We start from the raw sequence: 56,839 nt of genomic DNA on the forward strand, positions 1-56,839 counted from the left end.
ACCGACGACCTTCGGGTTATGAGCCCGACGAGCTACCAGGCTGCTCCACCCCGCGCCTGAAACGTGGCATATTTTACTCTTATTGAGCAAAAGACGCAAATACTGCTGGGATTTGGTACCGAGGACGGGACATAAAATCGTGGTAAAGTTTATTGATAAACTCTATATTTTGTCAACATGTATTTTATCTTCTCCTGTTCTCGTTTGTGCTGCCATCTCGCTCTTTTTTAGCAAAAAAGCAATGAAGCACTTCCTGTCATCCGCAAAAGATGATTAAATGAAAACTCACAATTAATGCATAAACATGCAATAAAAACCTATTCCATTTGACGCCATTGTTACCGCCTCTTTGGCTACGGAAAGCGCGCAGTCACCAGCGCAGCGTCAAAGCTCGTGAAGATTATGCTCTTTGTCCGGAGAAAAACCGGCAGGCAGAATAGTCAAATGGGACAGGTTCTACGACTTGATAAACCGAACTCACAACAGTCTATCTAGCAGGGTTTTATTTTATGACGACGATTCTTAAGCACCTCCCGGTTGGTCAACGTATTGGTATCGCTTTCTCCGGTGGTCTGGATACCAGCGCCGCACTGCTGTGGATGCGCAAAAAAGGCGCAGTTCCTTATGCCTATACCGCAAACCTGGGCCAGCCTGACGAAGACGATTACGATGCCATCCCTCGTCGCGCCAAAGAGTATGGTGCAGAAGGCGCTCGTCTGATCGACTGCCGTAAGCAGCTGGTCGCAGAAGGCATCGCCGCGATTCAGTGCGGTGCTTTCCACAATACCACCGGCGGTTTAACCTACTTTAACACCACCCCGCTGGGCCGCGCGGTAACCGGCACCATGCTGGTTGCCGCGATGAAAGAAGATGGCGTCAACATCTGGGGTGACGGCAGCACTTACAAAGGCAACGATATCGAACGTTTCTATCGCTATGGCCTGCTGACCAATGCCGAGCTGAAAATTTACAAACCGTGGCTGGATAGCAACTTTATCGATGAGCTGGGCGGTCGTCAGGAAATGTCCGAGTTCATGATTGCCTGCGGCTTTGACTATAAAATGTCCGTTGAAAAAGCCTACTCCACCGACTCCAATATGCTGGGCGCAACGCACGAAGCGAAAGATCTGGAGTTCCTCAACTCCAGCATGAAAATCGTTAACCCGATCATGGGCGTCAAGTTCTGGGACGAAAGCGTTAAAATCCCGGCCGAGGAAGTGACTATCCGTTTCGAGCAGGGTCACCCGGTGGCATTGAACGGTAAAACCTTCAGCGATGACGTCGAGCTGATGCTGGAAGCAAACCGCATCGGCGGCCGTCATGGTCTGGGCATGAGCGACCAGATTGAAAACCGTATTATCGAAGCGAAAAGCCGTGGGATCTATGAAGCCCCGGGGATGGCGCTGCTGCATATCGCTTACGAGCGTCTGCTGACCGGCATTCACAACGAAGATACTATCGAGCAGTACCATGCCCATGGTCGTCAGCTGGGCCGTCTGCTGTATCAGGGCCGTTGGTTTGATTCCCAGGCGCTGATGCTGCGTGATAGCCTGCAACGTTGGGTGGCCAGCCAGATTACCGGCGAAGTGACGCTGGAGCTGCGTCGCGGCAATGATTACTCGATCCTGAACACCGTCTCCGATAATCTGACCTACAAGGCAGAGCGTTTGACGATGGAAAAAGGCGACTCCATGTTCTCCGCAGAAGATCGTATCGGCCAGTTGACAATGCGTAACCTGGATATCACCGATACCCGTGACAAGCTGTTTGGTTACGCGCAATCTGGCCTGCTGAGCGCCTCTACGGCCACCGGCCTGCCGCAGGTTGAAAACCTGGAAAACAGAGACAAATAATCTCCGTTCATCGACACTCTCAGCCGACGCTAACCCGTCGGCTTTTTTTTAAGCCTGAAATCTGACGATAAAAATCAGGCCCTGCGGTTATTCACAAAACGAACGCTCCGCCACAGAAACGTGGATCACGCTGCCTCATCATCTATTTCTTACGTATTAATGCTCGCCGGACGGCAACTGATAAAGCATTCACACAGCAAATGATAACCAGCGATACCTTATCGCATCATTTTATCTCTGCGGAATAAATACGATTTTCATCACGACGAAGGGAGGGTATGGCGGAACTCATGGCAAAATGATGAGCTTAATCGAAATACAAAAAAAGACGCTTTTCAGCGTCTTTCTTGCGGAATATTGGTACCGAGGATGGGACTCGAACCCACAAGCCCGTTAGGGCACTACCACCTCAAGGTAGCGTGTCTACCAATTCCACCACCTCGGTACGGATACTGCTTATCAGTGTGGGATATCGCTGCTCGGCTGTGCCGGAGCTGCTGGCTGAGTCTGCTCGGTTTTCGGCGCGCTCAGATTGTCCCACTCACTTCCTTTATTGGTCTTGTTGCTGTTGATATTGCCCAGCACCAGACTGATGATGAAGAACAACGCAGCCAGGATACCGGTCATGCGGGTCATGAAGTTACCAGAACCGCTGGATCCAAACAACGTGCCGGAAGCGCCTGCTCCGAAGGAGGCTCCCATATCAGCGCCTTTACCTTGCTGCAGCATGATCAGACCCACGAGGCCAATCGCTACAATAAGGAAAACAACTAAAAGAGCTTCTTGCATAATCAACCTGTTCCTTGCGGATTCGCCGCATACCAATTGCTTCAACCAATAAAGCGGGAGGTTTTAATGTTTCCCACTGAAGCGGGTGTGAATACTAACCAAAGCGAATGACCTTCGCAAGGGCAATTTCAGCGCATTGTATCAACTGCGGAAAAAAACAGCAAAAAACGATTTTTGGGCGAAGAAAAGGCGGCAAGCGCCGCCTTTTTAAACACTTAGCGCCCTGTCAGTCCGCATGATTATTTCACGCTGCCCGGCGCTGACGGCACCACTGCGCAGACGAGAAAATCAATCACCGGTTTAATCAGGCGTTTTTCACCGCATCGGCGATACGATGCGCGAACTCATGTACCTGCTCTTCGTGCTCGCCTTCGACCATGACGCGAATGAGTGGCTCGGTACCTGATTTGCGTAGCAGCACACGGCCACGGTTGCCCAATGCCGCTTCCACTTCAGCCATGACCGCTTTCACATTTTCATGTTCCAGCGGGTTACCGCTACCTTCAGTGAAACGAACGTTGACCAGGATTTGCGGGAACATTTTCATGCCGCTACACAGGTCATGCAGACTCATATGGTTACGCACCATCGCCGCCACAACCTGCAGACTCGCGACGATACCGTCACCGGTGGTGGTTTTATCCAGCAGGATAACGTGACCGGAGTTTTCCGCCCCGATACGCCAGCCTTTCTCCTGCAGTTTCTCAAGGACATAGCGGTCACCCACTTTAGCCCGGACAAACGGAATGCCCAGCTGTTTTAGCGCCAGCTCCAGCCCCATATTACTCATTAACGTTCCCACCGCGCCGCCGCGCAGTTGGCCCTGCCGCAGACCTTCGCGGGCGATGATATACAGAATCTGGTCGCCATCGACCTTGTTACCTTCATGGTCGACCATAATGACCCGGTCGCCATCGCCATCATAGGCGATACCCAGATCGGCTTTTTCGGCCAGTACGCGCGCCTGCAGGGCGCGAACGTCGGTCGCGCCCACTTCTTCGTTGATATTGAGCCCGTTCGGCTCACAACCCATCGCAATCACCTTTGCACCCAACTCGCGGAACACATTCGGCGCAATGTGATAGGTCGCGCCATGCGCGCAGTCGACCACCACTTTTAGCGCATTCAGGCTCAGTTCGTTCGGGAAAGTACCTTTGCAGAATTCAATATAACGACCGGCGGCATCGACAATCCGGCTGGCTTTGCCCAGTTCGGCCGAATCGACGCAGGTCAGCTCTTTTTCCATTTCCGCTTCAATCGCCTCTTCTACGTTATCCGGCAGCTTTGTGCCTTCAATAGAAAAGAACTTGATCCCGTTGTCATAGAACGGGTTATGCGAAGCTGAAATGACAATCCCTGCTTCAGCACGGAAGGCTCGCGTCAGGTAAGCCACCGCCGGAGTCGGCATCGGGCCGGTGAAAGAAGCGGAAAGCCCCGCCGCTGCCAGTCCTGCCTCCAGCGCCGATTCCAGCATATAGCCGGAGATACGGGTATCTTTACCAATAATGATTTTGCGTGAACCGTGGCGCGCCAGCACCTTGCCCGCAGCCCAGCCCAGTTTGAGCACGAATTCCGGGGTAATTGGCGCATCACCCACGCGGCCACGGATACCATCGGTGCCAAAATATTTGCGGTTACTCATAACGTTTATTTTCCTTTTTGCTCAGAGTGGCTTCCACCACGCGTAGCGCTTCTACCGTTTCTTTGACGTCATGGACGCGAATAATCTGCGCGCCCTGCATCGCTGCAATCACTGCACACGCCAGGCTGCCGTTGAGGCGTTCCGTCGGCCCGACGTTAAGCAGTTGGCCAATCATCGATTTACGCGACATACCGACCAGCAACGGGAGACCGAACCGGTGGAACTCGCCGAGTCGAGCAAGTAGCTCATAATTATGGGCAAGATTTTTACCGAAACCGAATCCTGGGTCGAGCAACAATTTCTCTTTTGCGATACCCGCCTGCTCACAGCGCACGATATGCTCGGTGAAAAAGCGGGCGACATCGGCAAAGACATCATCGTATTTCGGCGCTTCCTGCATCGTTTTTGGCTGTCCCTGCATATGCATCAGACACACCGGCAGGCCGGTTTGCGCAGCGGCTTCCAGCGCCCCAGGCTCGGTCAGCGAACGGATATCGTTAATAATATGCGCGCCTGCCCGTGCGGACTCACGGATCACTTCTGGCTTCGAGGTGTCTACCGAGATCCAGACTTCAAAACGTTGGGCAACGGCTTCCACGACCGGGATCACACGCGCCAGCTCTTCTTCGACGCTCACATCCAACGCTCCCGGGCGGGTCGATTCGCCGCCGATGTCAATGATAGTCGCTCCCGCGTTTATCATCAGATTGGCATGCTTAACCGCCTCCACGAGCGAGTTATGTGTGCCGCCATCGGAGAATGAATCTGGCGTGACGTTAAGGATCCCCATCACATGCGGATGGGAGAGGTCGAGGGTTGAGCCCTGGGCTACGAGTTTCATCGCGAAATCCATAAATCCGGAAGGTTAATAAAAAGAAAAACCCCGGAGCGGCAAGCGCCCCGGGGTTTCGATATACACAACAACATCAACAGTAGCTAACTTATTTGTCGCCCAGTTGCTCTGACATGGTATTACCCGGGTTCGGCGTACGCGGTTCATCGACCGGACGCGGCGCACTCGGGGTGCCATTATTGCCAGAGTTATTGGTGCCGTTCGGATCTTCCCATCCCGCAGGTGGGCGAACTTCACGACGGGCCATCAGGTCATCAATCTGCGGTGCGTCGATGGTCTCATATTTCATGAGCGCATCTTTCATCGAATGCAGGATGTCCATGTTGTCATTCAGAATCTGACGCGCACGACCGTAGTTACGTTCAATCAGCGCTTTCACTTCCTGATCGATGATCCGTGCCGTTTCATCGGACATATGTTTCGCTTTCGCGACGGAACGGCCGAGGAACACTTCCCCCTCTTCTTCTGCGTACAGCAGCGGACCGAGTTTGTCGGAGAAGCCCCATTGCGTCACCATGTTACGCGCCAGGTTGGTCGCGACTTTAATGTCGTTAGACGCACCGGTAGAAACATGTTCCACACCGTAGATAATCTCTTCCGCCAGACGACCGCCGTAGAGGGTCGAAATCTGGCTTTCCAGCTTCTGACGGCTGGCGCTGATAGCATCGCCTTCCGGCAGGAAGAACGTCACACCCAGCGCACGGCCGCGTGGGATAATCGTCACCTTGTGCACCGGATCGTGTTCCGGCACCAGGCGACCGATAATCGCATGGCCCGCTTCGTGGTAAGCAGTAGATTCTTTCTGCGCTTCCGTCATCACCATGGAGCGACGTTCCGCGCCCATCATGATTTTGTCTTTCGCTTTTTCGAACTCGACCATCGATACCACGCGCTTGTTGCCACGGGCAGCAAACAGAGCGGCTTCGTTGACCAGGTTCGCCAGGTCAGCGCCCGAGAAGCCCGGGGTACCGCGCGCGATGATTGCCGCGTCGATATCCGGCGACAGCGGGACGCGACGCATGTGAACTTTCAGAATCTGTTCACGACCGCGCACATCCGGCAGCCCCACGACAACCTGACGGTCAAAACGGCCTGGACGCAGCAGCGCCGGGTCAAGCACGTCCGGACGGTTGGTCGCCGCGATAACGATAATGCCTTCGTTACCTTCGAAGCCATCCATCTCAACCAGCATCTGGTTCAGCGTCTGTTCGCGTTCATCGTGACCGCCACCCAGACCAGCGCCACGCTGGCGACCGACGGCGTCGATTTCATCGATGAAGATAATGCACGGTGCCGCTTTCTTGGCCTGTTCGAACATGTCACGCACACGAGATGCGCCCACGCCGACGAACATTTCAACGAAGTCAGAACCAGAAATGGTGAAGAACGGCACTTTCGCTTCACCGGCGATAGCTTTCGCCAGCAGCGTTTTACCGGTACCCGGAGGGCCGACCATCAGGACGCCTTTCGGGATTTTACCGCCCAGCTTCTGGAAGCGGCTCGGTTCACGCAGGTATTCAACCAGCTCACCGACTTCCTCTTTCGCTTCATCGCAACCGGCGACATCGGCAAAAGTGGTTTTGATCTGGTCTTCCGTCAGCATACGGGCTTTGCTTTTACCAAAGGACATCGCGCCCTTTCCGCCGCCGCCCTGCATTTGCCGCATGAAGAAGATCCAGACGCCGATCAGCAACAGCATCGGGAACCAGGAAATAAAGATGGAAGCCAGCAGGCTCGGTTCTTCCGGCGGTTCGCCAACCACTTTGACGTTTTTCGTCAACAGGTTATCGAGCAGCTTCGGATCGTTGACCGGAATGTAAGTCGTGTAACGGTTACTATCTTTCTTGGTAACGTTGATCTCACGTCCGTTGATACGCGCTTCGCGAACCTGGTCCTGATTGACCTCTTGCAGGAAGGTTGAATAATCCACCTTACGGCCATTAGACTCGCTGGGCCCAAAGCTCTGGAATACTGACATCAGCACAACGGCAATGACCAGCCAGAGTATTAGGTTTTTCGCCATGTCACTCAAGGGATTAACCTCTTATTACAACTGTGTTAAAAACAGCGTCAGGATACTCTATATCCAGCGTCTTTCAAACTTTCGTTTGAAATCTACCGGTTATGGTTTACGCCCGGTCGCTACAATGTACACTTCACGCGAACGTGCGCGAGAAGAGTCCGGCTTACGAACTTTGACCTTCGTAAACAGGGAGCGAATTTCTCTTAGATACTCATCGAAGCCTTCGCCCTGGAACACCTTCACTACAAAACTACCACCCGGCGCTAATACATCACGAGCCATTCCAAGCGCCAGCTCCACCAAATACATGGCCCGGGGAATATCCACCGCCGGTGTTCCACACATGTTTGGTGCCATATCGGACATGACAACCTGCACTTTACTGTCACCTACGCGCTCAAGTAACGCTTTCAGAACTAATTCATCACGAAAGTCGCCCTGAAGGAAGTCCACACCAACAATTGGATCCATCGGTAAAAGATCGCAAGCGATGATGCGGCCGCTGTTTCCGATCTGCGTAACCGCATATTGCGACCAGCCACCGGGTGCAGCGCCGAGGTCAACAATGGTCATCCCCGGTTTAAAAATCTTGTCACTTTGCTGTATTTCATCAAGTTTAAACCAGGCACGGGAACGTAACCCCTTTTTCTGCGCCTGTTGAACATATTTATCGCTAAAGTGTTCCTGAAGCCAGCGGCTTGAGCTGGCAGAACGCTTTTTACCTGTCATTTAACATTCCCGTTTCGGGTTCATCATACTTTGCGACGTAAAAATCGACACGGTAGTTTGGCGATATATGGGAGATGGCGGTAGAATGAACCGTTTTCAATCCCAACGTAAGCAAAAAAATACGATGAATCTGAGTACTAAACAAAAACAGCACCTGAAAGGTCTGGCACATCCGCTCAAGCCGGTAGTTATGCTTGGCAACAATGGTTTGACCGAAGGGGTACTGGCCGAGATCGAACAAGCGTTAGAGCACCATGAACTCATCAAGGTGAAAATCGCATCGGAAGACCGCGAAACTAAAACCTTGATCGTGGAAGCTATCGTGCGCGAAACCGGCGCCTGTAACGTACAGGTCATCGGTAAAACGCTGGTCCTGTATCGCCCAACTGAAGAGCGTAAAATCTCGCTGCCACGCTAAGAATATCCTGAATCTCGACACAACTTTGTGTAAAACGAGGGATTTCTACGGGTAGACGAGCAAAATGCCATGCTCCGGACGTTGATAAAAGGCCGCTATGCGGCCTTTTTCCTTTCTTTACAATCCATCAACATGGTAGCGGGAAATACGAACTAAAGGTACTCGACCTTGATAATTTCGTATTCTACTTCGCCGCCTGGTGTACGGATTGTCACTACATCATCCTGTTCTTTACCGATCAAACCACGGGCAATCGGTGAATTCACCGAGATCAGATTTTGCTTAAAATCAGCCTCATCATCACCCACGATGCGGTAAGTCTGTTCTTCATCGGTATCGAGGTTCAGGACCTTGACCGTCGCACCAAAAATCACCCGCCCGTTGTTCGGCATTTTGGTGATATCGATAACCTGCGCATTGGACAGTTTAGCTTCAATATCCTTAATACGGCCTTCGCAGAAACCTTGCTGTTCGCGGGCTGCGTGGTACTCAGCGTTCTCTTTCAGATCGCCATGTTCGCGCGCATCGGCAATAGCAGCGATGATTTCAGGACGACGAACGGACTTCAGAAAATCCAGTTCTTCGCGAAGTTTTTCAGCACCACGTAAGGTCATCGGAATAGCTTGCATTTGTTATACCTCTTTATCATTCCTTCATGGAACGGACGCCGCCGTTCCGCCACCAGTCAGGCCTTGGGCAGGACAGGAGCAAAAAGAAAACCGACCCGGAAAACATTCCCCAGGTCAGCAGCAATTTTCAATTTGATACGTATTTTACCCTGAAGTTCACTATGGGTCATCGTTTACTTTACAGGGTATTGCACCGTAGTATGACGGCTCGGTTTCAGGTTGTTAGCGCGAGATTATGCGATTTCCCAGATTTATCATCGGATTGACTGCCGGTATAGCGCTCAGCGCTCAGGCGGCGAACATTGACGAATATATCACCCAGCTTCCTGCAGGTGCTAACCTCGCCTTCATGGCGCAGAAGGTTGGCTCCCCGACGCCGGAGATAGACTTCCACAGTCAGCAAATGGCGCTCCCCGCCAGTACCCAGAAGGTGATCACCGCGCTGGCCGCTCTGCTGCAGCTCGGGCCGAACTTTCGTTTTACCACCACGCTGGAAACCAAAGGCAGCCTTGAAGGCGGCGTGCTAAAAGGCGACCTGATAGCCCGTTTTGGCGGCGATCCGACGCTGAAACGTCAGGATATTCGCAATATGGTGGCAACGCTAAAAAAAGCGGGCGTCCAGCGGATCGAGGGAAACGTGTTGATTGATACCTCGGTCTTCGCCAGCCATGATATGGCCCCAGGCTGGCCGTGGAACGACATGACCCAATGCTTTAGCGCCCCACCGGCGGCCGCTATCGTCGATCGTAACTGTTTTTCTATCTCACTTTATAGCGCGCAGAAACCTGGCGATCTGGCCTTTATTCGCGTCGCGTCGTACTACCCGGTGACGATGTTTAGCCAGGTGAGAACGCTGGCCCGCGGCTCCGCCGAGGCTCAGTACTGCGAACTCGACGTGGTGACGGGCGACCTGAACCGTTACACCCTGACGGGTTGTCTGCCACAGCGTAGTGAGCCTTTACCGCTGGCTTTCGCCATTCAGGACGGCGCGAGCTATGCTGGCGCGATCCTGAAATCCGAACTGACCCAGGCGGGGATTACCTATAGCGGGACGCTGCTGCGCCAGACTCTGGCGAACGATCCGGGAACCGTGCTGGCTACCACACAATCAGCTCCGCTGCACGATCTCCTGCGGATCATGTTAAAAAAATCAGACAACATGATTGCGGACACCGTCTTTCGCACCATCGGTCACGCTCGTCTCGGCGTACCGGGAACCTGGCGCGCCGGTTCGGATGCGGTACGCCAGATCCTGCGCCAACAGGCCGGCATCGATCTGGGTAATACGATTATCGCCGACGGTTCCGGTCTGTCGCGGCATAACCTGATTGCGCCGGCGACCATGATGCAGGTGCTGCAATATATCGCCCAGCACGATAATGAACTCAACTTCATCTCGATGCTGCCGCTGGCTGGCCACGATGGCTCGCTACAGTATCGCGCAGGCCTGAATCAGGCAGGCGTTGATGGTAAAGTGTCGGCCAAAACCGGTTCTCTGCAGGGCGTTTACAACCTCGCAGGCTTCATCACCGCCGCCAGCGGGCAAAAAATCGCCTTCGTACAATATCTGTCAGGATATGCGGTACCGCCTGCGGATCAGCGCAACCGCCGGATCCCGCTGGTACGCTTCGAGAGTCGGTTATATAAGGATTTGTACCAGAACAACTAAGACAAAAGGGCCGCATCAGATGCGGCCCTTTTTCGTGCGTTCTGAAGCGCTTTCCGGCATATCCGGGCAGCGTCGCCCCGATCGGCAATATACCGGGGCGCTCCAGCAACTTAACGCTTATAGATGAACTCGACGCCTTCTTCGTCGTCTTCGTCCCAGTCGTCATCCCAGTCTTCGTCGTCTTCGACTGCAACTTCGGCTTCTTCAAGCTGCTGACGGTGGTAGTCATCCCACATAAACTCGACTTTTTCAGGCGCTTTCTCTTCCGCTGCATGCACGATTGGGTTTTCGATGATAAAGGTCATCACGTCCCAGCACAGATCTTTAACGCCCTGCTGGCTTGCCGCAGAGATCAGGTAGAACTTCTCTTCCCAGCCCAGCGCATCGGCAATGGCTTTCGCCTTCGCTTCAGCTTCCGCTTTATCCATCAGGTCAATCTTGTTGAAGACTAACCAGCGTGGCTTCTCAGCCAGCTTCTCGCTGTATTTCTCCAGCTCACCGATGATAATGCGTGCGTTCTCAACCGGATCGGAACCATCAATCGGCTCGATATCGATGAGGTGCAGCAGCACGCGGCAGCGTTCAAGGTGCTTCAGGAAGCGAATACCGAGGCCTGCGCCTTCTGCTGCGCCTTCGATAAGCCCAGGAATATCGGCGACAACGAAGCTCTTCTCGTTATCCATACGCACAACGCCAAGGCTCGGCACCAGCGTGGTAAACGGATAATCGGCCACTTTCGGCTTCGCCGCAGAAACGGCGCGGATGAAGGTGGATTTACCGGCATTCGGCATACCCAGCATCCCGACGTCTGCCAGCAGCATCAGCTCCAGCTGCAGATCGCGCTTGTCGCCCGGTGTCCCCATCGTTTTCTGACGCGGAGTACGGTTGACGGACGATTTGAAACGGGTGTTGCCCAGACCGTGCCAGCCGCCTTTAGCGACCATCAGACGCTGACCATGCTGAGTCATATCGCCCATGACTTCGCCGGTCCCTTGATCGATAACACGGGTCCCTACAGGTACTTTTATCGACACGTCTTTACCACGTTTGCCGGTACAGTCGCGGCTCTGACCATTCTGTCCACGCTCGGCGCGGAAAGATTTTTCAAAACGGTAGTCGATCAGGGTGTTCAGGTTTTCGTCCGCTTCCAGCCAGACATCACCGCCATCACCACCGTCGCCGCCGTCCGGGCCGCCTCTCGGGATATATTTTTCACGGCGGAAGCTAACGCAACCATTGCCGCCATCACCTGCTACGACCAGGATTGTTGCTTCATCAACAAACTTCATTTTACTCTCCGAAAATCATTCGCCTGAGCGGGGCAGCGGTACAACCGCTTCACGCTTACGTAAGCCACCCCAAAGACGGTGGCCTATGGCGGAATACATCGCGCCCGCAACCACGACAAACGCACCGAGATAACCTAACAGGTTTAACATCGGTCTGGCGAAAACATCGGGCCAGGCCAGTGATAATAAATCTGAAAAAAGCAGCGTAAACAAAGGCGTTAAGGTAATCAACGCGCTCACCTGAGCTGCCTGCCAGCGCGCCATGGCTTCCGCCAGCGCACCGTAGCCTACCAGGGTATTTAACCCACAGAAAATCAGGCACGCCAGCTGCCAGTGGCTTAACGCCAGAACCTGCGAGAGCGTCGCCAGCGGCAGCAACGCTATCGTACATAAAGTGTACAGCAAAAAGAGGATCTGCTGTGACGCCAGGCGGCGTAATAACACCTTTTGCGCAACGCCGTAGCTGACCCAGACCGCAGCCGCTGCAACGCCAAAAATTACCCCCCACGTGTAATCCGTCAGGCGGGTAAAAATCTCAATCAGGCTGGTGTTAAAGAACATCACCAGCCCGCAAATCAACATCAAGGCTCCCACAACCTGGGTACCGCGCATTTTCTCCTTAAGGATGAATACGCTGGCCACCATCATGCCGACCGGAGATAGCTGGCCGATCACCTGAGACGCCGTGGGGCTAAGATATTGCAGGGAAGAACTGAACAGAATGAAGTTACCAAACAGGCCGCCCGTCGCAATGGCCAGCAGCACCAGCCAGCGCGGTTTGCGAAACAGGCGCAGCGGCGGCAGTCTACCTCTGATAGCGAGGATTATGCCAAGGCCGATGCTTGCCATCAGAAAGCGATAAAACACCACCGTCGGCGGTTCCATCACTTCAAGGACCTGCTTCATGGCAATGGGCAGTGCCCCCCAGCACATCGCGGTGGTGAGCGCCAAAACAATGCCAATGCCGGCCTGCTGCTTCATACCCGTTTTCCCTGCAGAAAAATATCCGGGATTCTAATGTAAAAAGCCCCGCAACACGTTGCGGGGCTTTAATCCGTTACCGGACCACGAAAAACTTACTCAGCAACGATGCTGATGTATTTACGGTTGTTCGGGCCTTTAACTTCAAATTTCACTTTACCGTCTGCTTTAGCAAACAGAGTGTGGTCACGACCGCAACCTACGTTGGTGCCTGCGTGGAATTTGGTGCCACGCTGACGAACGATGATGCTACCCGCCAGAACGGATTCGCCACCGAAACGCTTAACGCCCAGGCGTTTAGCTTCTGAGTCGCGACCGTTACGAGTTGAGCCGCCAGCCTTTTTATGTGCCATTTAAATCTCTCCTCAGGTCTTAGGCGCTGATGCCAGTAATTTTCACATCAGTGAACCACTGACGATGGCCCTGCTGCTTACGGTAGTGTTTACGACGACGAAACTTAACGATTTTAACTTTCTCGCCACGACCGTGAGCAACAACTTCAGCTTTGATTACGCCGCCCTCAACGAAAGGAACGCCGATCTTGATTTCTTCACCGTTTGCGATCATCAGCACTTCAGCGAACTCAACAGCTTCGCCAGTTGCGATGTCCAGCTTTTCCAGGCGAATGGTCTGACCTTCGCTTACTCGGTGTTGTTTACCACCACTTTGGAAAACCGCGTACATATAAAACTCCGCTTCCGCGCACCTCTTCGTGTGATTCAGAGTGCGCTATAAATATTCACAATAGGGCGCGAATATTACGCAAAACGCGAGCCTTTGACAAGAGCGATTAGCGATCAACGCAGAAAAAAAACACAACTTTCACGCTAACGTTTATCTATGGCAATTTTTCAGTACAATCATAGCTTCGTTTAATTCTATCTTAATCCTTCTGTGAACCCACCTGGATTCGCGGTAACAGGACATGTGGCCCGGCTTTTGCGATGAATTTAGAAAAAATCAATGAGTTAACCGCGCAGGATATGGCGGGTGTCAATGCGACAATCCTTGAGCAACTTGACTCAGATGTTCAGCTTATCAATCAATTAGGCTATTACATCGTTAGCGGAGGCGGTAAACGTATTCGTCCGATGATTGCGGTTCTTGCCGCCCGGGCAGTGGGTTACCAGGGCGAGGCGCATGTCACTATTGCCGCACTGATCGAATTTATTCATACCGCTACCTTGCTGCATGATGATGTCGTTGATGAATCCGATATGCGCCGCGGCAAGGCGACGGCAAACGCCGCTTTTGGCAACGCGGCCAGCGTGCTGGTTGGTGATTTTATCTATACCCGCTCTTTCCAGATGATGACCAGCCTCGGCTCGCTAAAAGTGCTGGAAGTGATGTCTAAAGCCGTTAACGTCATTGCCGAGGGCGAAGTGCTGCAGTTGATGAACGTCAACGACCCGGACATCACTGAAGAAAACTATATGCGGGTCATTTACAGCAAAACTGCCCGCCTGTTTGAAGCCGCCGCGCAGTGTTCCGGCATCCTGGCGGGCTGTACCGCCGAACAGGAGCAAGCGCTGCAGGATTATGGTCGTTATCTCGGCACGGCATTCCAGCTGATCGACGATTTACTGGACTACAGTTCTGACGGCGAGCGCCTCGGCAAAAACGTGGGTGATGACCTGAACGAAGGCAAACCGACCTTACCGTTATTGCATGCCATGCGTCACGGTACTCCGGAGCAGTCAGCGATGATTCGCGGCGCGATTGAGCAAGGCAACGGGCGTCACCTTCTTGAGGCGGTTCTCGAGACGATGGCGACCTGCGGTTCCCTGGAGTGGACCCGTAAACGCGCGGAAGAGGAAGCGGACAAAGCCATTGCTGTACTTCAGGTGTTACCGGATTCCCCGTGGCGTGAAGCGCTTATCGGTCTTGCCCATATCGCGGTTCAGCGCGACCACTGATCCCCCCTGCCCCGTTCCCGTGCCCGGCGCGGGAACGTCCCAGAAGTTCCAGTAAAATTCACGAAATGTCTTTTATCCTGGTATATTCCGAATATTGAGACACCTTACAAGAACTTGTTAGAACTTAATTAAACCTGGGAGTATAGTCATTCCGTTGCTCACATATCAGGCAAACGGGATTATCACCACCAGGAGAATTTATGGAAAAGTTCATCGACTGGCATCCGGCAGACATCATTGCCGGACTGCGCAAAAAAGGGACGTCGCTGGCAGCGGAGTCGCGGCGTAACGGTTTGAGTTCTTCAACGCTGGCGAATGCATTGACCCGGCCATGGCCAAAAGGCGAGCTGATTATTGCTCATGCGCTGGATACCAAGCCGTGGGTTATCTGGCCCTCACGCTATCATGACCCGGAGACACATCAGTTTATCGACAGAACGCAGATGATACGCCAGAAGAAAGAGAGTGTATGAAGACGGTTCGCTGAGTGAAACAGAACGGAATAAAAAACAGCCCCAGGACACACGTCAAGGGGCTGTTATCACTACAGATTTACTCGCCTTTTACGCGTTCAATATTCGCGCCCAGCGCCTGCAGTTTATCTTCAATGCGCTCGTATCCACGATCGATGTGGTAGATACGATCGACAATCGTAGTCCCTTCCGCGATGCAGCCAGCGAGGACCAGACTTGCTGACGCTCGCAGGTCGGTCGCCATCACCTGAGCACCGGAGAGTTGCGCCACGCCGTGGCATATCGCCGTATTGCTTTCGATCTCCGCGCGCGCGCCCATACGGATCAGTTCCGGAATGTGCATGAAACGGTTTTCAAAGATCGTTTCGGTAATCACGCCGGTCCCTTCCGCCACCAGGTTCAGCAGCGTGAACTGCGCCTGCATGTCGGTCGGGAATCCCGGGTGTGGCGCGGTGCGCACATTAACAGCTTTCGGACGGTTGCCGTGCATATCCAGGCTAATCCAGTCTTCGCCGGTTTCAACATCAGCGCCCGCATCGCGCAGCTTGGCCAGTACGGCATCCAGGGTATCAGGCTGTGCGTTGCGGCACACAATTTTACCGCCGGATATTGCCGCAGCGACCAGGAAGGTACCGGTTTCGATACGGTCAGGCAGAACGCGGTATACGCCGCCACCCAGACGCTCTACGCCTTCGATGGTGATACGGTCAGTTCCCTGACCTTTAATTTTCGCGCCCAGCGTGTTGAGGAAGTTCGCCGTATCGACGATCTCCGGCTCGCGTGCGGCGTTTTCAATAACGGTGGTGCCTTCCGCCAGCGTCGCCGCGCTCATAATGGTCACGGTCGCGCCAACGCTGACCTTATCCATCACAATATGCGCGCCTTTAAGACGTCCATTAACCGACGCCTTCACATAACCTTCTTCCAGTTTGATCTCTGCGCCCAGTTGCTCAAGGCCAATAATATGCAAATCGACCGGACGCGCGCCGATAGCGCAACCGCCCGGCAGAGAAACCTGACCCTGACCAAAGCGTGCCACCAGCGGGCCCAGCGCCCAGATAGAAGCACGCATCGTTTTGACCAGATCGTACGGCGCGCAGAAGACGTCGACCGGGCCCGCATCGATCCAGACTGAGCCATTGCGCTTCACTTTGGCGCCGAGCTGGCTCAGCAGTTTCATCGTGGTATCGATGTCTTTCAGTTTAGGTACGTTCTGGATCTCAATCGGCTCATCTGCCAGCAGTGCAGCAAAGAGGATCGGCAGGGCGGCATTTTTCGCACCGGAGATGGTGACTTCCCCCTGGAGGCGTGTCGGCCCCTGAACACGGAATTTATCCATTGATTCTGTTCTCTGTTAAGAATTCACATACGCTGCCGGGAACATCCCTGCAGCTTAAAAGCCGTTGAGTTTGCGGTCCCGGGCCCATTCTTGCGGGGTAAACGCTTTGATCGACAGAGCATGAATGCGGTTGTCGGCAATGTATTCCATCAGCGGAGCGTAGACAGCCTGCTGTTTCTTTACCCGGCTCATGCCGTCAAACATCTCACCCACAGCAATAACCTGAAAGTGACTGCCATCGCCAGAGACGTGGACTTCCTGAAGGGAGAGTGCGTTCATCAGCACGGTCTGAATTTCATGATTTTCCATGGGTTCAAATTTTATCTGGTAGTGAAAATAGCCCAACATCTTAGAGGAAAGTGACGCGGTCTTAAATAAGCAAAAAGCCCCATCGAAGATATTGATGGGGCTTTCAGGACAACCTCAGCAGTAACACACTGAAAAATTATGGGATCATATCGGCGGGAAGGTTGTAAAGACTGACTAAAGTTTGCAGGTTGTCGCTCTTGCCAGTCAGTGTCGCTTCCAGACCCTGGTGGCGAATTAACGCCACAAAATGCACCAGCAGCGCCAGGCCGGCGGTATCCACCCGGGTCAGCGCGCTCAGGTCGATAGTCGACACGCCCTCGGTCGCCTGCGCACGGGCTTCCCACAGCGGGACCAGCAGATCCTGGTCCAGCTCCCCGTGCAGCGCCAGTCGCTCGCCGTCGCGAGTCCAGCTCAGCTGCCCGGTCATTATTTTTTCTGTTCCAGCGTGATCGGCTGCGCGGAGATCGCTTTCAGTTGCGCGGTCAGGCCATCAACGCCTTTGGTGCGCAGCAGATCGCTCCACTCATTTTGTTTGGTGGTGATCATGCTGACCCCTTCGGCAATCATATCGTAAGCCTGCCAGTTACCGGTCTGGGTGTTTTTACGCCACTGGAAATCCAGCCGTACCGGAGGGCGGCCATTCGGATCGACGATCGTCACGCGGATAGGGATGATCGTCGCATCGCCCAGCGGTTGTTCCGGAGCAATCTGATAGGTCTGGCCATGATACATCGCCAGCGCCTGGCCATAGGCCTGCTTCAGGTATTCGCGAAAGGCGACAAAGTAGGCTTCGCGCTGCGCCGGCGTCGCATCTTTATAATAGCGGCCCAGAACCAGCGCGCCAGCATACTTCACCTGAACATACGGCATCAGCTCCTGGTCAACGATATCACGCAGATAGTTCGGGTTAGCCTGAATCTTCGACTGTTCATTTTTCAGACGATCGAAGGTTTTCTGCGCCGCTTCGTTCATCAGTTTATAGGGGTTGGACTGATCCGCCGCCGTAGCAGCCGTCAAGGGAGCAATCACCAGCATGGCGATCATCAGTAAGCGTTTAAACATAAGGTGTCTCTCCTGAAATTAATGCGTCGTGGCGGCCGGTGGCGTCGCGCTAGTATGACTCTCTGCCGCTGCCGGATCATCGCCAGAATTCTTATTGTCACCGCCCTTACTGCTATAAAGGAACTGACCAATCAGGTCTTCCAGAACCATGGCGGACTTGGTGTCCTGAATCGTGCTGCCGTCTTTAAGGATAGACGTCCCCAGTTCCGGATCGTCGAAACCGATATTCAGCGCCAGATACTGCTCTCCCAGCAGACCTGAGGTACGAATAGCCAGCGAGCTGGAATCAGGAATATGGTTGTAGCTCTCATCAATATCGAGCGCCACGCGCGGCAGGTAGGTTTTCGGGTCAAGCGTGATATCCGCCACCCGGCCCACGACCACACCGCCAATACGGACCGGAGAACGCGCCTTCAGCCCGCCAATATTGTCAAAGGTGGCATAGATCCGATACGTCGGCTCGGTACGTAAAGAGGTCACGTTGGCGGCTTTGAGACAGACAAACAACGCCGCCAGCAACGCAACCAGTAAGAACACACCTACCCAGATTTCACTTTTTTTCGTTTGCATGAACTCAATTCCCAAACATCAGCGCAGTCAGCACAAAATCCAGCCCCAGAACCGCCAGCGACGAATGCACCACGGTACGCGTCGTTGCCCGGCTAATCCCGGCGGAAGTGGGGATAGCGTCATAACCATTAAATAACGCAACCCATGTCACCGTAATGGCGAACACCAGACTCTTAATCAGGCAGTTAACCAGATCCATTCGCCAGTCAACGGCATTTTGCATCGCGGTCCAGAAGAAGCCGCTGTCGATGCCCTTCCAGCTTACGCCCACCAGCGAACCGCCCCAGATACCCACGGCGACAAAAATAATGGTCAACAGCGGCAGCGAGATAACCCCGGCCCAGAAGCGAGGCGAAATCACGCGACGCAGCGGATCGACCGCCATCATTTCCATGCTGGAGAGCTGCTCGGTCGCGCGCATCAGGCCAATTTCCGCGGTCAGCGCGGAACCGGCACGGCCGGCAAACAGCAGCGCAGCGACCACTGGCCCCAGTTCGCGTAGCAGGGATAGCGCCACCAGCATGCCTAAACTGGTTTCCGCACTATAAGTGGTGAGCACCAGATAGCCCTGCAGCCCCAGCACCATGCCGATAAACAGCCCCGACACGATGATAATCAGCATCGATAGCACGCCGACGTTGTAGAGCTGGCGAACCAGCAGCGGCGCATGCTTACGAAATTCCGGCTTGCCCACCACCGCATTGAAAAGCATTAATCCGGCACGCCCGAAAGCCGCGGTCGTTTTAATTCCCCGGTGTCCGAGTGATGCCAGCACATTTAGCAGCATCAGTTGCTCGCTCCCTTGCCTAATAAATCATGCTGATAGTCACCGGCCGGATAGCGGAACGGTACCGGACCATCGGCAATGCCATCAATGAACTGGCGAACCCGAGGATCGCCGTTTTCACGCAGCGACTGCGCGCTGCCGTGAGCCACGATTTTTTTGTCCGCCACGATATACGCGTAATCAGCAATGCTCAGCACTTCCGGCACGTCATGTGACACCACGATACAGGTCACGCCCAGCGTGCTGTTGAGCTCTGAAATCAGCTTAACCAGCACCCCCATGGTGATGGGATCCTGCCCGACAAACGGTTCGTCGAACATAATCAGGTCCGGCTCCAGCGCGATGGCCCTGGCCAGGGCGGCACGGCGCGCCATCCCGCCTGAGAGTTCAGAAGGCATTAATTTCGCCGCCCCGCGCAGGCCGACCGCTTCCAGCTTCATCATCACCGTCGTATGCAGTAGTGCCTCCGGCAAACGCGTATGTTCGCGTAGCGGGTAGGCTACGTTATTGAACACGTCCATATCAGTGAACAGCGCTCCGGACTGAAACAGCATGCTCATACGCTTACGCACGGTATACAGGCGCGAGCGTGACATCTGCGGCACGTTTTCACCATCGAACAGGATCTCACCTTTATCCGGCGGGATCTGCCCACCGATCAGGCGCAGCAGCGTCGTTTTACCGATCCCCGATGGTCCCATAATCGCCGTGATCTTACCGCGCGGCACTGACAGCGAGATATCGTCGAAGATGACACGATCGCCGCGAGAGAAGCGGATACCGCGTACTTCGACCAAATTCGCCAGAGTTTGGCTCATAAAATCATCCTTACTAAACATCCCCTGGGCTAAGCATGGCGCGTACCTTCGCCACAAACCCAACATTTTTACAGAATCTTACCTGCACGGGTTAACGAAAGCTGGCATTTGTTTTACTTTTGACAAACATAAAGTCAAAATTAAGAATTCGTTACGCTGCAGATGGATCGGTACAGCGAATCGACGATTATACCTGAAGAAAGGACTTTAGATGCTTTTAGCGACGGCTCTGTTAATAATTGGTTTACTGCTGGTAGTCTACAGCGCCGATCGTCTGGTTTACGCCGCTTCAATACTTTGCCGCATGATAGGGATCCCGCCGCTTATCATCGGCATGACGGTGGTCAGTATCGGTACCAGCCTGCCGGAGATCATCGTTTCCGCCGCCGCATCTCTGCACGGACAGACCGATCTGGCGATCGGCACGGCGCTCGGATCCAATATTACCAATATATTATTAATACTCGGCCTCGCTGCCTTGTTGCGTCCATTTACCGTGCATTCTGATATCCTGCGCCGCGAGTTACCGTTAATGTTGCTGGTCAGTTTGCTGGCAAGCTTTGTGCTGTACGATGGGCAATTGTCGCGTATGGACGGCCTTTTCTTACTGGCGCTCGCCCTGCTGTGGCTGCTGTTTACGATTAAAATCGCCCGGCTGTCGGAGCGTCAGGGCAGCGATAGCCTGACCCGGGAACAGATGGCGGAGCTTCCGCGGGAAGGCTCGCTTCCCGTGGCCCTGCTCTGGCTGGGCGTAGCCATGATTGTGATGCCCATGGCAACCCGCATGGTCGTGGATAATGCTACCGTGCTGGCAAACTACTTCGCTATCAGCGAACTCACCGTCGGCTTAACGGTGGTGGCGATCGGCACCAGCCTGCCGGAACTGGCGACGACGATAGCCGGGGCCCGAAAAGGGGAAGACGATATCGCTATCGGGAATATTATTGGCGCGAATATCCTGAATATCGCCCTCGTTCTCGGATTACCGGCACTGATCGCCCCGGGAGCGTTCGCGCCGGAGGCCTTTACGCGCGACTACGCCGTGATGCTGTTCGTCAGCGTGATATTCGCCCTGCTATGCTGGCGTCGCAAATGGCAACCCGGCCGCCTGGTCGGCGCGCTGCTGGTCGGCGGTTTTGTGGTTTGGTTGGCGATGCTGTACTGGGCAGCACCGCTCTTCGTTGAATGAATCGGGATAAGATTATGTCGCAGATAGATTTGCCAACGGATTTTGACTTTCAACGGGTAGGACGTGAAGTTCTGGAAATTGAACGTGAAGGTCTGGCTCAGCTCGATCGATACATTAATGAAGATTTCACCCATGCCTGCGAGAAGATCTTCCGCTGCGCGGGGAAAGTCGTGGTGATGGGGATGGGCAAATCCGGCCATATCGGGCGTAAAATGGCGGCCACCTTTGCCAGCACCGGTACGCCGTCGTTTTTCGTTCACCCCGGCGAAGCGGCCCACGGCGATTTAGGCATGGTGACGCCGAAGGATGTGGTTATCGCGCTCTCGAACTCCGGCGAGTCGAACGAGATCCTGGCGCTGATTCCGGTACTTAAACGCCAGCAGGTGTCGCTTATCTGCATGACCAGCCGCCCGGAAAGCAGCATGGGGCGCGCGGCGGACATCCACCTTTGCGTGAAGGTAGAGAAAGAAGCCTGTCCGTTAGGGCTGGCGCCGACCTCCAGCACGACTGCCGCACTGGTTATGGGCGATGCGCTGGCGGTTGCCCTGCTGGAGGCGCGCGGCTTTACCGCCGAAGATTTTGCGCTGTCCCACCCCGGCGGCGCACTGGGTCGTAAGCTGCTGTTGCGGGTCAATGATATTATGCATACGGGTGATGAAATCCCGCACGTCAATGTGCAGGCCACCCTGCGTGATGCGCTGCTGGAAATCACACGTAAAAATTTAGGCATGACGGCTATCTGCGATGATGACATGAACATCATCGGTATTTTCACCGATGGCGACCTGCGCCGGGTGTTTGATACCGGCGTCGATATGCGTAATGCCCGTATCGCCGACGTCATGACGCCGGGCGGTATTCGCATTCGTCCCGGTATCCTTGCCGTCGATGCGCTGAACCTGATGCAATCTCGCCATATCACCTGCGTGTTAGTTGCCGATGGCGACCGTCTGTTGGGTGTGGTACATATGCACGATCTCCTGCGCGCAGGCGTAGTGTAAGTAAGGATAAAATAATGAAGAATGCTGATGCTCTGCAGGAAACCTGCTATGGGCCAGTAAGCCCTGAATTTATCGATCGGGCGGCGAAGATCCGTTTATTGATCCTCGACGTAGACGGCGTGCTGTCCGATGGCCTGATCTACATGGGCAACAACGGTGAAGAGCTGAAGGCGTTTAACGTTCGCGACGGCTACGGGATTCGCTGCGCGCTGACATCAGGTATTGAAGTGGCGATTATTACCGGACGAAAAGCTAAACTGGTAGAAGATCGTTGTCAGACGCTGGGCATCACGCACCTGTATCAGGGTCAGTCCGATAAACTGCTGGCATTTCGCGAATTATTGAACAAGCTGGCCGTTCGCCCGGACGAAGTGGCCTACATCGGCGATGACCTGATCGACTGGCCGGTGATGGCCGAGGTCGGCTTAAGCGTGGCGGTGGCGGATGCGCACCCGTTGCTGCTGCCGCGAGCGAATTATGTTACACGAATCGACGGTGGACGCGGGGCGGTACGCGAAGTCTGCGATTTGTTACTATTGGCACAGGGCAAGCTGGATGAGGCCAAAGGGCAATCAATATGAGTAAAACCAGACGTTGGGTTATCATTTTACTATCGCTGGTCGCGCTTATTCTGATCGGCCTGAATCTGGCGGGTACGGACGATACCACCGTGCAGGAGATCAATCCTGATGACCCGACCTATACCAGTGAACATACCGACACCGTTGTTTACAGCCCGGAAGGAGCGCTTAATTACCGCTTAATCGCTGAGCATGTGGCCTATTTTTCCGCCCAGGAGGTATCGTGGTTCACCCGACCGGTGATGACCACGTTTGATACCAACAAGGTACCCACCTGGTCTATCAAAGCGGATAAAGCCAAACTGACCAACGATCGCATGCTGTATCTTTACGGACACGTCGAAGTCAATGCGTTGACCGCTGACTCTCAACTGCAAAAAATTACGACGGATAACGCCCAGATAAACCTGGTGACGCAAGATGTTACCTCTGATGACCTGGTGACGTTGTATGGGACGACATTTAATTCCAGCGGCCTGAAAATGCGCGGAAATTTACGCAGCAAAAATGCCGAGCTGATTGAAAAGGTTAGAACCTCTTATGAAATTCAGAACAAACAAACTCAGCCTTAAAATTGCGCTCGCCAGCGCATTACTGGCCGCCAGCCTGCCGGCACTGGCAAAAACCGGTGACACCGATCAGCCGATTCACATTGAATCCGATCAGCAGTCGCTGGATATGCAGGGCAATGTTGTCACGTTTACCGGCAATGTGGTCGTCACCCAGGGCACCATCAAAATTAACGCCGATAAGGTGGTGGTAACCCGTCCAGGCGGAGAAAAAGGCAAAGAGGTTATCGACGGTTATGGCAATCCGGCGACCTTCTACCAGATGCAGGATAACGGTAAGCCGGTCAAAGGCCACGCGTCAAAAATGCGTTATGAATTACAGAACGATTTTGTGGTTCTGACCGGTAACGCGTACCTTGAGCAGCTCGACAGCAACATCCAGGGCGACAAAATCACCTACCTGGTCAAAGAGCAGAAAATGCAGGCGTTCAGCAATAAGGGCGGACGCGTGACGACGATTCTGGTCCCTTCGCAGCTGCAAGACAAAAGCACCAACCAGCAAAAGAAGGGTAACTAATTCGTTATGGCAACATTAACCGCAAAGAATCTCGCCAAGGCGTATAAAGGCCGCCGCGTGGTGGAAGATGTCAGTCTGACCGTGAACTCTGGCGAGATCGTTGGCCTCCTTGGGCCAAACGGCGCCGGTAAAACCACGACCTTCTACATGGTGGTCGGCATTGTGCCGCGCGACGCTGGCAACATTATCATCGACGATGAAGATATCAGCCTGCTGCCGCTGCATGCCCGCGCGCGTCGGGGTATCGGCTATCTGCCGCAGGAAGCCTCTATTTTCCGCCGCCTGAGCGTGTACGATAATTTAATGGCGGTTTTGCAGATCCGTGACGATCTCAGCAGCGAGCAGCGTGAAGACCGCGCGAAAGAGCTGATGGAAGAATTTCATATTGAGCATCTGCGCGACAGCCTGGGGCAGGCGCTTTCCGGCGGTGAACGCCGCCGCGTTGAGATAGCCCGCGCGCTGGCCGCTAATCCAAAATTCATTCTGCTGGATGAGCCCTTCGCTGGCGTTGACCCCATTTCCGTTATCGATATCAAACGGATAATCGAGCATCTGCGTGACAGCGGTCTTGGCGTGCTGATCACCGACCATAACGTCAGGGAGACGCTGGCCGTCTGCGAACGCGCCTATATCGTCAGCCAGGGTCACCTGATAGCCCACGGCACACCGCAACAAATCCTTGAAGACGAGCAGGTTAAGCGCGTGTATCTTGGGGAAGACTTCAGACTCTGATAGGGTAGAGGTTACAGACGTTTTAGCCGGAGATATTAGCCCTGAATATGAAGCAAGGTTTGCAATTAAGGCTAAGCCAACAGCTTGCCATGACGCCACAACTGCAACAGGCTATTCGCTTGCTGCAGCTGTCCACGTTAGAACTCCAGCAAGAACTCCAGCAGGCGCTGGAGAGTAATCCGCTGCTTGAGCAAACCGATCTTCACGATGAGGTAGAAACCAAAGAGGTTGAGGACCGCGAATCGCTGGACACCGTCGACGCTCTTGAACAAAAAGATATGCCGGAAGAGCTGCCGCTCGACGCCAGCTGGGATGAAATCTACACCGCCGGCACGCCGTCCGGAAACGGCGTTGATTACCAGGAGGACGAGCTGCCTGTTTATCAAGGCGAAACGACCCAAAGCCTGCAGGATTACCTGATGTGGCAGGTTGAACTGACGCCGTTTACCGACACCGATCGCGCGATTGCCACATCGATTGTCGATGCCGTCGATGACACCGGCTACCTCACCATTCGGCTGGAAGATATTGTCGAGAGTATCGACGATGACGAAATTGGTCTCGAAGAAGTTGAAGCGGTACTTAAGCGCATTCAGCGCTTTGACCCGGTCGGCGTCGCGGCAAAAGATCTGCGCGACTGTCTGCTGGTTCAGCTTTCACAATATGCCAAAGAGACGCCGTGGCTGGAAGAAGCCCGACTTATCATCAGCGATCATCTCGATCTGCTCGCCAACCACGATTTCCGCTCCCTGATGCGCGTCACCCGACTGAAAGAAGAGGTGCTGAAAGAGGCGGTTAATCTGATCCAGTCGCTCGATCCGCGCCCCGGTCAGTCGATCCAGACCGGCGAGCCGGAATACGTCATTCCCGACGTACTGGTACGTAAGGTCGGCGGCCGCTGGGTTGTGGAGCTTAACTCCGACAGCATCCCACGCCTGAAGATCAACCAGCATTATGCGGCCATGGGCAACAGCGCGCGCAATGATGCAGACAGCCAGTTTATCCGCAGCAACCTGCAGGAAGCTCGCTGGCTAATCAAGAGTCTGGAAAGCCGCAATGATACGCTGCTGCGCGTTAGCCGCTGCATCGTTGAACAGCAGCAGTCCTTCTTCGAACAAGGAGAGGAGTTCATGAAACCGATGGTGCTGGCCGATATCGCCCAGGCCGTCGAAATGCATGAATCCACCATTTCACGCGTGACCACCCAAAAATATCTGCACAGTCCGCGCGGTATTTTTGAGCTGAAATATTTCTTTTCCAGCCACGTCAATACGGAGGGCGGCGGCGAGGCATCGTCGACGGCCATTCGGGCGCTGGTGAAGAAGTTAATCGCCGCGGAGAATCCCGCGAAGCCGTTGAGTGACAGTAAGCTGACCACCCTCCTGTCTGAACAGGGTATTATGGTGGCACGTCGTACCGTCGCTAAGTACCGAGAGTCTTTATCCATTCCGCCATCTAACCAGCGTAAACAACTGGTTTGATACAACCGATAAGGAAGACACTATGCAGCTCAACATTACAGGACACAACGTCGAAATAACCCCTGCACTGCGTGAATTCGTTAATGCGAAGTTCAGCAAACTGGAGCAGTTTTTCGACAGGATCAATCAGGTCTATATTGTGTTAAAAGTAGAGAAGGTGACGCAAATTGCGGACGCCAATCTGCATGTCAACGGTGGCGAAATCCATGCCAGTGCGGAAGGGCAGGATATGTATGCCGCTATCGATGGACTCATCGATAAGCTGGCAAGACAGTTAACAAAACATAAAGATAAACTAAAACAACACTAATTGTCCGGGCGTCGCCCTTGTCTGCTGCCGGCTTTTATCGGTAGCCGGCAAGGGACGCGCTCAGGTGAAATTATGATGAACAACGATTCGGCTCTACAACTGAGCAATGTCCTTAATCAGGAATGTACCCGTAGCCAGGTTCACTGCCAGAGCAAAAAGCGCGCGCTGGAAATCATCAGTGAGCTGGCTGCGAAACAGTTAGGTTTGCCGCCGCAGGTGGTGTTTGAGGCGATCCTCACCCGCGAGAAAATGGGCAGTACCGGGATTGGCAACGGGATTGCTATTCCGCACGGTAAACTCGAAGAAGATACGCTGCGCGCCGTCGGCGTGTTTGTCCAGTTGGAGACACCGATCGCATTTGATGCCATCGACAACCAGCCGGTCGATCTGCTGTTTGCGCTTCTGGTTCCGGCCGATCAGACCAAAACCCATCTGCATACGCTCTCGCTGGTTGCCAAACGGCTGGCGGATAAAACCATTTGCCGGCGCCTGCGCGCGGCGCAAAGCGATGAAGAGCTGTATGAGATCATCACCGAAGCAGGAAGCAACGATGACGTATAACCGCCGTCGCCCCCTACCCTTTATCGTACTGAGGAGAAACGGTACATGGTACTGATGATCGTCAGCGGCCGCTCAGGCTCGGGGAAATCCGTCGCTCTGCGGGCGCTGGAAGATATGGGCTTCTACTGCGTGGATAACCTGCCGGTAGTGCTGTTGCCTGAACTGGCGAGATCGCTGGCCGACAGAAACATCTCTGCCGCCGTCAGCATTGATGTGCGTAACATGCCGGAATCGCCAGAGATCTTTGAACAGGCGATGAAAAACCTGCCTGAGGCATTTTCCCCTCAGCTACTGTTCCTTGATGCAGACCGCAATACGCTGATCCGCCGCTACAGCGACACCCGTCGTCTGCATCCGCTCTCAAGTAAAAACCTGTCGCTGGAAAGCGCCATTGACGAAGAGAGCGCGCTGCTGGAACCGCTGCGTTCCCGCGCCGACCTGATCGTCGACACTTCAGAGATGTCGGTACATGAGCTGGCAGAAATGCTACGTACCCGCCTGCTCGGCAAGCGCGAACGTGAGCTGACTATGGTCTTTGAATCCTTTGGCTTTAAGCACGGTATCCCGATTGATGCCGATTATGTCTTTGACGTCCGCTTCCTGCCAAATCCACACTGGGATCCGAAACTGCGTCCGATGACCGGTCTGGATAAGCCGGTGGCCGCCTTCCTCGACCGACACACGGAAGTTCACAATTTTATTTACCAGACCCGCAGCTATCTTGAGCTATGGTTACCGATGCTGGAGACCAATAATCGCAGCTATCTGACGGTGGCGATTGGTTGTACCGGCGGTAAACACCGTTCGGTCTACATTGCCGAACAGCTGGCTGATTACTTCCGCTCGCGCGGTAAGAACGTGCAGTCTCGCCATCGGACGCTGGAAAAACGCAAATCATGACCGTAAAGCAGATCGTTGAAATCACCAATAAGCTGGGGATGCATGCCCGCCCGGCGATGAAGCTGTTTGAACTGATGCAAAATTATGATGCGGAAGTCCTGCTGCGCAACGACGAGGGGACGGAAGCGGAAGCCAATAGCGTGATTGCCCTACTCATGCTCGACTCAGCCAAAGGTCGGCAAATCGAGATTGAAGCCAACGGCCCGCAGGAAGTCGAGGCGCTGGCGGCGGTTATTGCGCTGTTCAACGCCGGTTTTGACGAAGACTAAGCATTCCTGCCTCGTCCCCGGCGGCGCGACGCTGACCGGGGCTATTGTTTCCGCTGCCGCCTCACTTCAGCCTGTTCACCTGCATAAATTCCTCTCCGCCTAGCTGACGCATCTGACGCAGGATCCACGCCTGCCGACTGCGAACATAGCCGGACGGCGCATCGGCGCGAAAGCGGATCGGATTGGGTAATACCGCCGCCAGAAGCGCCGCTTCAGAAGCGGTTAACTGACTCGCTGGCTTATGAAAGTAGCGCTGTGATGCCGCTTCGACGCCGAACGTCCCTTCACCAAACTCAGCGATATTCAGGTAGACGGTCAGAATCCGTTTTTTACTCCACACCGTCTCGATGCCTACCGTTAACCCGGCCTCCAGCCCTTTGCGCAACCAGCTGCGGCCATCCCACAAGAACAGGTTTTTCGCCGTTTGCTGCGAGAGCGTGGAGGCGCCGCGCACGCGGTTTTCCTGACGTTCATTGTGCGCCAGCGCTTTTTCTATCGCTGAGACATCAAAACCCCAGTGCTCGGGGAATTTTTGATCCTCCGAGGCGATGGCCGCCAGCCCCATCCACGGCGAGATCTCGTCCATCCCGACCCAGTCGGAATGGGCAACATACTGAAAATTACCGCTCAGCCATGCGCCAAGTTGCCGCTCGAGCATCACGGCTGAAAACGGCACCGGCAGAATGCTAAAGAGCGCGATGCCGCCGCCCCAAAAAGCCGCCGCAATCAGCAGAATGCGCAATAAAAGACGTTTAATCATTCGCAACGGGGCCGAACGCACGCTCATGCAGTCAGAACCAGTACACGGGCCACCAGCTTCTCAATCCCGCTTGCCGCTTCCGCAATGTTCTGCGCCAGCATCCAGGCCGGGGTCGTCACCACCTTATGCTCTTCATCGACGACGATATCATCGACCGGACAAGGAACGTGTTCTGCGCCCATCTCCTCCACCACCTCAGCGGTATCAAGATCGGTGCCGATGGTTATCCGCAGCGGGATCGGGAAAATTTTTGGCAACAGCGCCGGGGCGATACACATAAAGCCCAGGGGTTTACCCGCCTCGTGCATCGCCAGCGTCAACGCTTTCAGGTCGCTATCGACCATGCATTCAGCCCCTTGCGAAGCGAAATTGCTGAGGTTCTTCGCCGCGCCAAATCCACCGGGGACAATCAACGCATCCAGGTCTTCAGCCCGGGCCGCGGCCAGAGGCTGGATATCGCCACGGGCAATACGCGCGGCCTCAACCAGAACGTTGCGGCTTTCGGCCATCGGCTCACCGGTCAGGTGATTGATCACGTCCGTTTGCGCTTTATCCGGCGCGAAACAGACGGCCTGTGCGCCGCTACGGGCAATCGCTAACAGGGTGATAACCGCTTCATGGATCTCCGTTCCGTCATAGACGCCACAGCCGCTCAATACCACGCCAATCTTTTTCATACCGCCAGCTCCTTAGTGCAACTTGCTGAAACCAGTCAAAAATTTCGATTTACACGCATTGCTTCACATATTTTACTGATTCACGTAACAAATAATTTAAGGTTTGCTATCTTAATGAGCGAGCAAACTAAATCCTCAGGTTGCGCTACGTAAAAATATCTCTAAAAATTCTGGCGCAACAAGCAGTTCCCTGGTGTTGGCGCAGTATTCGCGCACCCCGGTTTATCCGGGGTCATTTTTTATGTGCCGCCGCAACCCATGCTTTCAGCACCGCCACATCGTTCTGCCACTCGGATTTCATCTCTTCAACCCATTCACCAACGTTATCTGACCATGCCGGCAGGTCCGGAGTCTGAATCTGCTGTCCCAGCTGTTGAATATGCCGCAGGCCAATCGACCCCGCCGCGCCTTTAATTTTATGCCCTTCATCGACGATCCCTTTCTGGTCGCGGGCGGTCAGGTTGGACTCCAGCACCGCCATATAGCCCGGCATCATCCTCTCGAAAACCGCAAGGCCATCGTTGATAAGCTTTGGCCCCACCAGCTCGATATACTGCTCAAGCATCGGAATATCCAGCACGGACGCCGATTTACTCACATCCACGGTCGGCATTTCACACTCATCCTCTTCCGGCGAATCCCAGAATTTTTTAATCATGGCCGTCAGCGCCGGCACCGATAGCGGTTTGCTCAGGACGTCGTCCATTCCGGCATCGAGATACTCTTTTTTATTCTTCAGCACGTTGGCGGTGAGGGCCACCAGCGGCGGTAGGTCATCGGCGGCAAAGTGCTGCTTAAGATGGCGCGAAATATCCAGGCCCGTCATGTCCGGCAGCTGGATATCCAGCAGCACCAGGTCGTACTCGCCCGGTTTAAACATCTCCAGCGCGGCCTTACCGGTCATCGCCACATCGACGCTGTTACCCAACTTCTCCAGCACCGAGCGCGCCACAATCACGTTGAGTTCGATATCCTCGACCAGCAGCACGTTCAGCGCCGGCAGGGGCATCTCATCTTCAGTCAGCATATCTTCCACTTCTTCCGCCACCGCCGGCGCATGCACGGTCAGCGTAAATGTGGCTCCCAGACCCGGTTGGCTGGAGACATTAATATCGCCGCCCATATTGCGCGCCAGACGACGCGATACGGCAAGACCGATCCCGGTGCCCGTCGCAGGCTTGCCGCCGTGGCTGTCTTTCACCTGATAATACATGGCGAAGATCTTATCCTGCTCGGCTTCGGGAATGCCGATACCGGAGTCTTCCACTTCAAAATGCAGGATATCGCCTTCATCGTAGCGAACGCGGACGGTGACATTTCCCCCCTGCGGCGTGAATTTCACCGCATTACTGATGAGGTTCCACAAAATCTGCCGCAGACGCGTCCCGTCGGTCACCACTTTATGTGGCAGCGGCAGCGTCGGTTCCAGGAGGAAGCGCAGACCTTTCTGCTGCGCCTGCAGGCCGGAGAGGTTTTCTAGATCGGCAAGGAAACCGGTGAAATCGACCTGCTGGTTATCCAGCTGGACTTTACGGCGCTCCATTTTATCCATGTCGATAATATCGTTGAAGATATTCCCCAGCGTCACCGCGGAGACATGGATGGTTTTGAGGTATTTTTCCTGCTCGCCGCTCAGCTCGGTATCCAGCAAGATACGGCTCAGTCCCACGATGCCGTTAAGCGGCGTGCGCAGTTCGTGGCTGATCGTTGAGATGAAAGTGGTCTTATCACGGCTGGCGCGCTCCAGCGCATCCTGGTAGCGCTTACGTTCGGTAATATCGCGGCCAAAGCCCATCAGTCCACGGCGCTTGCCGACGCGGTCATAGTAAGGAACCTTGCGGATTTCAAAACAGGCTTTACGCCCGTCCGGATAATCCAGCCACTGCTCGTAGGTCAGCGATACATTATGGCGGAAGACTTTTTCGTCAGTCTCCAGCACTTTAACCGCCGCTTCTTCGTTATAGACATCCTGAGGTTTCAGGTGGATAAGCTGCTTTTCGCTTTTCCCGGTCAGCAGTTCCATTGCCCGGTTGCAGCCAGAAAACTCTTTGTCTTCATTGCGATAGAATACCAGATCCGGCGAGGCATCAAGGAAAGAACGGAGGAAGGAGGATTGCTGCTCCAGCTGAATTTGTGTCTCTTCGCGCTCTTTCATCTCAATTTTCAGCTGTTCCAGCGTCGTCTCGCGCTCAGCTTCCGCTTTCTCACGTTCGCCAATCTCCTGATTGAGCTGCGCGATATTATCTTTGAGCTGCACGTTAAGCTGCAGGTCGCGCTCACGCATCTCCTCGAGTTTTTCCACCAGCCGGGTAAGACGCTGCCGCGACTCTTCCAGTTGCTCCACCACCACCGACAAAAAGTAGACCGCCCAGGGAGTTATCAGCAGACCAAAGAAGATAGAGCGGATAACGTCGATGCTCTCAACCTGGCCATGCAGAACCATCGTGACGGCCATCTGTACCACAATCGCCAGCACCACCAGGGCGAGGGCGAGCAGCATGGAAAAACGCACCAGACCCAGCTTCATCATCAGGTCGACATAGTACTGCGCCAGCATACGAATTTGCTTCATAAGGGATTCCTTCGCGACAACTCCGCACAATAATACTCAATTCTGAGCAATACGCTGTAAGTTGTGCGAAAAATGCGGGCGCCACTACTCTAAAACCGCGCGCGGTACCCAGGCTCGTCCCAGCGCCGAGCCCTGCACGCCGTGTTGATTGAGATAGCGGTCGAGTTCAACCATCCCGGTCCAGCGGTTCTCGCACCACAGGGGGGCCAGTAGCGTCGGACGCCGGGCGCTGGCGGAAATGCGGTGATAGATAACCTCAGGCGGGGTGTGGCGAATCATCTCCCCGGCCGTGACCGTATACTCATCCAGCGCAATCGCCGTCAACCGCCCCGCCTGCCAGGCTTTGGCCATCGTACTGCCGGTGACAATATGCAGCGGATGCAGTTTGATGCCATCCACGCCGGTATCCACAACCTGTTCCAGCGTTTGCAGGCAATGGCTCTGCGCCTCGCCCGGTAACCCGACAATCAAATGTGTGCAGACCTTCAGCCCGCGTTCTCGCGCCAGACGGGTCGTGCGCTGATAACAGGCAAAATCATGACCGCGATTAATCCGCCGCAGCGTTTTGTCATGCGCGGTCTGTAAGCCAAGCTCCAGCCACACTTCGTAGCCCTGTTCCCGATAGCCGCTGAGCAGATCTAATACCGCCTCCGGAACGCAGTCAGGACGAGTCCCCACGCACAGCCCAACGATACTGGCCTGACTGACCGCCTGCTGATACATCGCGCGCAGCACCTGAACTTCGGCAAAGGTACTGGTGTAAGCCTGAAAATAAGCCAGATAGCGCTTTGCGCGATTAACCCGCTGCGCCTGGTGCGCCAGCTGTTCAGCAATGGAGTGGTGCTGCTGCTCTTCGTCAGCAAAAGAGGCGACGTTGCAAAACGTGCAGCCTCCGCGGCCGAGGGTGCCATCGCGATTCGGGCAGCTAAACCCACCATGCAGCGTCAGTTTATGGACCTTTTCGCCATAGCGCCGCGAAAGATCCCCACCAAACATATTGACTAATTTTTGTAACTGCATAATCTGATAGACCGGCCTGAAGAAAGGGGCCAAGCCTGCCATTTTTAGCCACCGACGGCGATGACCTGGATCAATCGTCAGCGCGGCCGTTCAGCCCATTGCATAAACACTCAAGATAACTGCAATTTCATTCACTCACTCTGTGATGAGTTTTCCTTATACTTAACCTCAGGTTTGCCATTATCTTCATCAGGGCAAAAACAGTGTTATTTACCACCTCAAAGGAAACAAGCAGATAAATACTCTGCGATAAACGGGCAGTTCAGCACAGAACGATAATGTTACGCTATCGATATAGTGAGACAGATCACACTAGATTATGCTTTCCGCTACGTTTCAGCACCGCTTAAAAAGCAACTATTATTTTAATAATCATGATGTTAAATGCTGTATAGCACATTTTTGCATAAATAAGATTGCCATTTGACGTAAGTGCGGATTCCCGATAAGTTGGGAATCCGCTGGAAGCTTTCTGGATGAGCACTCTGCTCATCATATTTATGCAGTAATTGAGATTCCCTCTTACAGCAAGTCCTCAAACTTGCGTACCGATGCGAAAAGGATTTAAAGAGGGCGAATGCGAGGTGCAAACCCCGTCGCCATGCTCTTTCTGTGCCCGTGCGCAATCGGTATCGGAGGGTGTCCCGTAGAGCCTGGGGAGGTTCACTGATATGTTGTACGATAAATCCCTTGAGAGGGATAACTGTGGTTTCGGCCTGATCGCCCACATAGAAGGCGAACCTAGCCACAAGGTAGTGCGAACCGCTATACACGCACTGGCCCGAATGCAGCACCGCGGCGCGATCCTTGCCGATGGTAAAACCGGCGACGGTTGTGGCTTGCTGCTGCAAAAACCTGACCGTTTCTTCCGTATCGTTGCGGAAGAGCGCGGCTGGCGTTTAGCCAAAAATTACGCCGTTGGGATGTTATTCCTTAATAAAGATCCTGAACTGGCAGAGACGGCACGCCGCATCGTTGAAGAAGAACTACAACGTGAAACCCTGTCTATCGTCGGCTGGCGCGAAGTGCCGACCAACGAAGGGGTTCTCGGTGAAATCGCCCTCTCCTCGCTGCCCCGTATTGAACAAATTTTTGTTAACGCCCCGGCAGGCTGGCGCCCGCGCGATATGGAACGTCGTTTGTTCATCGCCCGTCGCCGCATTGAAAAGCGTTTGCAGGAAGATAAAGATTTCTACGTTTGCAGCCTGTCGAATCTGGTGAATATTTACAAAGGTCTGTGTATGCCGGCTGACCTGCCGCGCTTCTACCTGGACCTCGCGGACCTGCGTCTGGAGTCGGCAATCTGCCTGTTCCACCAGCGCTTCTCCACCAACACCGTGCCGCGCTGGCCGCTGGCGCAGCCGTTCCGCTACCTGGCGCACAACGGCGAAATCAACACCATCACCGGCAACCGCCAGTGGGCGCGCGCGCGTACCTACAAGTTCCAGACGCCATTAATTCCGGACCTGCACGATGCGGCACCGTTCGTCAACGAAACGGGCTCCGACTCCAGCTCCATGGATAACATGCTTGAGCTGCTGCTGGCCGGCGGTATGGATATCGTGCGCGCCATGCGTCTGCTCGTCCCGCCAGCCTGGCAGAACAACCCGGATATGGATCCGGAGCTGCGCGCCTTCTTCGATTTTAACTCCATGCATATGGAGCCGTGGGACGGCCCGGCGGGCATCGTGATGTCCGACGGTCGCTACGCCGCTTGTAACCTCGATCGTAACGGTCTGCGCCCGGCGCGCTACGTCATCACTAAAGACAAGCTGATCACCTGCGCTTCAGAAGTGGGGATTTGGGATTACCAGCCTGACGAAGTGGTCGAAAAAGGCCGCGTTGGTCCGGGTGAACTGATGGTTATCGATACCCGCGGCGGACGCATTCTGCACTCCGCGGAAACCGATGACGACCTGAAAAGCCGCCACCCTTACAAAGAGTGGATGGAGAAGAACGTCCGTCGCCTGGTGCCGTTTGAAGACCTGCCGGACGAAGACGTCGGCAGCCGTCAGCTGGATGACGATACCCTCGCCAGCTTCCAGAAACAGTTCAACTACAGCGCAGAAGAGCTGGACTCCGTCCTGCGCGTACTGGGCGAAAACGGCCAGGAAGCCGTCGGTTCAATGGGCGACGATACCCCGTTTGCCGTGCTCTCCAGCCAGCCGCGTATCATTTACGACTACTTCCGTCAGCAGTTCGCGCAGGTCACCAACCCGCCGATCGACCCGCTGCGTGAAGCCCACGTAATGTCGCTGGCTACCAGCATCGGTCGTGAAATGAACGTCTTCTGCGAAGCGGAAGGCCAGGCCCACCGCCTGAGCTTCAAATCACCGATCCTGCTGTACTCCGATTTCAAACAGCTCACCACCATGAAAGAGGAGCACTATCGCGCCGATACGCTGGATATCACCTTTAACGCCGCGGAAACCTCGCTGGCCGACACGGTGAAAGCGCTGTGTGATAAAGCCGAACAGATGGTCCGTAACGGTACCGTGCTGCTGGTGCTCTCCGATCGTAATATCGCGAAAGATCGTCTGCCGGTTCCGGCACCGATGGCGGTAGGCGCGATTCAAACCCGCCTGGTGGATAAGAGCCTGCGCTGCGATGCCAACATTATCGTTGAAACCGCCAGTGCCCGTGACCCGCACCACTTCGCGGTGCTGCTGGGCTTCGGCGCCACGGCTATCTATCCGTACCTGGCCTATGAAACGCTGGCGAGACTGGTCGATAACAAGGCCATTGAGAAAGACTACCGTACAGTGATGCTGAACTACCGTAACGGCATCAACAAAGGCCTGTACAAGATCATGTCCAAGATGGGGATCTCGACCATCGCCTCCTACCGCTGCTCGAAGCTGTTCGAAGCGGTTGGCCTGCATCGTGAAGTTTCCGACCTGTGCTTCCTCGGCGTTGTCAGCCGCATCGGCGGCGCGGGCTTTGATGACTTCCAGCAGGATCTGCTGAATCTGTCCAAACGCGCCTGGCTGGTCCGTAAACCGCTGGATCAGGGCGGCCTGCTGAAATACGTTCACGGCGGCGAATATCACGCCTATAACCCGGATGTCGTTCGCACGTTGCAGCAAGCGGTGCAGAGCGGCGAATACCAGGACTATCAGCAATATGCGAATCTGGTGAATGAACGCCCGGCCGCAACGCTGCGCGATCTGCTGGCGCTGAATCCTGGCGATGACGCCATCAGCATCGACCACGTTGAATCGGCCAAAGAGCTGTTCAAACGCTTCGATACCGCCGCCATGTCTATCGGTGCGTTAAGCCCGGAAGCCCATGAGTCGCTGGCGGAAGCGATGAACAGCATCGGCGGCTTCTCTAACTCCGGCGAAGGCGGCGAAGACCCGGCGCGCTATGGCACCAATAAAGTGTCGCGTATTAAACAGGTCGCTTCTGGCCGCTTCGGCGTGACTCCGGCTTACCTGGTCAACGCCGACGTTATCCAGATTAAAGTCGCTCAGGGCGCGAAGCCGGGCGAAGGCGGGCAGCTACCGGGTGACAAAGTCACGCCGTATATCGCCAGACTGCGCTATTCGGTTCCGGGCGTGACCCTGATTTCGCCGCCGCCGCACCACGATATTTACTCTATCGAGGATCTGGCGCAGCTGATTTTTGACCTTAAACAGGTCAACCCGAAAGCGATGATTTCCGTGAAGCTGGTTTCCGAACCGGGCGTCGGCACCATCGCCACCGGCGTGGCCAAAGCCTATGCCGACCTTATCACCATCGCCGGCTACGACGGCGGTACCGGCGCCAGCCCGCTCTCTTCAGTGAAATATGCGGGCTGCCCGTGGGAACTGGGCCTCGTTGAAACCCAGCAGGCGCTGGTGGCTAACGGCCTGCGTCATAAGATTCGCCTGCAGGTGGACGGCGGCCTGAAAACCGGCCTTGATATCATCAAAGCGGCGATTCTCGGCGCAGAAAGCTTCGGCTTCGGCACCGGTCCGATGGTTGCGCTCGGCTGTAAATATCTGCGTATCTGCCACCTGAACAACTGCGCAACCGGCGTAGCAACTCAGGATGAAAAACTGCGTAAGAATCACTATCACGGCCTGCCGTTCAAAGTGACCAACTACTTTGAATTTATCGCCCGCGAAACCCGCGAGCTGATGGCTGAGCTTGGCGTGAAGCGTCTGGTGGACCTGATTGGCCGCACCGACCTGCTGAAAGTGCTGGATGGCTTTACCGCGAAGCAGCAGAAGCTGGATCTGAGCAAACTGCTGGAAACCGCCGAGCCGCATCCAGGTAAAGCGCTGTACTGCACCGAAAGCAACCCGCCGTTTGATAACGGGGTGCTGAACGCGCAGCTGCTGCAGCAGGCAAAACCGTTCGTGGACAGCAAGCAGAGCAAAACCTTCTGGTTCGATATCCGTAACACCGATCGCTCCGTTGGCGCTTCGTTGTCTGGCTATATCGCCCAGACCCATGGCGATCAGGGGTTGGCAGCAGACCCGATTATCGCGCACTTCAGCGGTACCGCAGGCCAGAGCTTCGGCGTGTGGAATGCCGGCGGCGTGGAGCTGCACCTGACCGGCGACGCGAACGACTATGTGGGTAAAGGGATGGCTGGCGGCCTGCTCGCCATTCGTCCGCCGGTAGGTTCTTCCTTCCGTAGCCACGAAGCGAGCATCATCGGTAACACCTGCCTGTACGGCGCGACCGGCGGTCGTCTGTACGCAGCGGGCCGCGCAGGCGAGCGTTTTGCGGTGCGTAACTCCGGTGCCATCACCGTGGTAGAAGGCATCGGCGATAACGGCTGCGAATACATGACCGGCGGCATCGTCTGCGTACTGGGTAAAACCGGCGTCAACTTTGGCGCAGGGATGACCGGCGGCTTTGCTTACGTCCTGGATGAAGACGGCGATTTCCGTAAACGTGTGAACCCGGAACTGGTGGAAGTGTTGGACGTTGACTCTCTCGCTATCCATGAAGAGCACCTGCGCGGTCTGATTACCGAACACGTGCAGCTTACCGGTTCGTCTCGTGGCGAAGAGATCCTGGCCAACTGGCCGGCTTTTGCCGCGAAATTCGCGCTGGTTAAACCAAAGTCCAGCGATGTTAAAGCACTGTTGGGTCACCGTAGTCGTAGCGCAGCAGAGCTGCGTGTGCAGGCGCAGTAAGGAATTCAGATGAGCCAGAACGTATACCAGTTTATCGACTTACAGCGCGTTGATCCGCCAAAGAAACCGCTGAAGATCCGTAAAATTGAATTTGTCGAAATTTATGAGCCGTTTTCAGAAGGCCAGGCCAAAGCTCAGGCAGATCGCTGCCTGTCCTGCGGCAACCCGTACTGTGAATGGAAATGTCCGGTCCACAACTACATCCCTAACTGGCTGAAGCTCGCCAATGAAGGACGTATTTTTGAAGCGGCAGAGCTGTCGCATCAGACCAACACCCTGCCGGAAGTCTGCGGGCGCGTCTGCCCGCAAGACCGTCTGTGCGAAGGCTCCTGTACGCTGAACGACGAGTTTGGCGCGGTGACTATCGGTAACATTGAGCGCTATATCAACGATAAAGCGTTCGAGATGGGCTGGCGCCCGGATCTCTCCGGCGTGAAAACCACCGGTAAAACCGTGGCAATTGTTGGTGCCGGTCCGGCGGGACTGGCCTGCGCAGACGTCCTGACCCGCAACGGCGTCAAAGCGGTGGTATTCGATCGCCATCCGGAAATCGGTGGCCTGCTGACCTTCGGTATCCCTGCCTTTAAGCTGGAAAAAGAGGTGATGACCCGTCGCCGTGAAATTTTCACCGGCATGGGTATTGAGTTCAAACTCAATGTCGAAGTGGGCCGTGACGTTCAGCTTGACGATCTGCTGAAAGATTACGACGCCGTCTTCCTTGGCGTGGGGACCTATCAGTCCATGCGCGGCGGGCTGGAAAACGAAGAGGCAAATGGTGTCTTTGATGCGCTGCCATTCCTGATTGCCAACACCAGGCAGACCATGGGCTTTGGCGAAACGGCGCACCAGCCGTACGTCAATATGGAAGGTAAACGCGTGGTCGTGCTTGGCGGTGGCGACACCGCGATGGACTGCGTGCGTACTTCCGTACGCCAGGGCGCAACTCACGTTATCTGCGCCTACCGTCGCGACGAAGAAAACATGCCGGGTTCCAAACGCGAAGTGAAAAACGCGCGCGAAGAGGGCGTCGAGTTCCAGTTCAACGTTCAGCCTCTGGGCGTGGAAGTGAATGCTAACGGCAAAGTGTGCGGCGTGAAAATGGCGCGTACCGAGATGGGTCAACCGGATGCCAAAGGCCGTCGTCGTGCGGAGATCGTCGCGGGCTCCGAGCACGTTGTCCCGGCGGATGCGGTGGTCATGGCGTTTGGTTTCCGCCCGCATAGCATGGAGTGGCTGGCGAAGCACAACGTTGAGCTGGATTCTCAGGGCCGTATTATTGCGCCGGAAGGCCATGAAAACGCGTTCCAGACCAGTAACCCGAAAATCTTTGCCGGCGGCGATATCGTGCGCGGTTCCGATCTGGTGGTAACGGCGATTGCCGAAGGTCGTAAAGCGGCTGATGGGATCCTGAACTACCTGGAAGTGTAATACCGGATAAACGTTTATACCGGTTATGAGATAAAGCCCGATGGTGCAAACCATCGGGCTTTTTGCGCATGGGGGCTGGAATTGACGTGAAGGTGGCAACGGTTTTCTTGCCGGTTGGTATGAGAGTCTTTTATAGGGTGGTCCGAGGGAAAAAGGGGATGGCTATATGCCGGGTGACGGTGGAATATGCCACCGAACTTAAGCGCAATCCAGCCAGAACCCTCTTCCCCGAACCGCCGTTGACACGAACACCACGGCTGGCCATTTAAAAAGGGCCCCATGCTAAACATGGGGCCCTTCTATACCCGCTACCGGGAACAAACCAATTCTTATTACTTCACGACGCGCAGCGCCGGACGCCCACCGCGCGGCGGCGGCGTATCATCCGGGTCATCATCATGATGATCCGGCTTATCGCCGTCGATCACCGACATGACCGTCTCACTTTCATTGCTTACCGATGCATCGTCATCATTCAGGGTGGTGACGTCTTCATCGTAAGCTGCTTCAGGTTCGAACATGGTGCCCGCGCCGTTTTCACGAGCATAGATAGCCAGTACGGCAGCCATCGGCACGGAAACATTACGCGGGACACCGCCGAAGCGCGCGTTGAAGCGCACTTCGTCATTCGCCAGTTCCAGATTACCCACGGCGCGCGGAGCAATATTCAGAACGATTTGCCCGTCGCGCGCGTACTCCATCGGAACCTGCACGTTTGGCAGTGTCACATCCACAACCAGGTGCGGAGTCAGCTGGTTATCCAGCAGCCACTCATAGAACGCCCGCAGTAAGTACGGGCGACGCGGCGTTAGCTGCGATACATCCATCGGTTAGCCCCGACCGAGACGCATTTCACGCTCGGCTTCAGTTAAAGAAGCGAGGAAAGAATCACGTTCGAAGACGCGAGTCATATAGCCCTTGAGCTCTTTCGCGCCGGCACCAATAACTTCAACACCGAGAACCGGCAAACGCCACAGCAGCGGCGCCAGATAGCAATCAACCAGGCTGAACTCATCGCTCAGGAAGTAAGGTTTCTGCGTGAAGACAGGCGCAATCGCCTGCAGCTCTTCACGCAGCTGTTTGCGTGCGGTATCCGCTTGCGCTGCGGTACCGGTCTGAATGGTGTTCATCAACGAATACCAGTCTTTCTCGATACGCTGCATGTACAGACGACTTTCTCCACGCGCGACCGGATAGACCGGCATTAACGGTGGATGCGGGAAACGCTCATCCAGATATTCCATAATGATGCGGGATTCCCACAGAGTGAGCTCACGATCCACCAGCGTAGGTACGCTTTGATTCGGGTTGAGGTCAATCAGATCCTGAGGCGGGTTGTCCTTCTCCACGTGCTCTATCTCAAAACTAACACCTTTTTCTGCCAGCACGATGCGGACTTGGTGGCTATAGATGTCAGTAGGACCAGAAAACAGCGTCATTACCGAACGTTTGTTGGCAGCGACAGCCATGAAAACCTCCAGGTATATTCAGAATTTTTGTACTGCTGCCAGCCACGTATGGCCAGCCAGATGTAAAAACCCCATTCGCGTGAAGTCATTATTGTTTATGCAAAAAAACAAAAAACGAACAATCACCAGCATTTGGGCAGAAAATTGGATGATAGTTTACCAGATCTTGAAGGCATTGTGGTGAGGGGATTCTGGAAATGCTGAAAAAGTGGTAAGAACAGGCGATTTCCTTGTGGATAACCGCAGGTTTATGCATAAAAAAACCCGCCGAAGCGGGTTTTTTCGCAAATTGTTCTGCGTAAGCAGAAAACAATTAACGTTTGGAGAACTGAGGACGACGACGTGCTTTACGCAGACCGACTTTCTTACGTTCCACCTGACGAGCATCACGGGTAACGAAGCCAGCTTTACGCAGTTCGCCACGCAGGGACTCATCATACTCCATCAGAGCGCGGGTGATACCGTGACGGATCGCACCAGCCTGACCAGAGATACCACCACCTTTAACAGTGATGTACAGATCCAGTTTCTCAACCATGTCGACCAGTTCCAGCGGCTGACGAACTACCATGCGGGCAGTTTCACGACCGAAGTACTGTTCCAGAGAACGCTGGTTGATAACGATTTTACCGCTGCCTGGTTTGATGAAAACGCGAGCTGCGGAACTTTTGCGGCGACCAGTGCCGTAATATTGATTTTCAGCCATTGCCTATAATCCCGATTAGATGTCAAGAACTTGCGGTTGCTGTGCCGCGTGGTTGTGCTCGTTACCCGCGTAAACTTTCAGTTTACGGTACATAGCACGACCCAGCGGGCCTTTTGGCAACATGCCTTTAACCGCGATTTCAATCACACGCTCAGGACGGCGAGCAATCATCTCTTCAAAGGTCGCTTCTTTGATACCACCGATGTGGCCGGTGTGATGGTAGTACATTTTGTCTTCGCGCTTGTTGCCGGTTACAGCAACTTTTTCTGCGTTCAGAACGATGATGTAATCACCAGTATCGACGTGCGGAGTGTATTCCGCTTTATGCTTACCGCGCAGGCGACGAGCCAGTTCAGAAGCCAGACGGCCCAGAGTTTTACCGGTCGCGTCAACAACATACCAGTCGCGCTTTACGGTTTCTGGTTTAGCTGTAAAAGTTTTCATTAAAAGCTTACCCAAATAATAAGTTACACGTTGGTGAACACCCAAACGTTTAGTCAGTTGAGGTTCACACGACATTGTCCAGCAAACCTACCCCTTCGAATAGCCTATGCCGGCACTATAGAAAGTTTTGGGAAAAAAACCTTCTTGTAACGTGGGGTCGCAAGATTATAGAGAAGTCGGGGCCAAAGATCGACCCCTTTATGTGATTTGAACCGGCTTTTTTCGGCGGCGTGCTGCCGCACGATACCCTTGCGTCATGGCAACACGACGCGCGCCGTTAAGGCATATGCGGGCGTTTCAAATACTCTTCGCTTTGCATTTCCTGCAGGCGCGATAAGCAGCGCTGAAACTCAAACTTCAGTCGCTCCCCCTGATAAATGTCATACAGCGGCACCGCGGCGCTGACGACCAGCTTAACGTGCCGCTCATAGAATTCGTCCACCAGGGCGATAAACCGCCGGGCTTCGCTCTCCAGCAGCGTGGTCATTACCGGGACATCAAATAACATGACGGTATGGAACAGGCGCGAAAGCGCGATGTAATCGTGCTGGCTGCGCGCATCCACGCACAGTGTGGCAAACGAGGCCGCCAGCGTCTGGTTTTCGACGCCTAATGTCGGCAGCGGTCGATGGTTAATTTCCAGCGTCGGCGTCTGCTCGCGTTTCGCTCCCGCTAATGCCAGCCACAGTTTATCCATCTGCTGCTGCGTCTGCGCATTGAGGGGCGACAGCCACAGATGGGCCTGCGTCAGCGTGCGCAGACGGTAATCAATGCCCGCATCGACATTCATAATGTCGCAATGCTGTTTAATCGCATCGATTGCGGGCAGGAAGCGGGCGCGCTGCAGACCGTTGCGATAGAGCTCATCTGGCGGGATGTTCGAGGTGGCCACCAGCGTGATGCCACGCGCGAACAGGGCTTTCATCAGACCGCCCAGCAGCATGGCGTCAGTAATATCGGAGACAAAGAACTCATCGAAACAGAGAACGTCGGTTTCCGCCTTGAAGCGGTCGGCGAGGATTTCCAGCGGATCGCTGTGTCCCTGCAGGGTAATCAGCTCTTCATGGACGCGCAGCATAAAGCGATGGAAGTGCAGGCGCTGCTTACGATCGCCGGGCAGGCTATGATAAAACAGGTCCATCAGCCAGGTTTTCCCTCGCCCGACGCCCCCCCACATGTACAGGCCGCGCACCGCTGCGGGCTCGACGGCAGGTTCGCGCTTACCCAGCAACTTGCCGAATTTTGCCCGCAGGCCGCTGCTTTGCGCTGCCGGAGCGGGTTTATTCTGCAGTTCATGATAAATCGTATCGAGGCGGTTTACCGCTTCTTGCTGGACGTCGTCAGGTTGATGACTGCCCTCTTTGAGGGCTAAAAGGTAACGCGATGTTGGGGACAGGCTTTGCATGATCTTATTGTTATTCCTTGAAAACCGTAATGCTGAAGCTCACGATTGACGAAAAAAAGGCCGTTCTACACTACGCGATGATACGCCAGGATTCCACTTCTGTGGAATTAGCGGTTATAGTGGCACTATCGGGCGCAGGCGGAGAGCCTTACAGCCACACCCTACGGAACCACAAAACAACGGGAGATGTACATGACCTGGGAATATGCGCTAATTGGGCTAGTTGTCGGTATCATCATCGGTGCCGTCGCCATGCGTTTTGGCAACCGCAAATTACGTCAACAACAGGCGCTGCAGTTCGAACTGGAAAAGAATAAAACAGAGCTTGAAGAGTATCGTGAAGAGCTGGTCAGCCATTTTGCCCGCAGCGCTGAACTGCTGGACAACATGGCGGATGACTACCGTCAGCTGTATCAACACATGGCGAAAAGCTCCAGCAGTCTGCTGCCGGATGCGATGGCGGAAGCCAATCCGTTCCGCAACCGTCTTGCAGAATCGGAGGCCAGTAACGATCAGGCGCCGGTTCAGATGCCGCGCGACTATTCTGAAGGCGCATCCGGCCTGCTGCGCGGTGGCGCAAAACGCGACTGATTTATCCCTGCCGGCAAAAAATATTACCCGGGCGCGCACTCTGCGCCCGCCTCAACCCCACATCCCAGCTATTATTTAATCATTGACCGCATTGTTAGCCGGTTGAAAATTCAATAACATCAGGCCATCCGGGACGTTTTTCCATACACCTCAGGTTACGAGAGCCAGCATCTAATGAAGAAACAGACTTTGCTGTTGAGTGCGTTAGCGTTAAGCATCGGGTTATCGTTGTCGGTTTTACCTACGGCGACGGCATCGTTACCCACGCAGGTACCCGGCCAGGGGGCTTTGCCAAGTCTTGCGCCGATGCTGGAAAAAGTGCTGCCCGCGGTCGTGAGCGTACAGGTTGAAGGGACCGCCGCCCCCGCGCAAAACATGCCGGAAGAGTTGAAAAAGTACTTTGGCGACAATGCGCCGCAGGAGCAGGCTCAGCCTTTTGAAGGTCTGGGCTCCGGGGTCATCATCGATGCCGCCAAAGGCTATGTACTGACTAATAATCACGTGATCAGCCAGGCACAGAAAATCAGCGTTCAGCTCAACGATGGCCGCGAATTCGATGCGAAGCTGGTCGGCAGCGACGATCAGAGCGATATCGCCCTGCTGCAACTACAAAACCCCAGCCATCTGACGCAAATCGCCATCGCCGACTCCGATAAACTTCGCGTTGGCGATTTCGCCGTGGCCGTCGGGAATCCGTTTGGCCTCGGGCAGACCGCCACATCCGGTATTATCTCCGCGCTCGGTCGCAGCGGGCTGAACCTTGAAGGGCTGGAGAACTTTATCCAGACCGATGCCTCTATCAACCGGGGTAACTCCGGCGGCGCGCTGCTGAACCTGAACGGCGAGCTGATTGGTATCAATACCGCGATTCTGGCGCCAGGCGGCGGCAGCATCGGCATTGGCTTTGCCATTCCGAGTAATATGGCGAAAACCCTCGCTCAACAGCTGATCCAGTTTGGCGAAATCAAACGCGGTCTGCTGGGAATTAAAGGCATGGAAATGAGCGCAGATATCGCTAAAGCGATGAAGATCGACGCTCAGCGCGGGGCCTTCGTCAGCGAAGTCTTAGCAAATTCAGGTTCGGCGAAAGCCGGGATTAAATCCGGCGACGTGATTGTCAGCATGAACGGTAAACCGCTGAGCAGCTTTGCCGAGCTGCGTTCGCGCATTGCCACGACGGAGCCTGGCACCAAAGTGAAGCTGGGCCTGCTGCGTGACGGGAAACCACTGGATGTCGAAGTCACTCTGGATAAGAGCACTTCGTCTACCGCCAGCGCCGATCTTATCATCCCCGCGCTGCAGGGGGCATCGCTGAGCGACGGTCAAATGAAAGACGGCACCAAAGGCGTCACCGTCGACAACGTCGACAAAGGCAGCCCGGCGGCGCAGGTTGGCCTGCATAAGGACGATATCATTATTGGCCTTAACCGCGAGCGCGTGCGCTCTATTGCCGAACTACGTAAAGTGCTGGAGAGCAAACCGGCTGTCATCGCCCTGAACATCGTGCGCGGTAACGAAAGCATCTATCTGTTGCTGCGATAACGCGTATTTCCGGACATCGCCCGCCGTGCGATGTCCGGATAACTCGTGCTATGCTGCGCATGTCCATCCATCAACGATACCGGTATCATGCCTGGAAAGCTTTTACGTTCTGTACTCATGGGGTTACTCGTCGGCGGCCTGCTTCTGGCCTTGATGCCTTCGCTGCGTCAATGGCATCTGTCGACGGCGACCCAGTACGATAGCGCGGACGAATCGCCCGCCAGCTATAATTCTGCCGTTCGCCGCGCCGCACCTGCGGTGGTCAACGTCTATAACCGCGCGCTGAACAGCACCAGTCATAATCAGCTGACTCTGGGCTCCGGCGTTATCATGGACCAGCGTGGTTACATCCTGACCAATAAACACGTCATCAATGATGCGGATCAGATTATTGTCGCCCTGCAGGATGGCCGCGTTTTTGAAGCCTTACTGGTTGGCTCTGATACCCTGACTGACCTGGCGGTTCTAAAAATTAACGCCAACGCCGGCCTGCCGGTCATCCCTATCAACCCGAAACGGGTGCCGCATATCGGCGATGTGGTCCTTGCAATTGGTAACCCTTACAACCTCGGTCAGACGATTACTCAGGGGATTATCAGCGCCACCGGTCGTATTGGCCTGAACCCTACCGGGCGACAAAATTTCCTGCAAACCGATGCCTCAATCAACCACGGTAACTCCGGCGGCGCGCTGGTGAACTCACTGGGCGAACTGATGGGCATCAACACGCTGTCATTTGATAAAAGCAACGATGGTGAAACGCCGGAAGGGATCGGCTTTGCGATTCCCTTCCAGCTGGCAACCAAGATCATGGATAAGCTGATCCGCGATGGCCGCGTGATCCGTGGTTATATCGGTATCAGCGGCCGCGAAATTGCGCCGCTGCATGCTCAGGGCGGCGGCATCGATCAGCTGCAGGGGATTGTGGTGAATGACGTCGCCCCGGATGGTCCGGCGGCTCAGGCCGGTATCCGCGCCAACGACGTGATCATTTCGGTGAATGACAAACCGGCGGTCTCCGCCCTCGAAACCATGGATCAGGTCGCGGAAATCCGCCCTGGCTCAGAAATTCCGGTGGTTATCATGCGCGATGACAAAAAAATCACGCTACATATCGCCGTTCAGGAATATCCGGCGACCAACTAACCGCCATAAAAAAACCGGAGCAGCTCAACTGCTCCGGTTTTTTTATCACATCGCCATGTTATTTATTGACGAACTCTTCGCCCATAGCGATATCTTTCTTCAGCGTATCCAGCATCCCTTCCAGCGCCTGTTGCTCAAATGCGCTCAGCTTACCGAAAGGCCGACGCTCTTCGATGCCGTTTTTGCCCAGCAGTAACGGCTGCGAGAAGAAACGCGCGTACTGGCCATCGCCTTCAACATAAGCGCATTCGACGACGCCTTTCTCGCCCTGCATCGCGCGCACTAAGGAAAGACCAAAGCGTGCGGCCGCCTGACCCATCGAGAGCGTGGCCGAACCGCCACCGGCTTTGGCCTCAACAACTTCGGTGCCAGCGTTCTGGATGCGTTTTGTCAGATCGGCGACTTCTTGCTCGCTGAAGCTTACGCCCGTAATCTGCGACAATAACGGCAGGATGGTCACGCCGGAGTGGCCGCCAATAACCGGCACTTCAACGTCAGATGCGGATTTACCTTTCAGCTCAGCCACAAAGGTATTTGAACGGATGATGTCCAGCGTAGTGACGCCAAACAGTTTGTTCTTATCGTAAACGCCCGCTTTTTTCAGCACCTCTGCCGCAATGGCCACCGTTGTGTTCACCGGGTTAGTAATGATACCGATGCAGGCTTGCGGGCAGGTTTTTGCTATCTGCTGTACCAGGTTCTTCACGATACCCGCGTTAACGTTAAATAAATCGGAGCGATCCATGCCTGGCTTACGGGCGACACCAGCAGAAATCAGCACCACATCAGCCCCGACAAGCGCCGGAGTTGCGTCTTCACCGGAGAAACCTTTGATTTTTACATCGGTAGGGATATGGCTAAGATCAACCGCCACGCCCGGCGTGACCGGAGCAATGTCGTACAACGAGAGTTCTGAACCTGAAGGCAGTTGGGTCTTAAGTAGTAGGGCAAGCGCCTGGCCGATTCCACCAGCGGCGCCGAGGACTGCAACTTTCATCCTAAACTCCTTATTATGGTTAATATAGTCTTTCGTTACTCCGTCGCCTGGACCTTAATTCACAAGATGAACAATTACAATAGGTTTGGTTGAAGAATGCGTTCTGTTGCGCAGCGATGCATCCGCTTCACATTTTCATCCCTGAGACTGACCATCCAGCAAAGCGTAGTACCGGATCGACTGTTGGTTACAATACACCCAGCTCGCTCGGCAAAACAACATCATTCTCATAACATTTAGTTTACTTTTACAGTGATTTACGCGCTGTGATGAAGGCATGTTCCTCAGCAGGGTTATTTGCTAAAATATGCCCCCTTCATAACATTATTTACTTTATCCTCCTGCGGATTATTTGCATAAAAATTCATTTCTATGCATAATGATGGTGTTTTTACCACCATAATTGGGTGACTTATGCGAAGTTCGGCAAAACAAGAAGAACTGGTTAAAGCGTTTAAACTGCTGCTTAAAGAAGAAAAGTTCAGCTCTCAGGGTGAAATCGTCCAGGCGCTGCAGGAAGAAGGTTTCGATAATATCAACCAATCGAAAGTCTCCCGCATGTTGACTAAATTTGGCGCGGTTCGTACCCGTAACGCCAAAATGGAGATGGTCTATTGCCTGCCTGCCGAGCTTGGTGTTCCGACGACCTCCAGCCCGCTGAAAAACCTCGTGCTCGATATCGACTATAACGATGCCGTCGTGGTTATCCATACCAGCCCGGGCGCTGCGCAGCTGATTGCTCGCCTGCTGGACTCTCTCGGCAAAACGGAAGGCATTCTCGGCAGCATTGCCGGCGATGACACCATCTTTACGACCCCGGCCAGAGGCTTCACCGTCAAAGATCTGTACGACGCCATTCTCGTTCTGTTTGAACAGGAACTCTGAGGGCCCCCCTCTGGTTCCTGCCAGAGGGCCGTTGCAAAAATATTGCATTTCTTTAACATTTAGTGTGGTTTTCGCCCTCTATACATACTTTTACCGAATGTGCCGGCCATAAGCGCACAAAACATCAAAACCCTCTATCCATATGATTTTAATCGCTATATTAGAGTTGCGTAGCGAGTAAATGACATTTCTAATTCTTATATGTTATAAAAAAGACAATTCTTTGTAATTATTTACTCAAACAACAATTAGCAGGGTATTAATATTTTTGGTGATTAGTGTATACTTGATTTTGTGATGAGGGTCACGAAACGAAGAGCCCTCAATAATAAGATTCGACGAGGTGAACATCATGAAAATCAAAACCACTGTAGCTGCACTAAGCATCCTGTCCGTTCTGTCCTTTGGCGCTTTCGCCGCTGACTCTATCAACAGCGATCAGGCGCAAGGCCGTCAGTCAATCGGTACCATTTCCGTCGGCGCGGTGAGTTCTTCCCCGATGAGTATGCATGAAATGCTGAACAAGAAAGCCCAGGAAGAAGGGGCATCTTCTTATCGCATTATCGAAGCCCGTACCGGTGACCACTGGCACGCTACGGCAGAGCTTTATAAATAAGACGTAACGATTGTCGGTTACTTACTGAAGACGAATAATTTCCAGCGGCCCAGGTCCATTCAAAGCCTCCCGCCGCTGCAACAAATGGTTGGAGTAAAGATTATGAAACGTTCAATGATCATCGCATCCCTGGGCCTGGCTTCCGTTCTCTCCTTCGGCGCCAGCGCCGCCGTACATCAGGTCAACGCGGAACAAGCTCAAAACCTGCAGTCGATGGGCACTATCTCTGTTTCACAGGTAGGCAGCGCCCCGATGGATATGCGCCACGAACTGGCGGCTAAAGCCGAAAAAGAAGGCGCCAGCAGCTACCGTATTATCGAAGCCCGTACCGGCGATAGCTGGCACGCTACCGCTGAGTTGTACAAATAAACCCTCGTCGTCTTGTCCGACGACTTGCCCCCGCCTGTCGGGGGCTTTTTTATGCCTGCCTGGCGTTAAACCGCAGCTCCCCTTCCAGTTCTTCTTCCGCTTCATCGAACAACAATATCAAGGCGCCAAAGCGCCGACGCTGCTTATCATTTAAGTGAATAAACTCAATCTCCAGCGGCAACGGCAGCAGACCGCCGGTTACGGCTTCCCACAATGAATCCAGATTGTTCACCTGCTCGCGGTTGAGCGAGAAACTCTGTGAAAACTCACGATAGAAATCCTGCTGATCGGCTATATCATCAAAATCAAATGTATAGATAGTCATCGCCCACACCCTGTCAACATCGCGCTATTGTCACCCGCCAATACTGTCCATGCCTCCACGTGCCGGGGTTCTCTCCCTGCTTCCCTGAACGAAACGCGAATATCCCCGACGATTAAGTATAGTGATAAAAAAACCGACGCTTCCGCGTCGGTTCAGGTTTAGCTATTGGTCAAGACATGCTGGTACTTACGCAGCATCTCCACCAGCCGCCGGACCGGTTCCGTCACCTGCGGCGACGCCTCCCAGACCTGCAGTTTTTCCTGATAAACGTCGAGCTCTTCTAACAAACGAACGAAATAGCGACGTCGTTTATCATCACTGACTGCGGAAATGACATGGTCCGCGGTGCGTCGCAGCTGGCGGTGAAATGCCGACAGATCGTCGTTTACCGGCACAGGCGCATCGCGCAGACGCTGATGGGCAATAATCAGAGTCAGCGCCAGGCGGAAACGGGCAATATCACCGGGGAACTTATTCAGCAGCAGGAACAGCTGCTGATACAGCGCCGGCAAATGGTTCTCTTTGCGACGCGCGGTATTGGTCGTCAGCGATGACACCGCGGCCGAAACAAACTGATTCAGCAGCACACGCCCGGTACGCGCTTGTGAATTATCCCGCACCAGCAGAATCACCATCAGCGCAAGAAAACAGCCGACGATCTGGCCCAGCGCGCTATCGAGAAACTGGCTGAACTGAAACTGCATCGGGTTATCCAGTACCAGAATGTTGATGGTACTCGCCAGCGCGCCCAGCGATCCCAGCCGCCGCTTTTGCACCTCAATACCGATAAAGAACGCCATCGCCGCCAGGCTGATACACAGCAGCAGCATACTCTGCTGCGTGGCGGGCATAATCACCAGGAAGAACAGCGCCCCCAGCGGTAAGGCCGCCAGCGTACCGTAGAGAAAGTCTATCGCCACCATGCGTGGGTTAGGCAGGCGCATGGCGAGCGACGTCACTACCGCGATCATCACCATCGCCCCGCTGCCGGAGGTCCAGCCGGTCCACAGCCAGAACAGCGTCCCAAGGATGCAGGAAATGGAGGTGCGCCAGAAGTTGACCATCGCATGATGATGCTCGGCGGAACCCGCCTTTATCACCACTTCCCCCTGCAGCACTTCATCTTCAACCCGGCTAATCCTGGTATTGCCGACCACGCCGCGCTTCAACAGCAGATAGCGCGTCGCGGCGCCAACCCAGCTGTAAATCGTTACCGGCGTATTGTGCTCCCCCTTCCAGGTCAGAAAGCGGCGCATTCTTTTCAGCTGTCGATGGACGTCCTGCACGGTTTCAACCGGCTCGGCAAACAGCTCACGGTAATCATTGGTCACGATTTCCGGGTGCGAATTCTGGATCAGGTACGTTTCGCAGGCCTGGGTAATCAGGGTTAAAGAAAGAGTATTAATGGCCTTCAGGCGCTGGTTCACCTTCGCCCAGCGCGAGGATTCCATAATCAGGTTGCCGCGCATTCCTTCCAGCGCGCTGGTCCGCCGCACCAGTGAACCCCATGCTTTATCGACCACTTCGCTGTCGCCATGCGCCACGCAAAGCTGCATCAGGCGGTACTGTTCTACCAGCAGGTTATCCAGTTCAAGATCGATCTCTTTCTTAATCGAGCGCGGGGAAAATAGCAGATCCGCCATGATAGCGCTGACAATACCCACCACAATCTCGCTGCAACGCTCAACGGCAAACTGCGGCGCCAGCATCGGGTCAGTATGAATGGTGATAACAATGATAAGCGCAGTATAGCCGGCCAGCCCCCAGGCGTAGGAGTTTTCGACGCGAACCAGCGAGGAGATCCAGGTGCAGAAGCCCGCCCATAGACAACATACCAGCAGCATCAACAGCGGCGCACGAATCATCAGAATGATTATCGCCAGCGCCGCAATACAGCCGATAAACGTCCCGGCGATACGCAGCATCCCGCGATAGCGGATCGCGCCAGAATAGGGCTCTCCACCGGCGGCGAACGCCGGACCGGCGGTGACAATGGCCGCGGTGAGCACCGCCCAGCGCGGCGTTTCCAGTTGAAAATGGAAGCCGACAAAAAGCGACAGCACCACCGCGCACGCTAATTTAATCGCGAAGCGAAGGTGCCGGGGATAAATGGTGAAGATCCCCATAGCGATTAACCAAACTCACGCAGGCGCATCGCCAGTTTCTGGAAGAAGTTCGCCTGGGTTGTATCGCGGTCTTGTTTACCGGTAATCACCACCGTCGCGGTTGTCCCCGCAGGCCACAGATTGCCCTGCTGCTCATCGAGTCGAATGCGAACCGGCACGCGCTGGGCCAGACGAACCCACTCAAGGTTAGAGTCCACGGAAGCCATCCCTTTGGCGTCGCTGCTGCTGCTGGCGTTGGTTACCCCGGCGGCAATGCTGTCCACCGTACCTTTAATCGAGTGGCTGCTTCCCAGCGGGGTAATTTCCGCGCGGTAGCCCTGGCGTACCCCTTCCAGTTTGGTCTCTTCCAGGTAGGCCACCACGTAAAAGGTACCTTGTTTAACCAGCGCCACGGCTGTCGAGCCACGGGTAATAAATTCACCGCTGTAAACATTGAGGTTGGTCACCCAACCATCGGCTGGCGCGCGGACAACCGTGCGTTCCAGATCGAGCTTCGCCAGATCCCGGCTGGCCACGGCTTTCGCCAGCTGATGTTCTGCCGTTTGTAAGACGTTATTGGCCTGGTCTATCTCTTCACGAGACATCGCCTGTACGCCTAGCTTATTACGGCGGCCGGCTTCAACACGTTTTTCCTGCGCCAGAGTCTGATAGTAGTAAACATCGGCCTGAGCTTCTTCGAGGGCTTTCTGATAACGCGGCTGATCAATCACAAACAAAACCTGGTCTTTCTTAACCAGTTGGTTATCCTTGATATTTACCTGCGAAATCAGCCCCGAAACATCGGGTGCGATCGCCACGATGTCGGCGCTGAATCGCGCGTCGCGCGTCCAGGGAGATGCGGTGTAATAGACCCAGGCGCGAAAAATCGCGACAAATGCCAGGATAACCAGTATCACAGTGATTGCGGTACGGAAGATATTTCTTGTTAGTGTTTTCACATCGACCTCAAACGAACAAACGCGATATCAGATAAAAAAGGCAGCAATATAACGCGGTATTAAACAGTGCAGGGTGCCAGACAAAATCATAGATGCCGGTGGGAACCAGCAGTCGGTGTACCAGCCAGAAGATGGCCAGCGAGATTAGCAGCTCAAAGAAGATCGGCGGAAACGACAAGCCGAAAATCACGATGACAGGAAACAGACTCATGATGACCTTGGTAAGAAGCGTACAGGTGATGTAGTGAAGCGTTTATTATGTAGCTAACAATATAGTAACGTAATAATTGCAGCATGATCTATATTATGTGATCTAAATCACTTTTAAGTCAGAGTGAATAATGGAACGATTAAAACGCATGTCCGTTTTTGCCAAAGTGGTTGAACTTGGTTCATTTACCGCCACGGCACACCAGCTCCAGATGAGCGTTTCATCCATCAGCCAGACTGTCTCCAGACTGGAAGATGAACTCCAGGTGAAGCTGCTTAACCGCAGCACCCGCAGGCTTGGCTTAACAGAAGCCGGTAAGATCTATTACCAGGGCTGCCGACGCATGCTGTTCGAAGCGCAGGATGTCCATGAGCAACTGTACGCGTTTAATAATACGCCCATCGGTACGCTGCGCGTCGGCTGCTCTTCAACTATGGCACAGAATGTGCTGGCCCACATTACCGCCGGAATGCTGAAAGAGTACCCGGGCTTATCCGTTAACCTGGTCACCGGAATTCCGGCGCCGGATCTGATTGCTGACGGCCTGGATGTGGTGATTCGTGTCGGGGCATTGCAGGATTCCAGTCTCTTTTCACGCCGGCTTGGCTCGATGCCGATGGTGCTCTGCGCGGCGAAAAGCTATCTGCAGCAGGCGGGGATCCCGGAAAAACCGGCCGATCTCGCCAGCCATTCGTGGCTTGAGTATAGCGTGCGCCCTGATAATGAATTTGAAATCATCGCCCCGGAAGGGATCTCAACCAAACTGATCCCGCAGGGCCGCTTTGTCACCAACGACCCCATGACGCTGGTACGTTGGCTGACCGCCGGCGTTGGCGTGGCTTACGTTCCGCTGATGTGGGCAATCGAAGAGATCAACCGCGGCGAGCTGGAGATCCTGCTGCCAAGCTACCAGTCCGATCCTCGCCCGGTGTACGCGGTGTATACCGAAAAAGACAAGCTGCCGCTGAAGGTTCAGGTCTGCATTAATTCACTGACGGAGTATTTTGTCGAGGTGGCAAAAATTTACCAGGGGATGCACGGCCGGGGAATTTGCCGCTAGCGGCGACCCACAAAGCAGGAGTGTCGCCGGTGCAGGCTGCGCCTTCGCAAGATGCGAAGGCGCATTCAGAACACTCAGGCGGTTCCGCCAACGGTAAGGTTATCGACTTTCAGCGTCGGTTGGCCAACGCCTACCGGCACGCTCTGGCCCTCTTTACCGCACACGCCGACACCGCTATCAAGCTTCAGATCGTTACCGACCATGGAAATCTGCTGCATCGCTTCAATCCCGGAACCAATCAGGGTCGCGCCCTTCACCGCTTTTGTGACCTTCCCTTTTTCGATCAGGTAGGCTTCTGAAGTGGAGAACACAAACTTACCGGAGGTGATATCGACCTGACCGCCGCCAAAGTTAGGGGCATAGATACCGTAATCGACCGATTCAATAATTTCCTGCGGCGTCGATTTACCTGCCAGCATGTAGGTGTTGGTCATGCGCGGCATCGGCAGATGGGCGTACGACTCGCGACGGCCGTTACCGGTCGGCGCAACCCCCATCAGACGCGCGTTGAGTTTGTCCTGCATATAGCCTTTCAGGATACCGTTCTCAATCAACACGTTGTACTGACCCGGCGTCCCTTCGTCATCAACGGCCAGCGAGCCGCGGCGATTGGCAATGGTGCCATCATCCACCACGGTGCACAGTTCGGAAGCCACCAGTTCGCCCATATGGCCGCTGAATACCGAGGTCCCGCGACGGTTGAAGTCGCCTTCCAGACCGTGCCCTACCGCTTCATGCAGCAACACGCCAGGCCAGCCAGCGCCCAGCACCACCGGCAGCATGCCCGCCGGGGCGGCAACGGCGGACAAATTCACCAGCGCCATGCGCACCGCTTCTTTCGCCCAGGCATCGGCGCGGACTTCACCGTCTTCGGCGGCCAGGAAATAGTCATAGCCAAAACGACCGCCGCCGCCGCTGGAGCCGCGCTCGCGTTTACCGTCGTCTTCCACCAGCACGCTGACCGACAGGCGCACCAGCGGACGAACGTCCGCCGCTAACGTCCCATCGGTCGCCGCAACCAGAATCAATTCATACACGCCGCTCAGGCTGGCGGACACTTCCTGCACCCGTTTATCCGCAGCGCGGGCGGCTTTATCGACGCGACGCAGGATATCCAGTTTCTCTTCGCGGCTCATGCTTTGCAGCGGATCGATACTGGTATACAGCGCGCCGTATTCTACCGCTCCCAGGGTACGCACTTTACCGTCGCCGCTATCGCGCACGATGGTACGAGCCGCCTGCGCGCTCTGTTCCAGCGCCAGCCGGCTGATTTGGTCGGCATAAGCAAAACCCGTTTTCTCGCCGCTGACCGCACGAACGCCGACGCCCTGGTCGATATTGTACGAACCATCTTTAATGATGCTGTCTTCCAGAACCCAGGATTCGTGATAGCTCGACTGAAAATAGAGATCGCCGTAATCCAGACGGCGCTCGGCCAACTGGCCAAGAATGGCAAAAAGATCCTGATGATTCAGGCCATTTGCTGACAGTAATTGTTCACTTACCAGGTTCAGACTCATCGTTATGCTACTCGTTTGTTGCCGCCTGTCAGGCGGAAATAAAAAACGCTATCTATTGAGAGTGCGGTAATTCCCCGCAATCGTCAAATCATTGCTTTTTGTCGCTACGCGCCTGGCGCAGGACTTCATTGATCTGCGGCTGATCGATAGGGCCAGTGATGCGATAGCGCAGGATTGACACTTTGTTCCACAGCGGCCCCAGCACTTTGCTGGCGGCAAACACCGCGGCGCCGACTATCGGGTTAATCGCAAACGCTGTCGCCACACCAACGGTCGCCGAAATTTCCGGGGCCACGACCGCCTGCATATCCAGCTGGCGGCGTACCAGGTCGATCGAGCCTTTCATAGCGATATCCGCCTCAAGGCCATCCACCAACGTATCATCCGTATTCAGCACGCCGTCTTTAATCCATGCCGTGCTGTTGATCGAATCAAAATAGAAGCCTTCGCTAAAGGTATCGCTAAAGTCGAAACGCAGTTTTCGCAGCAGCGCATCGACGCTCAGCAGACGCAACAGCTGCCCGGCATGACCGGTGCTGATGTCGGTAAATTCGCCTTTTCCGAGATGGCTTTTCAGCACCCCATTGAGCGACGCCACGTCCGGCTGCCACGGTGGGGCACGCCAGTGCAAATCATAATCA

Annotated in this window: 58 protein-coding genes and 1 tRNA gene (1 of these 59 cut by a window edge); 25 read left to right on the forward strand and 34 right to left on the reverse strand. The window is 54.6% G+C overall.

From position 1 onward, the window contains the following. Nucleotides 1–509 precede the first annotated feature (509 nt). Nucleotides 510–1,853, forward strand: a complete 1,344-nt coding sequence (argG, locus tag CWM52_RS15070) for an argininosuccinate synthase (RefSeq protein WP_100684840.1) — start codon at nt 510–512, stop codon at nt 1,851–1,853. A gap of 358 nt (nt 1,854–2,211) precedes the next feature. Here argG and CWM52_RS15075 read toward each other — a convergent pair. The 6 genes from CWM52_RS15075 to rlmE all read right to left on the reverse strand — a co-directional run bounded on the left by CWM52_RS15075 (nt 2,212) and on the right by rlmE (nt 7,889). Next, nucleotides 2,212–2,298 (reverse strand) — tRNA-Leu (locus tag CWM52_RS15075). A 14-nt stretch (nt 2,299–2,312) separates the two neighbouring features. Further along, nucleotides 2,313–2,642 (reverse strand): preprotein translocase subunit SecG, encoded by a 330-nt coding sequence (gene secG, locus CWM52_RS15080; protein WP_100684841.1) that lies wholly within the window; start codon nt 2,640–2,642, stop codon nt 2,313–2,315. Nucleotides 2,643–2,946: 304 nt separating this feature from the next. After that, complete coding sequence (glmM, locus tag CWM52_RS15085) at nt 2,947–4,284, reverse strand: phosphoglucosamine mutase (protein ID WP_100684842.1); 1,338 nt, start codon at nt 4,282–4,284, stop codon at nt 2,947–2,949. Continuing rightward, on the reverse strand, nt 4,277–5,125 hold the full coding sequence (gene folP / locus CWM52_RS15090; RefSeq protein WP_100684893.1) for a dihydropteroate synthase: 849 nt from the start codon (nt 5,123–5,125) through the stop codon (nt 4,277–4,279). The genes glmM and folP overlap by 8 nt, the downstream gene beginning before the upstream one ends. Nucleotides 5,126–5,225: 100 nt before the next feature. After that, complete coding sequence (gene ftsH / locus CWM52_RS15095) at nt 5,226–7,160, reverse strand: ATP-dependent zinc metalloprotease FtsH (RefSeq protein ID WP_100684843.1); 1,935 nt, start codon at nt 7,158–7,160, stop codon at nt 5,226–5,228. A gap of 99 nt (nt 7,161–7,259) precedes the next feature. Beyond that, nucleotides 7,260–7,889: a 23S rRNA (uridine(2552)-2'-O)-methyltransferase RlmE gene (gene rlmE, locus CWM52_RS15100; protein ID WP_004106110.1), complete on the reverse strand. Its 630-nt coding sequence runs from the start codon at nt 7,887–7,889 to the stop codon at nt 7,260–7,262. Between the two features lie 124 nt (nt 7,890–8,013). Here rlmE and yhbY point away from each other — a divergent pair, with 124 nt between their 5' ends. Further along, nucleotides 8,014–8,307 carry a ribosome assembly RNA-binding protein YhbY gene (gene yhbY, locus CWM52_RS15110; RefSeq protein ID WP_100684844.1) on the forward strand — a complete coding sequence of 98 codons (294 nt, stop codon included), beginning with the start codon at nt 8,014–8,016 and terminating at the stop codon, nt 8,305–8,307. Between the two features lie 152 nt (nt 8,308–8,459). Here yhbY and greA read toward each other — a convergent pair whose 3' ends face one another. Further along, nucleotides 8,460–8,936: a transcription elongation factor GreA gene (gene greA / locus CWM52_RS15115; protein ID WP_004868107.1), complete on the reverse strand. Its 477-nt coding sequence runs from the start codon at nt 8,934–8,936 to the stop codon at nt 8,460–8,462. Nucleotides 8,937–9,171: 235 nt separating this feature from the next. Here greA and dacB point away from each other — a divergent pair, with 235 nt between their 5' ends. Next, nucleotides 9,172–10,605, forward strand: coding sequence for a serine-type D-Ala-D-Ala carboxypeptidase (dacB, locus tag CWM52_RS15120; protein WP_100684845.1), 1,434 nt, complete (start codon nt 9,172–9,174; stop codon nt 10,603–10,605). Between the two features lie 110 nt (nt 10,606–10,715). On the opposite strand, the gene cgtA is transcribed toward dacB, so the two are convergent. The 4 genes from cgtA to rplU form a co-directional block, all read right to left on the reverse strand. Beyond that, on the reverse strand, nt 10,716–11,894 hold the full coding sequence (cgtA, locus tag CWM52_RS15125; protein WP_100684846.1) for an Obg family GTPase CgtA: 1,179 nt from the start codon (nt 11,892–11,894) through the stop codon (nt 10,716–10,718). Nucleotides 11,895–11,909: 15 nt separating this feature from the next. Continuing rightward, a complete protein-coding gene (locus CWM52_RS15130; protein WP_100684847.1) occupies nt 11,910–12,875 on the reverse strand; it encodes a DMT family transporter in 966 nt (321 codons plus the stop codon). Between the two features lie 95 nt (nt 12,876–12,970). Then, nucleotides 12,971–13,228, reverse strand: a complete 258-nt coding sequence (rpmA, locus tag CWM52_RS15135; protein WP_003861831.1) for a 50S ribosomal protein L27 — start codon at nt 13,226–13,228, stop codon at nt 12,971–12,973. Nucleotides 13,229–13,247: 19 nt separating this feature from the next. Further along, nucleotides 13,248–13,559 carry a 50S ribosomal protein L21 gene (gene rplU / locus CWM52_RS15140; RefSeq protein WP_004106123.1) on the reverse strand — a complete coding sequence of 104 codons (312 nt, stop codon included), beginning with the start codon at nt 13,557–13,559 and terminating at the stop codon, nt 13,248–13,250. Between the two features lie 260 nt (nt 13,560–13,819). Here rplU and ispB point away from each other — a divergent pair, with 260 nt between their 5' ends. Further along, nucleotides 13,820–14,791, forward strand: coding sequence for an octaprenyl diphosphate synthase (gene ispB / locus CWM52_RS15145; protein WP_100684848.1), 972 nt, complete (start codon nt 13,820–13,822; stop codon nt 14,789–14,791). Nucleotides 14,792–14,991: 200 nt separating this feature from the next. Beyond that, complete coding sequence (gene sfsB / locus CWM52_RS15150) at nt 14,992–15,264, forward strand: DNA-binding transcriptional regulator SfsB (protein WP_100684849.1); 273 nt, start codon at nt 14,992–14,994, stop codon at nt 15,262–15,264. 79 nt (nt 15,265–15,343) lie between these two features. Here the strand turns inward: sfsB and murA are convergent, their stop codons facing one another. The 7 genes from murA to mlaF form a co-directional block, all read right to left on the reverse strand. Further along, the gene (gene murA, locus CWM52_RS15155) at nt 15,344–16,603 is read right to left on the reverse strand and encodes a UDP-N-acetylglucosamine 1-carboxyvinyltransferase (RefSeq protein ID WP_100684850.1); all 1,260 of its coding nucleotides are present in this window, start codon (nt 16,601–16,603) and stop codon (nt 15,344–15,346) included. Between the two features lie 54 nt (nt 16,604–16,657). Continuing rightward, entirely contained in the window at nt 16,658–16,912 is a 255-nt protein-coding gene (gene ibaG / locus CWM52_RS15160; RefSeq protein WP_015585657.1) for a BolA family iron metabolism protein IbaG, read from the reverse strand. A 136-nt stretch (nt 16,913–17,048) separates the two neighbouring features. Continuing rightward, nucleotides 17,049–17,339, reverse strand: a complete 291-nt coding sequence (mlaB, locus tag CWM52_RS15165) for a lipid asymmetry maintenance protein MlaB (protein ID WP_100684851.1) — start codon at nt 17,337–17,339, stop codon at nt 17,049–17,051. After that, nucleotides 17,339–17,974 (reverse strand): phospholipid-binding protein MlaC, encoded by a 636-nt coding sequence (gene mlaC, locus CWM52_RS15170; protein WP_100684852.1) that lies wholly within the window; start codon nt 17,972–17,974, stop codon nt 17,339–17,341. Before mlaC ends, mlaB begins: the two co-directional genes overlap by 1 nt. 18 nt (nt 17,975–17,992) lie before the next feature. Further along, on the reverse strand, nt 17,993–18,544 hold the full coding sequence (gene mlaD, locus CWM52_RS15175) for an outer membrane lipid asymmetry maintenance protein MlaD (RefSeq protein ID WP_100684853.1): 552 nt from the start codon (nt 18,542–18,544) through the stop codon (nt 17,993–17,995). Between the two features lie 4 nt (nt 18,545–18,548). Next, a complete protein-coding gene (gene mlaE / locus CWM52_RS15180) occupies nt 18,549–19,331 on the reverse strand; it encodes a lipid asymmetry maintenance ABC transporter permease subunit MlaE (protein ID WP_032690569.1) in 783 nt (260 codons plus the stop codon). After that, nucleotides 19,331–20,149, reverse strand: a complete 819-nt coding sequence (gene mlaF / locus CWM52_RS15185; RefSeq protein ID WP_100684854.1) for a phospholipid ABC transporter ATP-binding protein MlaF — start codon at nt 20,147–20,149, stop codon at nt 19,331–19,333. Before mlaF ends, mlaE begins: the two co-directional genes overlap by 1 nt. Before the next feature lie 211 nt (nt 20,150–20,360). Here mlaF and CWM52_RS15190 point away from each other — a divergent pair, with 211 nt between their 5' ends. The 11 genes from CWM52_RS15190 (at nt 20,361) to npr (ending at nt 28,259) form a co-directional block, all read left to right on the forward strand. Further along, nucleotides 20,361–21,338, forward strand: a complete 978-nt coding sequence (locus CWM52_RS15190) for a calcium/sodium antiporter (RefSeq protein WP_100684855.1) — start codon at nt 20,361–20,363, stop codon at nt 21,336–21,338. Then, a complete protein-coding gene (kdsD, locus tag CWM52_RS15195; protein ID WP_407081244.1) occupies nt 21,335–22,339 on the forward strand; it encodes an arabinose-5-phosphate isomerase KdsD in 1,005 nt (334 codons plus the stop codon). Before CWM52_RS15190 ends, kdsD begins: the two co-directional genes overlap by 4 nt. Before the next feature lie 14 nt (nt 22,340–22,353). Beyond that, entirely contained in the window at nt 22,354–22,920 is a 567-nt protein-coding gene (gene kdsC, locus CWM52_RS15200) for a 3-deoxy-manno-octulosonate-8-phosphatase KdsC (protein ID WP_100684857.1), read from the forward strand. After that, nucleotides 22,917–23,492, forward strand: a complete 576-nt coding sequence (lptC, locus tag CWM52_RS15205) for an LPS export ABC transporter periplasmic protein LptC (RefSeq protein WP_100684858.1) — start codon at nt 22,917–22,919, stop codon at nt 23,490–23,492. The genes kdsC and lptC overlap by 4 nt, the downstream gene beginning before the upstream one ends. Beyond that, nucleotides 23,461–24,006 carry a lipopolysaccharide ABC transporter substrate-binding protein LptA gene (gene lptA / locus CWM52_RS15210; RefSeq protein WP_100684859.1) on the forward strand — a complete coding sequence of 182 codons (546 nt, stop codon included), beginning with the start codon at nt 23,461–23,463 and terminating at the stop codon, nt 24,004–24,006. The genes lptC and lptA overlap by 32 nt, the downstream gene beginning before the upstream one ends. Before the next feature lie 6 nt (nt 24,007–24,012). Next, nucleotides 24,013–24,738: an LPS export ABC transporter ATP-binding protein gene (gene lptB / locus CWM52_RS15215; protein ID WP_004206203.1), complete on the forward strand. Its 726-nt coding sequence runs from the start codon at nt 24,013–24,015 to the stop codon at nt 24,736–24,738. A gap of 47 nt (nt 24,739–24,785) precedes the next feature. Then, nucleotides 24,786–26,219, forward strand: a complete 1,434-nt coding sequence (rpoN, locus tag CWM52_RS15220; RefSeq protein ID WP_100684860.1) for an RNA polymerase factor sigma-54 — start codon at nt 24,786–24,788, stop codon at nt 26,217–26,219. Nucleotides 26,220–26,241: 22 nt separating this feature from the next. Further along, nucleotides 26,242–26,529, forward strand: a complete 288-nt coding sequence (hpf, locus tag CWM52_RS15225) for a ribosome hibernation promoting factor (protein WP_004868168.1) — start codon at nt 26,242–26,244, stop codon at nt 26,527–26,529. A gap of 72 nt (nt 26,530–26,601) precedes the next feature. Beyond that, on the forward strand, nt 26,602–27,090 hold the full coding sequence (gene ptsN / locus CWM52_RS15230) for a PTS IIA-like nitrogen regulatory protein PtsN (RefSeq protein ID WP_015585655.1): 489 nt from the start codon (nt 26,602–26,604) through the stop codon (nt 27,088–27,090). A gap of 45 nt (nt 27,091–27,135) precedes the next feature. After that, nucleotides 27,136–27,990 carry an RNase adapter RapZ gene (rapZ, locus tag CWM52_RS15235; protein WP_004868172.1) on the forward strand — a complete coding sequence of 285 codons (855 nt, stop codon included), beginning with the start codon at nt 27,136–27,138 and terminating at the stop codon, nt 27,988–27,990. Continuing rightward, nucleotides 27,987–28,259, forward strand: coding sequence for a PTS phosphocarrier protein NPr (npr, locus tag CWM52_RS15240; protein ID WP_004868176.1), 273 nt, complete (start codon nt 27,987–27,989; stop codon nt 28,257–28,259). Before rapZ ends, npr begins: the two co-directional genes overlap by 4 nt. A 61-nt stretch (nt 28,260–28,320) precedes the next feature. Here the strand turns inward: npr and mtgA are convergent, their stop codons facing one another. From mtgA to CWM52_RS15260, 4 genes are all read right to left on the reverse strand, one after another. Continuing rightward, nucleotides 28,321–29,046 carry a monofunctional biosynthetic peptidoglycan transglycosylase gene (gene mtgA / locus CWM52_RS15245; protein WP_100684861.1) on the reverse strand — a complete coding sequence of 242 codons (726 nt, stop codon included), beginning with the start codon at nt 29,044–29,046 and terminating at the stop codon, nt 28,321–28,323. Next, nucleotides 29,043–29,696, reverse strand: coding sequence for an isoprenoid biosynthesis glyoxalase ElbB (elbB, locus tag CWM52_RS15250; RefSeq protein WP_100684862.1), 654 nt, complete (start codon nt 29,694–29,696; stop codon nt 29,043–29,045). Before elbB ends, mtgA begins: the two co-directional genes overlap by 4 nt. 232 nt (nt 29,697–29,928) lie before the next feature. Further along, on the reverse strand, nt 29,929–32,268 hold the full coding sequence (arcB, locus tag CWM52_RS15255; protein ID WP_100684863.1) for an aerobic respiration two-component sensor histidine kinase ArcB: 2,340 nt from the start codon (nt 32,266–32,268) through the stop codon (nt 29,929–29,931). 84 nt (nt 32,269–32,352) lie between these two features. After that, nucleotides 32,353–33,288, reverse strand: a complete 936-nt coding sequence (locus tag CWM52_RS15260) for a TIGR01212 family radical SAM protein (RefSeq protein ID WP_100684894.1) — start codon at nt 33,286–33,288, stop codon at nt 32,353–32,355. A gap of 671 nt (nt 33,289–33,959) precedes the next feature. Here CWM52_RS15260 and gltB point away from each other — a divergent pair. Together gltB and CWM52_RS15280 are read left to right on the forward strand one after the other, a co-directional pair. Further along, entirely contained in the window at nt 33,960–38,420 is a 4,461-nt protein-coding gene (gene gltB, locus CWM52_RS15275) for a glutamate synthase large subunit (RefSeq protein ID WP_100684865.1), read from the forward strand. Between the two features lie 9 nt (nt 38,421–38,429). Beyond that, a complete protein-coding gene (locus CWM52_RS15280) occupies nt 38,430–39,848 on the forward strand; it encodes a glutamate synthase small subunit (RefSeq protein ID WP_100684866.1) in 1,419 nt (472 codons plus the stop codon). Between the two features lie 332 nt (nt 39,849–40,180). Here the strand turns inward: CWM52_RS15280 and sspB are convergent, their stop codons facing one another. The 5 genes from sspB to zapE form a co-directional block, all read right to left on the reverse strand. After that, complete coding sequence (sspB, locus tag CWM52_RS15285; protein ID WP_100684867.1) at nt 40,181–40,675, reverse strand: ClpXP protease specificity-enhancing factor; 495 nt, start codon at nt 40,673–40,675, stop codon at nt 40,181–40,183. Nucleotides 40,676–40,678: 3 nt separating this feature from the next. Then, nucleotides 40,679–41,317, reverse strand: coding sequence for a stringent starvation protein SspA (sspA, locus tag CWM52_RS15290; RefSeq protein WP_004868218.1), 639 nt, complete (start codon nt 41,315–41,317; stop codon nt 40,679–40,681). Between the two features lie 313 nt (nt 41,318–41,630). Beyond that, nucleotides 41,631–42,023 carry a 30S ribosomal protein S9 gene (rpsI, locus tag CWM52_RS15300; protein WP_003025138.1) on the reverse strand — a complete coding sequence of 131 codons (393 nt, stop codon included), beginning with the start codon at nt 42,021–42,023 and terminating at the stop codon, nt 41,631–41,633. 15 nt (nt 42,024–42,038) lie between these two features. After that, nucleotides 42,039–42,467: a 50S ribosomal protein L13 gene (gene rplM, locus CWM52_RS15305; protein ID WP_004868222.1), complete on the reverse strand. Its 429-nt coding sequence runs from the start codon at nt 42,465–42,467 to the stop codon at nt 42,039–42,041. 277 nt (nt 42,468–42,744) lie between these two features. Continuing rightward, nucleotides 42,745–43,872, reverse strand: a complete 1,128-nt coding sequence (gene zapE, locus CWM52_RS15310; RefSeq protein ID WP_100684868.1) for a cell division protein ZapE — start codon at nt 43,870–43,872, stop codon at nt 42,745–42,747. A gap of 192 nt (nt 43,873–44,064) precedes the next feature. Here zapE and zapG point away from each other — a divergent pair, with 192 nt between their 5' ends. The 3 genes from zapG (at nt 44,065) to degS (ending at nt 47,151) form a co-directional block, all read left to right on the forward strand. Then, nucleotides 44,065–44,463: a Z-ring associated protein ZapG gene (zapG, locus tag CWM52_RS15315; protein WP_100684869.1), complete on the forward strand. Its 399-nt coding sequence runs from the start codon at nt 44,065–44,067 to the stop codon at nt 44,461–44,463. Nucleotides 44,464–44,637: 174 nt separating this feature from the next. Continuing rightward, on the forward strand, nt 44,638–46,005 hold the full coding sequence (gene degQ / locus CWM52_RS15320) for a serine endoprotease DegQ (protein WP_100684870.1): 1,368 nt from the start codon (nt 44,638–44,640) through the stop codon (nt 46,003–46,005). 87 nt (nt 46,006–46,092) lie between these two features. Then, entirely contained in the window at nt 46,093–47,151 is a 1,059-nt protein-coding gene (gene degS / locus CWM52_RS15325; protein WP_100684871.1) for an outer membrane-stress sensor serine endopeptidase DegS, read from the forward strand. 58 nt (nt 47,152–47,209) lie between these two features. Here the strand turns inward: degS and mdh are convergent, their stop codons facing one another. Further along, entirely contained in the window at nt 47,210–48,148 is a 939-nt protein-coding gene (mdh, locus tag CWM52_RS15330) for a malate dehydrogenase (protein WP_100684872.1), read from the reverse strand. 414 nt (nt 48,149–48,562) lie between these two features. On the opposite strand from mdh, the gene argR reads away from it, so the two are divergent. The 3 genes from argR (at nt 48,563) to yhcN-B (ending at nt 50,018) form a co-directional block, all read left to right on the forward strand. After that, complete coding sequence (gene argR / locus CWM52_RS15335; protein WP_100684873.1) at nt 48,563–49,033, forward strand: transcriptional regulator ArgR; 471 nt, start codon at nt 48,563–48,565, stop codon at nt 49,031–49,033. Nucleotides 49,034–49,385: 352 nt separating this feature from the next. Then, on the forward strand, nt 49,386–49,649 hold the full coding sequence (gene yhcN / locus CWM52_RS15340) for a peroxide/acid stress response protein YhcN (RefSeq protein ID WP_100684874.1): 264 nt from the start codon (nt 49,386–49,388) through the stop codon (nt 49,647–49,649). 102 nt (nt 49,650–49,751) lie between these two features. Then, the gene (gene yhcN-B, locus CWM52_RS15345; RefSeq protein WP_004868249.1) at nt 49,752–50,018 is read left to right on the forward strand and encodes a DUF1471 family stress response protein YhcN-B; all 267 of its coding nucleotides are present in this window, start codon (nt 49,752–49,754) and stop codon (nt 50,016–50,018) included. A 49-nt stretch (nt 50,019–50,067) separates the two neighbouring features. Here yhcN-B and CWM52_RS15350 read toward each other — a convergent pair whose 3' ends face one another. From CWM52_RS15350 to aaeX, 4 genes are all read right to left on the reverse strand, one after another. Beyond that, entirely contained in the window at nt 50,068–50,343 is a 276-nt protein-coding gene (locus CWM52_RS15350) for a barstar family protein (protein WP_100684875.1), read from the reverse strand. Between the two features lie 158 nt (nt 50,344–50,501). Next, on the reverse strand, nt 50,502–52,469 hold the full coding sequence (gene aaeB, locus CWM52_RS15355; protein WP_100684876.1) for a p-hydroxybenzoic acid efflux pump subunit AaeB: 1,968 nt from the start codon (nt 52,467–52,469) through the stop codon (nt 50,502–50,504). Nucleotides 52,470–52,474: 5 nt separating this feature from the next. Beyond that, nucleotides 52,475–53,407: a p-hydroxybenzoic acid efflux pump subunit AaeA gene (gene aaeA / locus CWM52_RS15360; protein ID WP_100684877.1), complete on the reverse strand. Its 933-nt coding sequence runs from the start codon at nt 53,405–53,407 to the stop codon at nt 52,475–52,477. A gap of 7 nt (nt 53,408–53,414) precedes the next feature. Further along, nucleotides 53,415–53,618 carry a p-hydroxybenzoic acid efflux pump operon protein AaeX gene (gene aaeX, locus CWM52_RS15365; RefSeq protein ID WP_004868260.1) on the reverse strand — a complete coding sequence of 68 codons (204 nt, stop codon included), beginning with the start codon at nt 53,616–53,618 and terminating at the stop codon, nt 53,415–53,417. 130 nt (nt 53,619–53,748) lie between these two features. On the opposite strand from aaeX, the gene aaeR reads away from it, so the two are divergent. Next, complete coding sequence (gene aaeR, locus CWM52_RS15370) at nt 53,749–54,678, forward strand: HTH-type transcriptional activator AaeR (protein WP_100684878.1); 930 nt, start codon at nt 53,749–53,751, stop codon at nt 54,676–54,678. Nucleotides 54,679–54,752: 74 nt separating this feature from the next. On the opposite strand, the gene tldD is transcribed toward aaeR, so the two are convergent. Both tldD and yhdP read right to left on the reverse strand, forming a co-directional pair. After that, nucleotides 54,753–56,198, reverse strand: coding sequence for a metalloprotease TldD (gene tldD, locus CWM52_RS15375; RefSeq protein ID WP_100684879.1), 1,446 nt, complete (start codon nt 56,196–56,198; stop codon nt 54,753–54,755). Nucleotides 56,199–56,286: 88 nt separating this feature from the next. After that, nucleotides 56,287–56,839 carry the final stretch of an AsmA2 domain-containing protein YhdP gene (gene yhdP, locus CWM52_RS15380; protein WP_100684880.1) on the reverse strand. 3,242 nt of this gene lie beyond the right edge of the window, so the window shows 553 of its 3,795 coding nt (coding positions 3,243–3,795); the start codon falls outside the window, past its right edge; it ends in the stop codon at nt 56,287–56,289.

Origin of the sequence: Raoultella sp. T31 (assembly GCF_002806725.1) — a bacterium.
In the GTDB taxonomy this organism is placed as follows: Bacteria; Pseudomonadota; Gammaproteobacteria; order Enterobacterales; family Enterobacteriaceae; genus Klebsiella; species Klebsiella electrica.

Coding starts and splice junctions, on each gene's coding strand:
- CWM52_RS15130 (WP_100684847.1), bottom strand. CDS start 12,875: ATGAAGCAGCAGGCCGGCATTGGCATTGTTTTGGCGCTCACCACCGCG.
- rlmE (WP_004106110.1), bottom strand. CDS start 7,889: ATGACAGGTAAAAAGCGTTCTGCCAGCTCAAGCCGCTGGCTTCAGGAA.
- CWM52_RS15190 (WP_100684855.1), top strand. CDS start 20,361: ATGCTTTTAGCGACGGCTCTGTTAATAATTGGTTTACTGCTGGTAGTC.
- arcB (WP_100684863.1), bottom strand. CDS start 32,268: ATGAAGCAAATTCGTATGCTGGCGCAGTACTATGTCGACCTGATGATG.
- sfsB (WP_100684849.1), top strand. CDS start 14,992: ATGGAAAAGTTCATCGACTGGCATCCGGCAGACATCATTGCCGGACTG.
- degQ (WP_100684870.1), top strand. CDS start 44,638: ATGAAGAAACAGACTTTGCTGTTGAGTGCGTTAGCGTTAAGCATCGGG.
- mlaE (WP_032690569.1), bottom strand. CDS start 19,331: ATGCTGCTAAATGTGCTGGCATCACTCGGACACCGGGGAATTAAAACG.
- mlaC (WP_100684852.1), bottom strand. CDS start 17,974: ATGTTTAAACGCTTACTGATGATCGCCATGCTGGTGATTGCTCCCTTG.
- greA (WP_004868107.1), bottom strand. CDS start 8,936: ATGCAAGCTATTCCGATGACCTTACGTGGTGCTGAAAAACTTCGCGAA.
- mtgA (WP_100684861.1), bottom strand. CDS start 29,046: ATGAGCGTGCGTTCGGCCCCGTTGCGAATGATTAAACGTCTTTTATTG.
- secG (WP_100684841.1), bottom strand. CDS start 2,642: ATGCAAGAAGCTCTTTTAGTTGTTTTCCTTATTGTAGCGATTGGCCTC.
- yhcN-B (WP_004868249.1), top strand. CDS start 49,752: ATGAAACGTTCAATGATCATCGCATCCCTGGGCCTGGCTTCCGTTCTC.
- rapZ (WP_004868172.1), top strand. CDS start 27,136: ATGGTACTGATGATCGTCAGCGGCCGCTCAGGCTCGGGGAAATCCGTC.
- sspB (WP_100684867.1), bottom strand. CDS start 40,675: ATGGATGTATCGCAGCTAACGCCGCGTCGCCCGTACTTACTGCGGGCG.
- argR (WP_100684873.1), top strand. CDS start 48,563: ATGCGAAGTTCGGCAAAACAAGAAGAACTGGTTAAAGCGTTTAAACTG.
- zapE (WP_100684868.1), bottom strand. CDS start 43,872: ATGCAAAGCCTGTCCCCAACATCGCGTTACCTTTTAGCCCTCAAAGAG.
- rplU (WP_004106123.1), bottom strand. CDS start 13,559: ATGTACGCGGTTTTCCAAAGTGGTGGTAAACAACACCGAGTAAGCGAA.
- ftsH (WP_100684843.1), bottom strand. CDS start 7,160: ATGGCGAAAAACCTAATACTCTGGCTGGTCATTGCCGTTGTGCTGATG.
- kdsC (WP_100684857.1), top strand. CDS start 22,354: ATGAAGAATGCTGATGCTCTGCAGGAAACCTGCTATGGGCCAGTAAGC.
- glmM (WP_100684842.1), bottom strand. CDS start 4,284: ATGAGTAACCGCAAATATTTTGGCACCGATGGTATCCGTGGCCGCGTG.
- dacB (WP_100684845.1), top strand. CDS start 9,172: ATGCGATTTCCCAGATTTATCATCGGATTGACTGCCGGTATAGCGCTC.
- npr (WP_004868176.1), top strand. CDS start 27,987: ATGACCGTAAAGCAGATCGTTGAAATCACCAATAAGCTGGGGATGCAT.
- rplM (WP_004868222.1), bottom strand. CDS start 42,467: ATGAAAACTTTTACAGCTAAACCAGAAACCGTAAAGCGCGACTGGTAT.
- aaeR (WP_100684878.1), top strand. CDS start 53,749: ATGGAACGATTAAAACGCATGTCCGTTTTTGCCAAAGTGGTTGAACTT.
- yhcN (WP_100684874.1), top strand. CDS start 49,386: ATGAAAATCAAAACCACTGTAGCTGCACTAAGCATCCTGTCCGTTCTG.
- murA (WP_100684850.1), bottom strand. CDS start 16,603: ATGGATAAATTCCGTGTTCAGGGGCCGACACGCCTCCAGGGGGAAGTC.
- mlaF (WP_100684854.1), bottom strand. CDS start 20,149: ATGAGCCAAACTCTGGCGAATTTGGTCGAAGTACGCGGTATCCGCTTC.
- elbB (WP_100684862.1), bottom strand. CDS start 29,696: ATGAAAAAGATTGGCGTGGTATTGAGCGGCTGTGGCGTCTATGACGGA.
- hpf (WP_004868168.1), top strand. CDS start 26,242: ATGCAGCTCAACATTACAGGACACAACGTCGAAATAACCCCTGCACTG.
- aaeX (WP_004868260.1), bottom strand. CDS start 53,618: ATGAGTCTGTTTCCTGTCATCGTGATTTTCGGCTTGTCGTTTCCGCCG.
- CWM52_RS15350 (WP_100684875.1), bottom strand. CDS start 50,343: ATGACTATCTATACATTTGATTTTGATGATATAGCCGATCAGCAGGAT.
- degS (WP_100684871.1), top strand. CDS start 46,093: ATGCCTGGAAAGCTTTTACGTTCTGTACTCATGGGGTTACTCGTCGGC.
- ibaG (WP_015585657.1), bottom strand. CDS start 16,912: ATGGAAAATCATGAAATTCAGACCGTGCTGATGAACGCACTCTCCCTT.
- sspA (WP_004868218.1), bottom strand. CDS start 41,317: ATGGCTGTCGCTGCCAACAAACGTTCGGTAATGACGCTGTTTTCTGGT.
- mdh (WP_100684872.1), bottom strand. CDS start 48,148: ATGAAAGTTGCAGTCCTCGGCGCCGCTGGTGGAATCGGCCAGGCGCTT.
- lptC (WP_100684858.1), top strand. CDS start 22,917: ATGAGTAAAACCAGACGTTGGGTTATCATTTTACTATCGCTGGTCGCG.
- CWM52_RS15260 (WP_100684894.1), bottom strand. CDS start 33,288: ATGCAGTTACAAAAATTAGTCAATATGTTTGGTGGGGATCTTTCGCGG.
- aaeB (WP_100684876.1), bottom strand. CDS start 52,469: ATGGGGATCTTCACCATTTATCCCCGGCACCTTCGCTTCGCGATTAAA.
- gltB (WP_100684865.1), top strand. CDS start 33,960: ATGTTGTACGATAAATCCCTTGAGAGGGATAACTGTGGTTTCGGCCTG.
- lptA (WP_100684859.1), top strand. CDS start 23,461: ATGAAATTCAGAACAAACAAACTCAGCCTTAAAATTGCGCTCGCCAGC.
- ispB (WP_100684848.1), top strand. CDS start 13,820: ATGAATTTAGAAAAAATCAATGAGTTAACCGCGCAGGATATGGCGGGT.
- kdsD (WP_407081244.1), top strand. CDS start 21,335: ATGAATCGGGATAAGATTATGTCGCAGATAGATTTGCCAACGGATTTT.
- mlaB (WP_100684851.1), bottom strand. CDS start 17,339: ATGACCGGGCAGCTGAGCTGGACTCGCGACGGCGAGCGACTGGCGCTG.
- folP (WP_100684893.1), bottom strand. CDS start 5,125: ATGAAACTCGTAGCCCAGGGCTCAACCCTCGACCTCTCCCATCCGCAT.
- zapG (WP_100684869.1), top strand. CDS start 44,065: ATGACCTGGGAATATGCGCTAATTGGGCTAGTTGTCGGTATCATCATC.
- yhbY (WP_100684844.1), top strand. CDS start 8,014: ATGAATCTGAGTACTAAACAAAAACAGCACCTGAAAGGTCTGGCACAT.
- CWM52_RS15280 (WP_100684866.1), top strand. CDS start 38,430: ATGAGCCAGAACGTATACCAGTTTATCGACTTACAGCGCGTTGATCCG.
- tldD (WP_100684879.1), bottom strand. CDS start 56,198: ATGAGTCTGAACCTGGTAAGTGAACAATTACTGTCAGCAAATGGCCTG.
- argG (WP_100684840.1), top strand. CDS start 510: ATGACGACGATTCTTAAGCACCTCCCGGTTGGTCAACGTATTGGTATC.
- cgtA (WP_100684846.1), bottom strand. CDS start 11,894: ATGAAGTTTGTTGATGAAGCAACAATCCTGGTCGTAGCAGGTGATGGC.
- rpmA (WP_003861831.1), bottom strand. CDS start 13,228: ATGGCACATAAAAAGGCTGGCGGCTCAACTCGTAACGGTCGCGACTCA.
- mlaD (WP_100684853.1), bottom strand. CDS start 18,544: ATGCAAACGAAAAAAAGTGAAATCTGGGTAGGTGTGTTCTTACTGGTT.
- lptB (WP_004206203.1), top strand. CDS start 24,013: ATGGCAACATTAACCGCAAAGAATCTCGCCAAGGCGTATAAAGGCCGC.
- rpoN (WP_100684860.1), top strand. CDS start 24,786: ATGAAGCAAGGTTTGCAATTAAGGCTAAGCCAACAGCTTGCCATGACG.
- rpsI (WP_003025138.1), bottom strand. CDS start 42,023: ATGGCTGAAAATCAATATTACGGCACTGGTCGCCGCAAAAGTTCCGCA.
- ptsN (WP_015585655.1), top strand. CDS start 26,602: ATGATGAACAACGATTCGGCTCTACAACTGAGCAATGTCCTTAATCAG.